Annotated in this window: 50 protein-coding genes (1 of these 50 only partly in view); 28 read left to right on the top strand and 22 right to left on the bottom strand. The window is 69.5% G+C overall.

The window, feature by feature from the left end; all coding sequences use genetic code 11:
- Positions 1–634: 634 nt before the first annotated feature.
- Both AC07XP_RS21100 and AC07XP_RS21105 read right to left on the bottom strand, forming a co-directional pair.
- On the bottom strand, positions 635–895 hold the full coding sequence (locus AC07XP_RS21100; protein WP_495265765.1) for a hypothetical protein: 261 nt from the start codon (positions 893–895) through the stop codon (positions 635–637).
- Positions 896–1,411: 516 nt separating this feature from the next.
- Entirely contained in the window at positions 1,412–3,100 is a 1,689-nt protein-coding gene (locus AC07XP_RS21105; protein WP_495265766.1) for an InlB B-repeat-containing protein, read from the bottom strand.
- 171 nt (positions 3,101–3,271) lie between these two features.
- On the opposite strand from AC07XP_RS21105, the gene AC07XP_RS21110 reads away from it, so the two are divergent.
- The 13 genes from AC07XP_RS21110 (at position 3,272) to AC07XP_RS21170 (ending at position 18,348) form a co-directional block, all read left to right on the top strand.
- The gene (locus AC07XP_RS21110; RefSeq protein WP_495265767.1) at positions 3,272–3,664 is read left to right on the top strand and encodes a hypothetical protein; all 393 of its coding nucleotides are present in this window, start codon (positions 3,272–3,274) and stop codon (positions 3,662–3,664) included.
- Positions 3,665–3,768: 104 nt separating this feature from the next.
- On the top strand, positions 3,769–4,377 hold the full coding sequence (locus AC07XP_RS21115) for a response regulator transcription factor (protein WP_070062039.1): 609 nt from the start codon (positions 3,769–3,771) through the stop codon (positions 4,375–4,377).
- Positions 4,374–6,233 carry a sensor histidine kinase gene (locus AC07XP_RS21120; protein WP_495265768.1) on the top strand — a complete coding sequence of 620 codons (1,860 nt, stop codon included), beginning with the start codon at positions 4,374–4,376 and terminating at the stop codon, positions 6,231–6,233. Before AC07XP_RS21115 ends, AC07XP_RS21120 begins: the two co-directional genes overlap by 4 nt.
- Positions 6,234–6,431: 198 nt before the next feature.
- Complete coding sequence (locus AC07XP_RS21125; protein ID WP_495265769.1) at positions 6,432–7,397, top strand: sugar-binding transcriptional regulator; 966 nt, start codon at positions 6,432–6,434, stop codon at positions 7,395–7,397.
- 99 nt (positions 7,398–7,496) lie between these two features.
- Positions 7,497–8,153 carry a DUF2291 family protein gene (locus AC07XP_RS21130; RefSeq protein WP_495265770.1) on the top strand — a complete coding sequence of 219 codons (657 nt, stop codon included), beginning with the start codon at positions 7,497–7,499 and terminating at the stop codon, positions 8,151–8,153.
- Positions 8,150–9,685 carry a sugar ABC transporter ATP-binding protein gene (locus AC07XP_RS21135; protein ID WP_495265771.1) on the top strand — a complete coding sequence of 512 codons (1,536 nt, stop codon included), beginning with the start codon at positions 8,150–8,152 and terminating at the stop codon, positions 9,683–9,685. The genes AC07XP_RS21130 and AC07XP_RS21135 overlap by 4 nt, the downstream gene beginning before the upstream one ends.
- 26 nt (positions 9,686–9,711) lie before the next feature.
- Complete coding sequence (locus AC07XP_RS21140; RefSeq protein ID WP_495265772.1) at positions 9,712–10,806, top strand: ABC transporter permease; 1,095 nt, start codon at positions 9,712–9,714, stop codon at positions 10,804–10,806.
- A gap of 62 nt (positions 10,807–10,868) precedes the next feature.
- Positions 10,869–11,828, top strand: coding sequence for a D-ribose ABC transporter substrate-binding protein (locus AC07XP_RS21145; protein ID WP_495265773.1), 960 nt, complete (start codon positions 10,869–10,871; stop codon positions 11,826–11,828).
- Positions 11,829–11,928: 100 nt separating this feature from the next.
- Positions 11,929–12,396 carry a D-erythrulose-4-phosphate isomerase gene (derI, locus tag AC07XP_RS21150; RefSeq protein ID WP_070062045.1) on the top strand — a complete coding sequence of 156 codons (468 nt, stop codon included), beginning with the start codon at positions 11,929–11,931 and terminating at the stop codon, positions 12,394–12,396.
- A gap of 37 nt (positions 12,397–12,433) precedes the next feature.
- Entirely contained in the window at positions 12,434–14,038 is a 1,605-nt protein-coding gene (locus AC07XP_RS21155) for an FGGY family carbohydrate kinase (RefSeq protein WP_495265774.1), read from the top strand.
- A complete protein-coding gene (locus AC07XP_RS21160; protein WP_495265775.1) occupies positions 14,035–15,786 on the top strand; it encodes a glycerol-3-phosphate dehydrogenase/oxidase in 1,752 nt (583 codons plus the stop codon). The genes AC07XP_RS21155 and AC07XP_RS21160 overlap by 4 nt, the downstream gene beginning before the upstream one ends.
- Positions 15,787–15,852: 66 nt before the next feature.
- A complete protein-coding gene (gene dhaL, locus AC07XP_RS21165) occupies positions 15,853–17,619 on the top strand; it encodes a dihydroxyacetone kinase subunit DhaL (RefSeq protein WP_495265776.1) in 1,767 nt (588 codons plus the stop codon).
- Positions 17,620–17,652: 33 nt separating this feature from the next.
- Positions 17,653–18,348: an HAD family hydrolase gene (locus AC07XP_RS21170; protein ID WP_495265777.1), complete on the top strand. Its 696-nt coding sequence runs from the start codon at positions 17,653–17,655 to the stop codon at positions 18,346–18,348.
- A gap of 30 nt (positions 18,349–18,378) precedes the next feature.
- Here AC07XP_RS21170 and AC07XP_RS21175 read toward each other — a convergent pair whose 3' ends face one another.
- Entirely contained in the window at positions 18,379–19,293 is a 915-nt protein-coding gene (locus tag AC07XP_RS21175; RefSeq protein WP_495265778.1) for an alpha/beta fold hydrolase, read from the bottom strand.
- Positions 19,294–19,591: 298 nt separating this feature from the next.
- On the opposite strand from AC07XP_RS21175, the gene AC07XP_RS21180 reads away from it, so the two are divergent.
- From AC07XP_RS21180 to AC07XP_RS21210, 7 genes are all read left to right on the top strand, one after another.
- The gene (locus AC07XP_RS21180; protein ID WP_495265779.1) at positions 19,592–20,632 is read left to right on the top strand and encodes an AraC family transcriptional regulator; all 1,041 of its coding nucleotides are present in this window, start codon (positions 19,592–19,594) and stop codon (positions 20,630–20,632) included.
- Positions 20,633–21,167: 535 nt separating this feature from the next.
- The gene (locus AC07XP_RS21185; RefSeq protein ID WP_495265780.1) at positions 21,168–21,947 is read left to right on the top strand and encodes an esterase/lipase family protein; all 780 of its coding nucleotides are present in this window, start codon (positions 21,168–21,170) and stop codon (positions 21,945–21,947) included.
- Positions 21,948–21,987: 40 nt separating this feature from the next.
- Positions 21,988–23,700, top strand: coding sequence for a long-chain-fatty-acid--CoA ligase (locus AC07XP_RS21190; RefSeq protein ID WP_495265781.1), 1,713 nt, complete (start codon positions 21,988–21,990; stop codon positions 23,698–23,700).
- A gap of 52 nt (positions 23,701–23,752) precedes the next feature.
- Complete coding sequence (locus AC07XP_RS21195; protein ID WP_495265782.1) at positions 23,753–25,369, top strand: wax ester/triacylglycerol synthase family O-acyltransferase; 1,617 nt, start codon at positions 23,753–23,755, stop codon at positions 25,367–25,369.
- A 47-nt stretch (positions 25,370–25,416) separates the two neighbouring features.
- Positions 25,417–26,757, top strand: a complete 1,341-nt coding sequence (locus AC07XP_RS21200; protein ID WP_495265783.1) for an MFS transporter — start codon at positions 25,417–25,419, stop codon at positions 26,755–26,757.
- A 44-nt stretch (positions 26,758–26,801) separates the two neighbouring features.
- Positions 26,802–27,251, top strand: coding sequence for a TIGR01841 family phasin (gene phaP / locus AC07XP_RS21205; RefSeq protein WP_492684764.1), 450 nt, complete (start codon positions 26,802–26,804; stop codon positions 27,249–27,251).
- Positions 27,252–27,426: 175 nt separating this feature from the next.
- The gene (locus AC07XP_RS21210; RefSeq protein WP_495265784.1) at positions 27,427–28,104 is read left to right on the top strand and encodes a peptidoglycan DD-metalloendopeptidase family protein; all 678 of its coding nucleotides are present in this window, start codon (positions 27,427–27,429) and stop codon (positions 28,102–28,104) included.
- Between the two features lie 13 nt (positions 28,105–28,117).
- Here the strand turns inward: AC07XP_RS21210 and AC07XP_RS21215 are convergent, their stop codons facing one another.
- From AC07XP_RS21215 to AC07XP_RS21270, 12 genes are all read right to left on the bottom strand, one after another.
- The gene (locus AC07XP_RS21215) at positions 28,118–29,326 is read right to left on the bottom strand and encodes a PrsW family intramembrane metalloprotease (RefSeq protein WP_495265785.1); all 1,209 of its coding nucleotides are present in this window, start codon (positions 29,324–29,326) and stop codon (positions 28,118–28,120) included.
- A complete protein-coding gene (locus AC07XP_RS21220) occupies positions 29,323–29,883 on the bottom strand; it encodes a hypothetical protein (protein WP_495265786.1) in 561 nt (186 codons plus the stop codon). The genes AC07XP_RS21215 and AC07XP_RS21220 overlap by 4 nt, the downstream gene beginning before the upstream one ends.
- 59 nt (positions 29,884–29,942) lie before the next feature.
- Positions 29,943–31,184: a porin gene (locus tag AC07XP_RS21225; protein WP_495265787.1), complete on the bottom strand. Its 1,242-nt coding sequence runs from the start codon at positions 31,182–31,184 to the stop codon at positions 29,943–29,945.
- A gap of 56 nt (positions 31,185–31,240) precedes the next feature.
- Entirely contained in the window at positions 31,241–32,251 is a 1,011-nt protein-coding gene (locus tag AC07XP_RS21230; protein ID WP_447746808.1) for a YeiH family protein, read from the bottom strand.
- Positions 32,252–32,258: 7 nt separating this feature from the next.
- Complete coding sequence (locus AC07XP_RS21235) at positions 32,259–33,230, bottom strand: quinone oxidoreductase family protein (RefSeq protein WP_307587195.1); 972 nt, start codon at positions 33,228–33,230, stop codon at positions 32,259–32,261.
- 43 nt (positions 33,231–33,273) lie between these two features.
- Positions 33,274–33,831 carry an RBBP9/YdeN family alpha/beta hydrolase gene (locus tag AC07XP_RS21240; RefSeq protein WP_495265788.1) on the bottom strand — a complete coding sequence of 186 codons (558 nt, stop codon included), beginning with the start codon at positions 33,829–33,831 and terminating at the stop codon, positions 33,274–33,276.
- A 14-nt stretch (positions 33,832–33,845) separates the two neighbouring features.
- On the bottom strand, positions 33,846–34,829 hold the full coding sequence (locus tag AC07XP_RS21245) for a tripartite tricarboxylate transporter substrate binding protein (protein ID WP_056573291.1): 984 nt from the start codon (positions 34,827–34,829) through the stop codon (positions 33,846–33,848).
- Positions 34,830–34,870: 41 nt separating this feature from the next.
- Positions 34,871–35,929 carry a beta-keto acid cleavage family enzyme gene (locus tag AC07XP_RS21250; RefSeq protein ID WP_062482971.1) on the bottom strand — a complete coding sequence of 353 codons (1,059 nt, stop codon included), beginning with the start codon at positions 35,927–35,929 and terminating at the stop codon, positions 34,871–34,873.
- A gap of 49 nt (positions 35,930–35,978) precedes the next feature.
- Positions 35,979–36,887 carry a TauD/TfdA dioxygenase family protein gene (locus AC07XP_RS21255; protein WP_159273045.1) on the bottom strand — a complete coding sequence of 303 codons (909 nt, stop codon included), beginning with the start codon at positions 36,885–36,887 and terminating at the stop codon, positions 35,979–35,981.
- Positions 36,888–37,024: 137 nt separating this feature from the next.
- Positions 37,025–39,721, bottom strand: coding sequence for a winged helix-turn-helix domain-containing protein (locus AC07XP_RS21260; protein WP_495265789.1), 2,697 nt, complete (start codon positions 39,719–39,721; stop codon positions 37,025–37,027).
- 46 nt (positions 39,722–39,767) lie between these two features.
- Positions 39,768–40,799: an AraC family transcriptional regulator gene (locus tag AC07XP_RS21265; RefSeq protein WP_495265790.1), complete on the bottom strand. Its 1,032-nt coding sequence runs from the start codon at positions 40,797–40,799 to the stop codon at positions 39,768–39,770.
- A 23-nt stretch (positions 40,800–40,822) separates the two neighbouring features.
- Positions 40,823–41,794 carry a quinone oxidoreductase family protein gene (locus AC07XP_RS21270; RefSeq protein WP_095746616.1) on the bottom strand — a complete coding sequence of 324 codons (972 nt, stop codon included), beginning with the start codon at positions 41,792–41,794 and terminating at the stop codon, positions 40,823–40,825.
- 197 nt (positions 41,795–41,991) lie between these two features.
- On the opposite strand from AC07XP_RS21270, the gene AC07XP_RS21275 reads away from it, so the two are divergent.
- From AC07XP_RS21275 to AC07XP_RS21285, 3 genes are read left to right on the top strand one after another with little or no spacing between them, the layout of a single operon-like run.
- Entirely contained in the window at positions 41,992–42,963 is a 972-nt protein-coding gene (locus AC07XP_RS21275) for a Bug family tripartite tricarboxylate transporter substrate binding protein (RefSeq protein WP_495265791.1), read from the top strand.
- A 31-nt stretch (positions 42,964–42,994) separates the two neighbouring features.
- Complete coding sequence (locus tag AC07XP_RS21280) at positions 42,995–43,837, top strand: TauD/TfdA dioxygenase family protein (protein ID WP_070062067.1); 843 nt, start codon at positions 42,995–42,997, stop codon at positions 43,835–43,837.
- A gap of 50 nt (positions 43,838–43,887) precedes the next feature.
- Entirely contained in the window at positions 43,888–44,946 is a 1,059-nt protein-coding gene (locus AC07XP_RS21285) for a beta-keto acid cleavage family enzyme (RefSeq protein ID WP_070062068.1), read from the top strand.
- A gap of 91 nt (positions 44,947–45,037) precedes the next feature.
- Here the strand turns inward: AC07XP_RS21285 and AC07XP_RS21290 are convergent, their stop codons facing one another.
- The gene (locus AC07XP_RS21290; RefSeq protein ID WP_062477242.1) at positions 45,038–46,078 is read right to left on the bottom strand and encodes an AraC family transcriptional regulator; all 1,041 of its coding nucleotides are present in this window, start codon (positions 46,076–46,078) and stop codon (positions 45,038–45,040) included.
- A gap of 25 nt (positions 46,079–46,103) precedes the next feature.
- Positions 46,104–47,084, bottom strand: coding sequence for a Bug family tripartite tricarboxylate transporter substrate binding protein (locus AC07XP_RS21295; protein ID WP_495265792.1), 981 nt, complete (start codon positions 47,082–47,084; stop codon positions 46,104–46,106).
- A gap of 237 nt (positions 47,085–47,321) precedes the next feature.
- Between AC07XP_RS21295 and AC07XP_RS21300 the strand changes: the two genes are divergently transcribed.
- The 4 genes from AC07XP_RS21300 to AC07XP_RS21315 all read left to right on the top strand — a co-directional run bounded on the left by AC07XP_RS21300 (position 47,322) and on the right by AC07XP_RS21315 (position 51,407).
- The gene (locus AC07XP_RS21300; RefSeq protein ID WP_070062069.1) at positions 47,322–48,380 is read left to right on the top strand and encodes a beta-keto acid cleavage family enzyme; all 1,059 of its coding nucleotides are present in this window, start codon (positions 47,322–47,324) and stop codon (positions 48,378–48,380) included.
- 111 nt (positions 48,381–48,491) lie between these two features.
- Entirely contained in the window at positions 48,492–49,646 is a 1,155-nt protein-coding gene (locus AC07XP_RS21305) for an aromatic ring-hydroxylating oxygenase subunit alpha (RefSeq protein ID WP_495265793.1), read from the top strand.
- 126 nt (positions 49,647–49,772) lie between these two features.
- The gene (locus AC07XP_RS21310) at positions 49,773–50,378 is read left to right on the top strand and encodes a TetR/AcrR family transcriptional regulator (RefSeq protein ID WP_062477248.1); all 606 of its coding nucleotides are present in this window, start codon (positions 49,773–49,775) and stop codon (positions 50,376–50,378) included.
- 51 nt (positions 50,379–50,429) lie between these two features.
- A complete protein-coding gene (locus tag AC07XP_RS21315; RefSeq protein ID WP_062477251.1) occupies positions 50,430–51,407 on the top strand; it encodes an NAD(P)H-dependent flavin oxidoreductase in 978 nt (325 codons plus the stop codon).
- 4 nt (positions 51,408–51,411) lie between these two features.
- Here AC07XP_RS21315 and AC07XP_RS21320 read toward each other — a convergent pair whose 3' ends face one another.
- From AC07XP_RS21320 to AC07XP_RS21335, 4 genes are read right to left on the bottom strand one after another with little or no spacing between them, the layout of a single operon-like run.
- On the bottom strand, positions 51,412–51,936 hold the full coding sequence (locus AC07XP_RS21320; RefSeq protein WP_495265794.1) for a Csu type fimbrial protein: 525 nt from the start codon (positions 51,934–51,936) through the stop codon (positions 51,412–51,414).
- Positions 51,903–54,227 (bottom strand): fimbria/pilus outer membrane usher protein, encoded by a 2,325-nt coding sequence (locus AC07XP_RS21325; RefSeq protein WP_495265795.1) that lies wholly within the window; start codon positions 54,225–54,227, stop codon positions 51,903–51,905. The genes AC07XP_RS21320 and AC07XP_RS21325 overlap by 34 nt, the downstream gene beginning before the upstream one ends.
- 1 nt (position 54,228) lies before the next feature.
- On the bottom strand, positions 54,229–55,038 hold the full coding sequence (locus tag AC07XP_RS21330; protein WP_495265796.1) for a fimbrial biogenesis chaperone: 810 nt from the start codon (positions 55,036–55,038) through the stop codon (positions 54,229–54,231).
- Positions 55,039–55,046: 8 nt separating this feature from the next.
- A complete protein-coding gene (locus tag AC07XP_RS21335) occupies positions 55,047–55,577 on the bottom strand; it encodes a Csu type fimbrial protein (protein ID WP_070062075.1) in 531 nt (176 codons plus the stop codon).
- 398 nt (positions 55,578–55,975) lie between these two features.
- Here AC07XP_RS21335 and AC07XP_RS21340 point away from each other — a divergent pair, with 398 nt between their 5' ends.
- The gene (locus tag AC07XP_RS21340) at positions 55,976–56,665 is read left to right on the top strand and encodes an EAL domain-containing protein (RefSeq protein WP_062477265.1); all 690 of its coding nucleotides are present in this window, start codon (positions 55,976–55,978) and stop codon (positions 56,663–56,665) included.
- A 27-nt stretch (positions 56,666–56,692) separates the two neighbouring features.
- Here the strand turns inward: AC07XP_RS21340 and AC07XP_RS21345 are convergent, their stop codons facing one another.
- On the bottom strand, positions 56,693–56,871 hold the 3' end of the coding sequence (locus AC07XP_RS21345) for a GspE/PulE family protein (protein ID WP_495265797.1). Its footprint extends 1,720 nt past the window's final position; only the last 179 of its 1,899 coding nucleotides appear in the window; the start codon falls outside the window, past its right edge — the gene reads right to left on this strand; its stop codon occupies positions 56,693–56,695.

Raw genomic sequence — 56,871 nt, forward strand, 5'->3', positions numbered from 1 at the left:
TCGACATCGACGAGGTCAATGCTCGACTGAACGCCCGCGAGTGAGCGCGTCAATAACGGTCACCGTCGGACTATTACTAATCAACTGACTTCGCCACGGCCCTTCGCTCCCGCTGCCGTGGCCGTGCTTGCGGTCGAAAACTCGATGTATGGTGTAGCTCCATGCAGAAACCGCGTTGGCCCCGGCGCGCTTGATCGAGAAGGGCTGCGGCCTGTGGGTCTTGGCTAATTCGCTACTCCGAGCATCCGCGCCACCGTTGATGGCTGCTGTTGGCGATGTGACGCTGTAGGTCAACGAGGAGTGCGAGTTGCTCGGCATCTGCAACGGCGTCAACATCGTGGCGCTAGGCGAGTGCGGCATGACCACACTTGACATAAACGCCTCCACTCGACCGCGTGTACAAGCTCGTCATCGCCGGAGTGGAGCAGCTTTCGCTGCGGTCTTCACGCTGCCCAGATGCTCAGGTTGAACATCTGGGCAGGATCTGACTGGCTAACTTCTGTGCTCGGCAAGTTTGCCGAGCTAGCTTTCTGCCCGTTCCCGAGACTCGCCAAATTCGCCGCCTCCGTCGCGCGCTACTCTTCGCTGAGATAGCGCCGATGCAGGTTCAGGCTAAGGTGAAAACGTGGACTAGCTAGTCCTCTAGCTTGTCTCCCACGTCGTCTATCTTGTCGCCCAGTTCGTCTATCTTGTCCGCCACTGTCTCGATGGCACTCACGGCTTGCTGCACGTACATCGAAACGGTTGTGACTTCGGAGCTCACGTCGTTGAGGATCAGCTGGCTGTAGACCGAGTCCAGTTTGTCGACAACGTCTTGCAGAGCCGAGAGCTTCCGGTTGTTCAGACCGATCAAGGCATCGTTCTGTTCAACGATGCGACGCAACAGTTCTTCCATGTCCTACTCCTTGTATGCGGAGCATGGACGATAGCGTATGCCTCGAAAAGTGGTGTTTTGGCGCTTGCCCCCGCCGTCGTTGACGGTTATGAAGGTCGGCCCTTGGTCTTGATGTCAGGCATAAACACGCCGAGGGAGGACGACCCTCGCGAGCCAGCTTGCATGATGACTGGAAGAGAGCATCCACTCCATCATGCATAACAGCTTCGTGGAGTACCGGTTTGCGAAGCTTGACGCTACCGAGGCCGTTGAAGCGAGAGTCTCGTCTGGGAAGTTTCTCGAGCGTGAGGATTGCTCTCCAGAGTTCATGAAAAAGATATCGTTGGTGCTCTCAACTCGAGGCGAATCCTGAGAAAGGAAAAAGGATTCTTGAAGTAGTGCTTTTCGATTGACTGATTGGCACCAGGGATCTGAGCCGACATGTCGTGTTTGCACTATGGTGGCGAGGATGGGGGGCGATTTGATGCATGTTCTGTGAACTGCGATCGGGGCAAGGCATTTGCCCCTCCACCCACCCTACCTCCCCGACCCATACCGCCGCACCAGAATGCGCGTCCCACTCGCCGCCTCAAACTGCTGCCAGGCCAGCACCGCATTCCCCACTTCATTCATCGCCAGGTCCGGCGAAGTCGCAATCTCGTCCGTGCCCTCCTGAGCCACAGGCGTCCCCCAGCCATCCGCCAGCGTGTGCCGGGCCGCGTACAGATCGCTCGTCCCCACCCCATTCGCCTGTGCCCACGCCACCAGCGCATTGGTCGCATCGTCCACACCCAACGCAGGCAAGCTCGCCAGCGCCTGCGAAGCCGCTGCCCGCACCACACGGTCCGCGCTGAACGCCGCCCCCGGTGCCGCCGTCGCCGCCATGAGCGCGTTGTCCAGCCGCCCCCAGCTCACGACCGCCGCACCCGCCGCATTCATGCGCAGCACGGGCGTGCTCAACAGCGCCTGCGTGGCGACGAACGGTGCGCCCACGCGCGCGGTGCTGCTCTGCCATGCCCCCGCCGAGAAGCGCTTGAACCACACGGCGCTCTCCCACTGGTTGCTGCCGCCGGGCAGGTCGGCCTGGCCCCAAGCGAGCAGGGCGTTGCCGGCGGCGTCGATCGCCAGGTCGTGGGCGCCGATGGAGTGGCCGGTGCCGGTGTCGGGCACGAGTTCGGTGGCGGTGGTCCAGGTGCCGCTTGCGTTGGCGCGGTTGGTCCAGAGCGAGGCGCTGCTGCCGTCGGAGCGCTTCCACACGGCGACCGATTCGCCGGACGCGGCGACCACGACGGCCGGGTCGCCGTCGACGCTGCCCACGGCCTCGTTGGTCTCGATGAGCGCAGCGGTGCCCCAGCCGCCGGCCGGGGTGTAGCGGTTGGCGTAGATGCTGAAGCGCGTGGCCGGGCCGATCTGCGACCACACGGCGACGGCGTTGCCATTGGCGTCGATGCCCACGCTGGCGTTTCCGACGATGCCGGTGCCGGTTTCCAGCAGCGCGGGGCTGCCCCAGCCGCCCGCGGGGTCGACGGGCAGCGCCCACAGGTCGTAGCCGGTCACGGAACTCAGCTGGGTCCACAGCACGACGGCGCGGCCGCTGGGCTTGTCGATGGCGATACGGATGTCGCGCACGCCGCCGGCGTTGGCCTCGAGGCGCTGCGGTGCGGTCCAGCCGCTGCCGGGCAGGTAGCGGCTGCCCCACAACCGATCCACCTGGGGGTTGCCTTCGATCTGGCGCCACACGACCAGCGCGCGCCCCTGCGCATCGATCGCAGTCTTCGGCAGGCTGGCGCCGCCGGCCGACAGCGCCGACGCATCGCCCCAGCCGATCACCGGCGGTGCGGCGACGAAGGTGGCCGTCACGTCGAGCGCGGCATCCATCCGCACGGTGCAGGTGCTGGCGTTGCCGCTGCATGCACCGCCCCAGTTGCCGAGCACCTGTCCCGCGGCCGGTGTGGCTGCGAGGACGACCTCGGTGCCCGCATTGAAATCCGCACTGCAGCGGTCGGTGCAGTCGATGCCCGCGGGTTGCGATCCGACGCGTCCGTTGCCGGTGATGCCGACCTCCAGGCGATGCGTCACTGCCGCCGGCGGGGGCGCGGGCGGAAAGACGCCCAGGGGCGGCAACGCGCCGCCGCCCGATCCCCCGCCACTACCTCCGCAGGCCGCCAGCAGGGCCAGCACCCCTGCGCACACCATCCACCGTCCGTAGCTGCTCGTCTTCGTCATGTCTGTGTTCCTCCTCATCCGCTGGCGCCGGGGCCCGGCGCCTTCTGTGCTTGCTTGTTCGTTCAAGAGGGGCGGATCGTAGGGACGGCTGCCCGTGTGGCCCATAGCACCTTCGGGCACCTGCCCGAAGGTGCTATGGGCCGCTGCAAGGTGTCCCGATAGGCTCCCTGCATGACCTCTTCACGAACGCTCTTCTGCCTGCCCTGGCTTCTCATCGCTGCTGTTTTGGCGGGTGGCTGCGCTTCGCATGCCGTGACCGACGACGCCATCGTCACGAACACCTCGCGTGCGTTGGGCCTGCCGCCGCAGGCGTTCACGATCTCGAACCGGGCCGACAGCGGTGTGCAGACGACCTTCCAGGCCCGCACCGACGGCGGGCGGGTCTACAGCTGCTACGTGGAGGGTTCGGTGTCGGTGGTCGGCCGGGTGGTCAGCGATGCCATCTGCCAGGAGATGCGCCAGAGCGACGCACCCGCGTCCGCACGTCGTCCTGCCACGCGGCCGGCGACCGCCCCCGCGCCGGCCTGCAATGCGCTGCTGCGCGCGGCCGGTCGTTGCAACTGAGGCTTCGCGACAGCCGGCGTGGCACCGACGCGCCGGCGTGGACAACAATGGCGCCCTACGAGGAGAGGGCGCGGGCCGGGCCCGCACCCGAGGATCACGGCACCATGAAACTCCTGCTTGTCGACGATCACCCGCTGTTCGGTGTCGGCTTTGCGCATGCGCTGACGCACGCCCGCCCCGACTTCGAAGTGCAGACCGCGCTCTCGCTGGCCGAGGGCGTGGCGCGCGCCTCGCAATGCGCGCCCGACATCGTGCTGATCGACTACCGCCTGGGCGGTGAAGACGGCCTCGAAGGCCTGCGCCTCTTCGGCGCCCGGCATCCCCTCGTGTCGCGCCTGATGATCTCGGGCGATGAAGAACCCGCACTCGCCGCACGCGCACGCGCTGCGGGTGCGGCCGGCTTCATCGGCAAGTCGCGCTCGGTGGCGCACATCGCAGCGGCGCTGGACGAGGTGGCCGCGGGCGGCGAGTCTTTCGACGTGCTGACCTCGCGCACCGGCCTGCCGGTCGCGAGCCTCACGCCGCGCCAGCTCGAAGTGCTGCTGCTGGTGGCGCAGGGCCGCCAGAACAAGCAGATCGCCGCCGAACTGGCGATCGCGGAGCGCACGGTCAAGCTCCACATCACGGCGCTGCTCGACACGATGGATGCGCGCAACCGCACCCACCTGCTGGTCCAGGCGCGGCGCGCGGGGCTGCTGCTGGAGCCACGATGAAGCCTTCGGGGCCTGCCGCTCTCGCATCGCCGCTGAAAGCGCCGCGCGACCCCGGTGTGCGTGGCCTCATCGTCGCGTGCCTGCGCTTCTCGGACCTCCAGCTCCAGCAGGTCGAGCAGATGATCCGGACCACGCCGTGGGCGTGGATGCTGGCTGCGCTCGGCGGGTACCTGTGCTATCGCGAATACGCGACGGGCGCGGACGGCGCGCGCATGCAGGCGTGGTTCGCCGTCTACTGCTTCCTCGTGGCCGTGCGGGGCGGCATCTGGGTGGCATGGGCGCTGCGACCCGGCCTTCGATCGAACCTCGCGGCGATGGCACTGCCCCTCATGGCCAGCAGCCAGAGCCTGGCCTTGTCGTGGGGCGTCTTGTGCGTCCTGCTGCAGAACGACGGGCCGGCGCAGGCCGAGGCCATCCTTCACATCACGATGGTCACCGTCTCGCTCGGCGGCGCGATCCGGCTCTCGACGATGGAGCGGTCGGCCATCGTCTATGTGGGTCTCATCCTCGGCCCGCTGGTGCTGCGCGACATCTGGTTCGGCGGCAGCTACCACTTGGCCATGGCGATGATCGTGACGCTGATCGGCGTCTACACGCTGCTGAGTTCCCGGGAGCTCTCGCGCGCGCTGCACGAGATCCAGGCGCAGCGCCGGCGCAATGCCGAACTGGTGACCGCGCTGAGCGCCGAAAACGAGCGCAGCCGTTCGGCCCGACAGACCGCCGAAGAAGCCGTGGCGGCACGCATGCGTTTTTTTGCCTCGGCCAATCACGACCTGCGCCAGCCGCTCAACGCGATGGCGCTGCTGGCGCAGACGCTGCACACGGTCAGCACACAGCCGCAGGTGCAGGCGCTCTCCGAGCAGCTGGTGGCCTGCGCCGACGGCATGACCGACGTGGTGGACGATCTGCTCGACATCACGCGCGCCGATGCCGGGTCGATCAACCCACAGTGGTCGCTCTTCGCCATCGACGCGCTGCTGCGCGACTGCTGCCGGCCGCACCAGGCCGTGGCCGCGGCCAAGGGGCTGACGTTCGAACTGGCCATCGACCCCGCCACCGTCCGCAGCGACCGCGCCTTGCTCACGCGTGTCGTCACCAACCTGCTGGCGAACGCCATCCGCTACACGCACCAGGGCACCGTGCGGATCGGTGGCCGGGTCGACAACGGCCGGCTGAGCCTGACCATCGAAGACACGGGCATCGGCATCGCGCCCGAGCACCTGCCGCACGTCTTCGACGAGTTCTATCAAATCGATAACCCCGCGCGCGACCGCCGCCTGGGCTACGGCCTGGGCCTCGCGACCGTGAAGCGATTGAGCGAACTGCTCGACCTGCGCGTGACCGTGCGCTCGCAGCCGGGGCAGGGCAGCGTGTTCGACGTGCAGGTGCCGTTGGCCGATGCGGCCGAGAGCGATCGGGCGGACGATGCCGAACGGCTCGCCGCGTCACCGACCGCCGCATTGGCCGCGCGCGTGCTCGTGCTCGACGACGACCAGAGTTCGTTGCAGGCGCTTCAGGGGCTGCTGGCTTCCTGGGGCACGGAGGTCCGCGCCGCGAGCGACATGGCGGGCGCGCTGGCGTGCCTGCAGGCGGGCTTCCGGCCCGATGCGCTGGTGGTGGACCTGCGGCTCGGCCTGCAGGCGAGTGGCCTGCAGGCCATCGCGGACCTGCGCCTTGCGTTGAACGAAGCCGACCTGCCTGCGTTGATCGTGACCGGCGACGTCGGCGGCGATTCGCTGGCGGCGGCACGCGAGGTCGGCCTGCCGGTGCTCGTCAAGCCGGTGCGGCCCTCGCAGCTTCGCGCCTTCCTGGGCCATGCGCAGGCCTGGAGGCGGACTGGCGTCTCGAGCGAGTAGTTGCAAGCCCCGGGCGACTCGCTTCGCGCCGGGACTCATCCTCCCCATCCATTGCCCCGCCCGGTCAAGGTGCGGCGTGTTCGATGGCGCGGGAAAACACCGAGAGCGCGTTCGTTGACTGGCCCACCCGCAATCCCTAAAGTTCACCCATCTGATCAATTGAGCAGTTGAAGATCAAATGTTCACAAAATACACGACATGGACCCCGAACTGAGTCTTTCCATCCGCGCCGCATGGCTGGCCTATGTGGGCGGCCACACGCAGGAGCAGATCGCCGAGCGCCTCGGCGTGTCGCGCGTCAAGGTGCAGCGGCTGATCGCCTCGGCCATGCAGAGCGGGCTGATCAAGTTCTTCGTGGAAGGTGTGCCGGCCGAATGCATGGCGCTCGAAGACAAGCTGGTGGAAGCCTTCGGCCTGAAGCGCTGCGTGGTCGTCCCGACCACGCAGGCCGACCTGGACGATGCCATCGATGCGATCCCCGCGCTGGCAGTGGCTGCCGCGCGCCAGCTGACCCGTGTCCTCGACGCCGGCGAGGTGCGCACCATCGGTGTGGGCCACGGTCGCACGCTGGCTGCGATGGTCGAGCGGATGCCCGCGGCGAATCGCAAGGACACGCGCTTCATCTCGCTCCTGGGCAGCCTGACGCGCCGCTCCGCCGCGAACCCGTTCGACCTGATTGCCAAGCTGGCCGAACGCACGGGTGGCGAGTGCTACTTCATGCCGGTGCCGTTCCTGGCCGACAGCCGGGCCGACGCTCAGGTGCTGCGCGCCCAGCGTGGCGTGCAGCACGTGCTCGAGCTCGTGCGCGAGTGCCAGCTCTGCGTCGTTGGTGTCGGTGACCTGGGGCCGGACACCCATCTGCTGCGCACCCAGTCGGTCACGGCCAAGGAGCTGGCGGCGCTGCGCAAGGCGGGGGCGGTCGGCGAACTCGCCGGCTGTTTCGTGGCGTCGAACGGCGAACCGGTGAAGTGCGAGATGAACGAACGCGCGGTCGGTGCGTCGCTGGACGACCTGCGCGGGCGCGACGTGCTCGCGGTGGCCGGTGGCACGTACAAGGCCGAGGCGATCTGCGCGGTGCTCAACACCGGCCTGATCACCGAGCTGATCGTCGACGAGGCGACCGCGCAGCTGTGCCTGCGCCATCAGGCCAGTCAGCGCCGCTGACCGGGCCGCCATCTTCCGGCCGTCGGAGTCGGTGCCCCTAGAGCGCCAACGTCGACCGGAGCAGACAGGTTCAAGAAGATCAACAGGGAGGAGGTTCGCATGGGCGCCCAGCTCGAAATTTCCGCGCGCAGACCGTTCCGTCTGCGGACGTCGGCCTGCGTGTGGACGGCGGTGCTCCTGCTGCTGTGCGTGGCGATGGCGCTGGACACCAAGGCGGTCCGCATCGGCTCCAGCGAAGACGCACGGGTCGACGCGTTCTCGGCCGAGGCCTACGGCAAGAAGGCATTCGCACCCATTCGGGCCCTGATCGAAAAGGCGGCTGTCGACGCCCCGGTGCTGGCGCAGGCCCTCGCAGCGGACAAGGCGGCCGCGGGCGAAATGTACGGCAAGCCCGGAAGCGTCGGGCCGATCTTCCCGGTCCGGTTCACCGGGACCGTCGGCGAGGGCCGTGCGGGCATCTTCACGGTGGCGGTCGACGGCCTGCCGCAGGGGCTGCAGCTTCGCGTGCAGACCGGGCCGGCCCTCAACGGCACCGAGATGCGCGACGCCACGGGCACGGTGGCCTTCGGCCAGTTCACCAACCAGATCGACTACCAGGACGCGGGCTCGGCACTGAACAACGAGGTCAAGGCGCAGGTGCTCGGCACGCTCGACCGCGACACGCTCACCGGCAAGAAGGTCGACGTCGTCGGTGTGTTCCAGTTCATCAATCCGTCGAGCTGGCTCGTCACGCCCGTGCGGCTGGGCGTGCAATGAGCGCCGCTGGCATCGCCCGTCATCCCGACAGCGCGATCGTGCTGTCGGCGCGGAACATCGCCAAGTCGTACGGCAGCGTGCAGGCGCTCAAGGGCGTGAACTTCGACATCCACCGCGGACAGGTCACGACGCTGTTCGGTGAAAACGGCGCCGGCAAGTCCACGCTGATGAAGATCCTCTCGGGCGTGGTCACGCCCACGTCGGGCGACATCGTGCTCGACGGCGTGCCGGTGGTCCTGGCGTCGGCTGCCGACGCACGCGAACGCGGCATCTCCATCATTCACCAGGAGCTGAGCCTGGCACCGAACCTCTCGGTGCGCGACAACGTCTTCATGGGCCGCGAGCTGCACACCGTCACCGGCGTCGACTTTGCCGAAGAGGCGCGACGCACGCGGGCGCTGATGGCAGAGCTCGAGGAAGCGATCGATCCGTTGACCTTGGTCGAAGACCTGCGCCTCGGGCAGCAGCAGATCGTCGAGATCGCGCGTGCGCTGTCGGTCAACAGCCGCATCCTGATCATGGACGAGCCCACGTCGGCGCTCTCGGCGACGGAGGTGGAGGCGCTGTTCAAGGTGATCCGCGACCTCACGGCGCGAGGGGTGTCGATCGTCTACATCTCGCACCACCTGGAGGAGGCGCTGCAGATCACCGACCACGCGGTGGTGCTGCGCGACGGTGCCATGACCGCCAAGGCGCCGCGTGCCGAGATCGATCTCGAATGGATCGTGCGCCACATGGTCGGCGAGAACTTCGATCTCGGCAGCCCACCCGGCGGCTACGACTTCGGCGAAGTCGCGCTGGCCATCGAGGACGCCGTCCTCACCGAAAGCTCCGGCGCCGACGTCGTCGACCATGTGTCGCTCGACGTGCGGGCGGGCGAAATCGTCTGCATCTACGGGTTGATGGGCGCGGGTCGTACCGAGCTGCTGGAGGCCGTGGCCGGCCGGTGCGCACTCGACGGCGGGCGTGTGCTGCTCGAAGGGCGGGACGTGTCGAGGCTGAGCATCGCGCAGCGCATCGCCAAGGGCCTCGCGCTGGTGCCCGAAGACCGCCAGCGCGACGGCCTCGTGCAGACGATGACCGTCGGCCAGAACCTCTCGCTGGCCAGCATCGGCGCCTTCGTTCGCGGGTGCTTCACATCGCCGGCCCGGGAACGTGCATGCGTCGACGAATCGATCCGGCGCGTCACCGTCAAGACCAGCGGCGGCCAGGCGGCCATCGGATCGCTGTCGGGCGGGAACCAGCAGAAGGTGGTCATCGGAAAGATGCTCGCCACGCACCCGAAAGTCCTGCTGCTCGACGAGCCGAGCCGGGGCATCGACGTCGGCGCCAAGGCCGAGGTGTTCCGCCTGCTCGCCGAGCGCGCGCGGCAGGGCCTCGCGGTCGTGTTCTCGACCTCGGAGGTGAGCGAATGCCTGGGCGTCGCGCACCGGATCGTGGTCATGCGACGGGGGCGGATCTCGGCCCAGTTCGGCGCCGACGCCACCAAAGAAATGATCATGGCCGCCTCGGGCGAAGCCATGGTTGCCTGAATGAAGCCTTCCGAGCGGACATCACCATGAGCGAAGCCCCATCTCCAGCCCTGCCTTCCCGCTCTGCCAACGGCGGAGGCGGCGGCATCGACATCGTTCGCCTGCTGCTCGAAGGGCGCGCCTTCTTCGCGCTGATCGCGATCGTGGCCGTGTTCTCGTTGCTGTCGCCCGTGTACTTCTCGACCGGCAACTTCCTGATCATGTCGTCGCACGTCGCCATCTTCGGGCTGCTGGCCATCGGCATGCTGATCGTGATCCTCACCGGTGGCATCGATTTGTCGGTCGGGTCGACCCTCGGCCTGTGCGGGGTCGTCGCCGGCTACCTGATGCAGGGCGTCACGATCGACGCGCTCGGCCTGGTGCTCTACCCGCCGGTCTGGGTCGTGGTGGTGCTGACCTGCGCACTGGGTGCCTTCGTCGGGGCCGTCAACGGCGTGCTGATCGCCTTCTTCAAGGTGCCGGCTTTCGTGGCCACGCTGGGCGTGCTGTACGTCGCGCGCGGCGTGGCGCTGCTGATCACCAACGGGCTGACCTTCAACAACCTCGGCGGCCGGCCCGAGTTGGGCAACACGGGCTTCAACTGGCTCGGCTTCGACCAGGTCCTGGGCATGCCGGTCGGCGTGCTGGTCCTTGCCATGGTCGCGGTGGTGGCGGCCGTGCTGCTCAACCGCACGGCCTTCGGGCGCTGGGTGTATGCGAGCGGCGGCAACGCGCGGGCGGCCGAGCTGTCGGGCGTGCCCGTGCGATTCACGACCGTCACCGTCTACGTGCTGTCCGGTGTCTGCGCGGCCATTGCGGGGCTGGTCCTGTCGTCGCAACTGACTTCGGCCGGCCCGACGGCGGGCAGCACCTACGAGCTCACCGCGATCGCCGCCGTCGTGGTGGGCGGCGCGGCGCTCACCGGAGGGCGAGGCAACGTGCGCGGCACGCTGCTCGGCGCCTTCGTCATCGGCTTCCTGTCCGATGGGCTCGTGATCATCGGCGTGTCCTCCTACTGGCAGACCGTCTTCACGGGCGCCGTGATCGTGCTCGCGGTGCTGTTGAACGCCATCCGGTACGGCCGTCGGCCTGCGCGTGCCGCGACCCCGGCCGTGCCCGCCCAGCCACGGCCCACGGCCTGAAAGATTCCCGTCCGCCGCAGCCGCGGCATCTGTCCAGAAGAAACCACCAAGGAGACGAAGTCATGTTGAACACCACCCGCCGCACGCTGCTTGCTGCACTCTCGCTCACGCCCCTGATGGCCAGCCCGGCATGGGCCCAAGGCAAGGGCAAGGGGCTGATCACGATCATCGTGAACGATCCCGCCAACCCCTACTGGTTCACCGAAGGCGAAGTGGCCAAGGCCACGGCGCAGAAACTGGGCTACACCGCGGTCGTCGCCGCGCACACCGGCGACACCAACACCGAGAGCCGGCTGATCGACACGGCCATCACCAACAAGTCGGTCGCCATCATCCTCGACCCGGCGAACGCGAGCGGCTCGGTGGGTGCCGTGCAGAAGGCGGTGGCTGCGAAGATCCCCGTGATCCTCGTCAATGCCGAGATCAACAAGGAGGGCCTGGCGCAGGCGCAGCTCGTGTCGAACAACGCCCAGGGTGCCGCGCTCGGGGCCCAGCACTGGGCCGAGCTGATGGGCAGCAAGGGCAAGTACGTCGAGCTCGTCGGCGCCCCTTCCGACAACAACGCCGCGACCCGGTCGAACGGCTTCAAGACCGTGCTGAGCCAGTACCCGGACCTGGCCAAGGCCGGGTCGGAAGTCGCCAACTGGAACCGGACGCAAGGGCACAACAAGATGCAGTCGCTGATGCAGGCACACCCCGACATCAAGGGCGTCATCAGCGGCAACGACGAGATGGCGCTCGGCGCGATCGCCGCGCTCAAGAAGGCGGGCAAGTTCAACGGGGTCGTCGTCGGCGGGTTCGACGGTTCGCCGGACTCGGTGGCCTCGGTCAAGGCCGGCGAGCTGGCCTACACGGTGCTCCAGCCCGTCGCGGTGTTCGCCGCTGCGGCCGTGCACCAGGCCGACTCGTTCATCCGAACCGGCAAGACCGGCGCCAAGACCGAGAAGCAGCTGTTCGACTGCCTGCTGATCACCAAGGGCAATGCCGCCAAGTACTCCTCGCCGTTCGTCCTGGACAAGTAAGCCCAAGCAACGTCACGCCACCCCGGCACCGCAAGGTTCCGGCGGCACTCGCCACGCGACGCCGCCGGTTGCACAGCCGGTTCGAAGAAATGGAAAGCACATGAAGATCGCCATTGCCGCGGACACCGCGGGCGCGCCCCTTGCCGAGGTTCTGGCCAGGCACTTCGCCGGCCGGGAGGGCCTCGAGGTGACCCACATCGGCCTGCCCGAGGAGGACGCCGACTTCTTCTATGCCGACCTCTCCGACCGGGTCTGCCAGGGCATCCTCAGCGGCCTCTACGACCGCGCGATCCTGGTGTGCGGAACCGGCATCGGTGTCTGCCTCTCGGCCAACAAGGTGCCCGGTATCCGCGCGGCGCAGACGCACGACACCTACTCGGCAGAGCGCGCCGCGCTCTCCAACAACGCGCAGGTCATCACCATGGGGGCGCGGGTGATCGGGGCCGAACTGGCCAAGGCGGTGGCGCAGGCCTACCTGTCCTCCCACTTCGACCCCCACGGCACGTCGGCGCGCAACGTCCGCGCCATCGATGCGCTGGACGAGAAGTACCACGCGAAACACCGATGAACGCAACCCGTTCGTTCGACGGCCGGCTCTGACGCGCATGGCACGCGACCTCATCATCGGCGTGGACGCCGGAACCTCGGTCATCAAGGCCGTGGCCTTCGACCTGCAGGGCCGGCAGGTGGCGGTGGCCAGCACGCCGAACCGCGTGCTGCTCGGCCCCGACGGCGCAGCCGAGCAGGACCTCGACGGGACCTGGACCGACACCGCCGCCACCCTGCGCGCGCTGGCCGCGCGCGTCCCCGGCCTGGCGGCGCGCGTGGTGGCCCTGGCAGCCACCGGCCAGGGCGACGGGACCTGGCTCGTCGATGCCGATGGCCGCCCGGTGGGGCCCGCGATGCTGTGGCTCGACGCGCGCGCCGGCCGTCACGTGCAGGCACTGCGCGAGACGCCGGCCTCGCGGCTCGTCGCCGCGCGCACCGGCAACGCGCTCAACCCGTCGATGCAAAGCGGCCAGCTGCTGTGGCTGCAGGCGCACCAGCCCGAGCGCCTGGCACGGGCCGCATCGGCCATGCATTGCAAGGACTGGCTCTTCTTCAAGGCCACGGGCGTGCGTGCGACCAGCCCCTGCGAAGGCGTCTATACCTTCGGCAACTTCAGGAGCCTGGCCTACGACGACGAGACCCTGGCGCTGCTCGGCCTGGGCGCCATCAAGCACCTGCTGCCGCCGATCGTCGACGGCACCCGCAGCCATGCGCCGCTGACCCGCACCGCCGCCACCGAGACGGGGCTACCCGAAGGCCTGCCGGTGGTGCTGCCGCTCATGGACGTGCCGCTGTGCGTGCTCGGCGCCGGCGGCATGGCGTTCGATGCGCAGGGCGGGCTGCGGCACGTCGGCTGCTCGGTGCTCGGCAGCACCGGCATGCACGGCTGGGTCACCGACAACACGGCGGCCATCGAACCCAGCGCCGAAGCCGGCTACACCATCGCGATGCCCGCGCCGGGCCTGCGGGTCCGTCTGGTCTCGCACATGGCGGCGACGCTGAACATCGACTGGCTGCTCCGGCTGCTCGGCAGCGCGGCCGAACTGGCCGGCGGCGCGGCGTTGCCGCACGCGCAGATGCTGGAGCGGCTCGATGCGCTGGTGCTGTCCACCGCACCCGCACAGGCGGTCTACCACCCCTACATCGCGCAAAGCGGCGAGCGCGGCCCCTTTGTCGACGCGAGCGCCCGTGCGCAGCTCAGCGGCTTCAGTGCCACGCTGGGCGTGGCGGGCCTGTCGCGTGCGGTCTTCGAAGGCATCGCGATGGCCACGCGCGACTGCTACACCGCGCTCGGCACGCTGCCCGAGGAGATCCGCCTGTCCGGCGGCGCGGCACGCAGCCTGGCGCTGCGGCAGATGATCGCGTCGGTCACCGGGCGCCCGGTGCGCGTGTCGAACCGCGAGGAGTGCGGCGCCGCAGGCGCGGCCATCACCGCCGCGCTGTCGATCGACAGCCACGCCAGCCTTCACCAGATGCTGCCCCAGTGGGTCGATGCCTACCTCGACGAGGCGGTCACCTTGCCGGACCCGGGCCAGACCGCGCTCTACGACCAGATCTACGGGCAGTACCGCGAAACCGCACAGCGGGCGAGGGCGCCCTGGCAGGCCCTGGCCGACATCCGGCGTGCCCACCTCGATGCCGCCGTGCAGGAGATCCGATGAACGACTTCGTCTCGCCCGCCGTGCTGGCGCGGGCCTTCGAGCCGGCCGACGCGACCTGGCTCCATCCCGCGCAGCGGCGGCGCGACCTGGCCGAAGCCTCGCGCAGCGTGGCCGACGTGCTCGTGATCGGCGCGGGCGTGACCGGCGCGGGCGCCGCGCTCGATGCCGTCGCGCGCGGACTCTCGGTGGTGCTGGTCGAGGCCGGCGACATCGCCACCGGCACCTCGTCGCGTTCGGGAAAAACCTTTCACGGCGGCCTGCGCTACCTCGAGCAGCTCAACTTCAAGCTGGTGGCGCATGCGATCGAGGAGCGCGACCTGATGGTCAAGGTCCTGTGCCCGCACATTGCCCGCCCGGAGTCTTTTCTCTATCCGCTCACCCGCGCCTGGTGGGAGCGGCCCTATGTCGGCGCCGGCGTGCTGCTCTACGACCTCTTCGGCCTGAAGGGCGGTGCCGTCCCGCGCCAGCGCCATTTCGGCCGGGCGGCGCTCAAGCGGCACATCCCCTCGATCGATGCGCAGCGCGTGGTCGGCGGTGTCCAGTTCCATGACGCGCTGATGGACGATGCGCGCCACACGCTCGCGGTCGTGCGCACGGCGGCCGGTCGCGGCGCCCGGGTCATCACGCGGGCGCCCATGGTCGAGTTCATCAAGGACGGCGAGCGCGTCGCGGGCGTCGTGGTGCAAGACACCCTCACCGGCGAACGCCATCGCCTGGCCGCCCGCGCGGTGATCAGCGCCACCGGCATCTGGGCCGACGACATCCAGCAGCGCGCGGGCGCCAACAGCTTCCGGGTGCAACCCGCGAAGGGCGTGCACATCCTGCTGCGGCCGGAAGCGCTGCAGTCCGACACCGGCATCCTCGCCCGCGCCACCGATTCCGTCATCATCGCGCGCCGCTGGTACGGCTACTGGCTCGTCGGCACCACCGACACGCCGTGGCACGGCGACAAGTCACAGCCGGTTGCCGAAGCGGCCGATGTCGACTACCTGCTCGACAACCTCAATGCCTACCTCGAACGCAAGGTCGGCCGCGCCGACGTGCTCGGCACCTTCGCCGGCCTGCGCCCGCTGCTGAAGTCGGTCGGCGCCACCGATTCGACGTCCGCACTGCTGCGCGACCACGCGGTGATCGACGGGCCGCCCGGCCTCACCACCGTCGTCGGCGGCAAGTACACGACCTACCGCCGCATGGCGGCCGACGCGGTCGATGCCGCGGTGCGGCCCCTGGGGGTGGGCACGCCATCGTCCACGGCCTCGCTGCCGCTGGTCGGGGCCGGCGACTGGGCCGCGGTGCGCGACAGCGCCGGCGACCTGGCGCGGCACTTCGGCATGGGCATCGGCGATGCGGGCCGCCTGCTGCAGCGGCACGGCGACCGGGTGCGCGACCTGCGGGCGCTCGCGCGGGCCAGGCCTGCACTGCGCGCGACGCTGCCCGGTGCCTCGCACTACCTGGTCGCCGAACTCGTGCATGCCGTCGTCGCCGAGGGCGCGCACACGCTGACCGACGTGATGACGCGCCGCACCCACCTGTCGATCGAACTCGCCGATGGCGGGCTGGCCCTGGCCCCGTTCGTGGCCGGGTGCATCGCGCCGTACCTGGGCTGGTCGAGCGACGACACCCGCCGGCAGCTTGCGGCCTACCGCGAACTCATCGCGGCGGAGCGTGCGGCGCTGGGCTCCGCCGCCGCCGTGCCGCCGGCCACGTCGCCTGCCGCTGCCCCTGCTTCGCTCGCCGCGGCCCTGTAGAGCCATCCCTTCGCGCACACCCCGCGGGCCGCGTCCGGCCCCGCCCTTACCCAGGAGACCTGCTTTATGTCCATGAACCGTGTCGTCAACCACCCCGATCGCGTCGTCGAGGACATGCTCGGGGGCTGGTTGCTGGCCCACGGCGACAGCGTCGAGGCATTGCCGGCCAACCCGCGCGTCGTCAAGCGCGCCCGAGCGCCCGAGCGCGGCAAGGTCGGTGTCGTGACCGGCGGCGGGTCGGGGCACGAGCCGGCGTTCCTCGGTTATGTGGGAGACGGCATGGTCGATGCCGTGGCCGTCGGGGAGATCTTTTCCTCGCCCACGGCCAAGAGCTTCCTGGACGCGATCCGCACGGCCGACGGCGGCGCGGGCGTGGCCTGCCTCTACGGCAACTACGCCGGCGACAACATGAACGTCGGCATGGCTCGCCAGATGGCCGAGCGTGAGGGCATCGTGGTCAGGACCGTGGTCGCCAACGACGACGTGCCCTCGGCCGCGAAGGGCGACGAGGCACGGCGCCGCGGTGTCGCGGGAGAGATCTTCATGTGGAAGGTCGGTGCCGCCAAGGCCGCGCTCGGCGCTTCCCTCGACGAGGTGATCGCCGCGGCGCAGAAGGCCATCGCGAACACACGCAGCATCGGCGTGGGCCTGTCCGCCTGCGTGATCCCCGCGGTCGGCAAGGCCAACTTCCACATCGAGCCCGGCACGATGGAGGTCGGCATCGGACACCACGGCGAACCCGGCATCGACGTGCGGGCGACGGCGAGCGCCGCCGAGATGGCGCAGCTCATGCTCGATGTCGTGCTGCCCGACCTGCCGTTCAGCGCCGGCGACCGGGTCGCGGTGCTGATCTCGGGGCTCGGCGCCACGCCGGTGATGGAGCAGTACATCCTCTACGGAGAGATAGCGCAGCGCCTGCTGGCCAAGGGCATCACGGTGGCGTTCAACCAGGTCGGCAACCTCTTCACCTCGCTCGAGATGATGGGCGTGACGCTGACCCTCATGAAGCTCGACGACGAACTCGAGACCTGCCTGAAGCACCCCTGCCGCAGCGTCGGGCTGAGCGTGCCCGGCGACACCGCGCAGGGCCGCACCTACAGCGGGAGCGCACGCATGCACCCTTCCGTGGCCACGGCGACGATGTCTTCGGGCGCCGGCGTGCACACACGCACGGTGAGCGGGGCCACGCTGGCCCTCCCGGAGGCGGGCTCCGTGGTGCGCGACCTCATCGAGGCCATCGTCGTGAACCGGCAGCACCTGAGCGAAATCGACGGCCTGATCGGCGACGGCGACCACGGCATCAACATGGCCAAGGGCTTCACCGGCTGCGGCACGCGCCTGGACGCGCTCGGCCCGCGCGCCGCGTCGCTGCCCGGTGCGCTCGAGCAGCTGTCGCAGGCGCTGATGGACGACATCGGCGGCTCGATGGGGCCGCTCTATGGCCGCTTCTTTATCGGCTTCGTCGACACCCTGGCGCCGCATGAACAACTCGATGCGGCGCTGTTCGGCGAGGCGCTGGCCGTGGCGGTTGCCAACGTGCAGGCGATGGGCAATGCCCAGGTCGGCGACAAGACGCTGATCGACGCGCTCGTGCCGGCGCGCGATGCCTACGCCGCCGCGCTCGCCAATGGCGCAGGTTTCGCTGCCTGCCTGCAGGCCATGAGTGCTGCCGCACAGAAGGGGCGCGACGCGACCAAGGACCTGCAGGCCCGCATCGGCCGTTCGGCGCGGCTGGGTGCGCGCTCGATCGGCGTGCTCGACGCCGGCGCCACCTCATGCTGCCTGATCCTGCAGACGCTGGCGGCTTCGCTGCAGCGCCGGCTGGCCCCCTGAATTCGACTGTCACACGCAAGGAAAGCCTTTTTCATGACCACCATCCAAGCCGTCGTCTTCGACATGGACGGCATCCTGATCGATTCGGAAGTGCTCTGGCGCCAGGCCCGCGAGGAGTTCGCCGCAGACCACGGCATGACCTGGAGCGCCGAGGACCAGGAATCCACCATGGGATGCAATACCCGCATGTGGTCGCGCCTCATGGTCGAGCGGCTCGACCTGCGCGCCAGGCTCGGCATGGACGAGGCCGCGATCGCCCGCGAGATCAAGGCGCGCCTGCTGGCGAAGTACGAGGTGCACCTGCCCGAGCGCGAAGGTGCCATCGCCGCGGTGCGCCTGGCGGCGACCCGCTACAAGGTCGCGCTGGCCTCCGGCTCACCGAACGAACTGGCGGCGCACGTGATGAAGGTGACGGGCCTCGACAAGGTCTTCCTGGCCACCACGTATGGCGACGATGTCGCGCACGGCAAGCCGGCTCCCGACATCTACCTCGACGTGCTGCAGAAGATCGGGGTGAAGCCCGAGCACGCCGTCGGCGTCGAGGACTCCGGCAACGGCATCCGCTCGCTGCGTGCGGCCGGCATGGGCATCATCGCGGCGCCCGGGCCGGAGTTCCCGCTCGGTCCCGAGGTGCTTGCCCTGGCCGACGTGCGCATCGCCGAGCTGACGGCGTTCGACCTCGACCTCGTCGAGCGCGCCGGCGCGGCGCACCGGGCGCGCATGCGCTGACGGGCCGGGCCGCCCGAGGCCCGAAAGAAATCAGCGGCCCACGACCGCGTGCCCCGCAATCGCATCGATCACCGGCGCCCACGTCACCTTCGGCAGCGCATGCCCCATGCCCTCGATGGTCACCATCCGCGCGCCGGGCACGTGGCGCGCCACGTCCTTCCCGCATTCGATCGGCACCAGCGGATCGACATCGCCGTGGATCACCAGCGTCGGCGCCTTCAGCGACGCCAGCCGCTCCCTGCGGCTGCCTGACGCGATGATGGCCGCGAGCTGGCGCGCGTAGCCGGCCGGGTGCAGGCCGCGTTCGAAACTGCGTTCCGCGCGCGCGGCATCGAGCGCCTCTTCGTCCGGATGCGAACCGGCGCGCAGCACCTTCATCACCTGCTGCTGGCGCGCGATGTAGCCGTCGCGGTCCAGCGGCGTGGGCGTGAGCAGCACCTGCAGTGCCTGGGGTTGGGGCGGCGGCAGGTCGGGGGCGCCGCTGGTGGCCATGATCGACACCAGCGTGCGCACGCGCGCCGGATGGCGCAGCGCGATCTCCTGGCCGATGGCGCCGCCCATCGAGGCGCCGACGATGTGGGCGCGATCGATGCCCAGTGCGTCGAGCAGGCCGACCGCATCGTCGGCCATGTGGGCCAGCGTGTACGGCACCTGGCTCGCGCTCACCGGCACGCCGGCAAGCGCCTGCCCGAGCAGCTTGGCCACGTCGGGAATACCCGCGGCGCTCAGGCGCGTGGACTGTCCGATGTCGCGGTTGTCGAAGCGGATGACGCGGTAGCCGCGACCGGCCAGGCGCTCGCAGAAGGCTTCGTCCCACGCAATCATCTGCGTGCCCAGGCCCATGATGAGCAGCAGCGGTGATGCTGCCGGATCGCCGAAGCAGTCGTAGGCCAGCTCGATGCCGTTGGACGAAGCGAGCGAAGGGGAAGAGGGGTCGCGTTGCATGGGGCGTGGCGGTGAAAAGGAAGGGGAGAGAAAGGAAGAGAAGCGAAAGGCAACCGTCGCGCGTTGCGCTTTGTGCCCTGCGGCCGGGACGGTGTTTCGTGGACGATCTTTCCGTGGGGCACCAGCGCGAGAAAGGTTCGTTCAGACCAACCGGGAGTGACTTCGGGACAATTTGGCGCTATCGGGAAACTCCGAGTCTGCGCGTGCAGAACGCTTCGATATCCTGCGACGACCTTGGAGTGCGAGGCCAGTGGCGGCCCGCCATCGAAGGCATGTGTTCTGAAGGGATTGAATCGTCGTGCATCGTTCGCCACCCGACTTCGCGTCACGCGTCTACGGACCCCAGCGCGTCGCAGCCATCGTCGCCACCCTGGTCGAAGAAGGCATCGCACCGGAACAAACCCTGAGCGGAAGTGGCCTGACGGAAGACCAGCTGCGCGCACCGGCGACGCGGATTTCCTACGAGCAGGCGGCCGTGGTCTTCCGCAACGCGGTGCGTCTGGCGCCCGGTCCCAGCATTGCCTTTCGCGCGGGCATCCGCATGCACCTCACGGCCTACGGCATGTACGGCTACGGGCTGCTGAGCAGCCCCACGCATGCCGACCTGATGGACTTCACCATCAAGTACAACCGCGTCATGGGCCCCGTGGCCGGGCCGGTGTCGTACACCTGCAGCGGCGGCATGGCGGTGCTGCCCTACGAGGTGCTGCTGTCGTCCGACCCGCAAGACCCGCTGTACCGCTTCGCGCTCGAGTTCGCCTTTGCGGTGCACCTGCGGCTGGGGCGCGATCTCTTCGGGCCGTCGTTCGGTCTTTCCGCATTGCATGTGCGCTTTGCCGAGCCCGAAGATTTGGGCGCCTATCGCACGCTGTTCTGCTGCCCCGTGGCGTTCGGCCAGCCGCGCGACGAATTGCATGTGGGCTCGCCGTGGGTGGGCCATCCCTCGCGGCTGCCCGACTCGGTCACGCATGCGATGGTGAGCGAGATGTGCCAGCAGGTGCTGGCCGATCTGCCGCGCTCGGGCGGTGTGTCGTCGGTGGTGCGGCGCACGCTGATCGACCACATGCCGTGGCGCTTTCCGACCATCGAGCCGATGGCTTCGGAGCTGTCGATCCATCCGCGCACCTTGCGCCGTCGGCTCGAGACCGAAGGCACGACCTACCGCGGCATCCTGGCCGACGTGCGCCGCGTGCTGGCCATCGAGTACCTGCGCACCACGCGCATGACCACCGAGGAAATCGCCGAGCGGCTGGGCTACAGCGACGCCTCGAACTTCCGCCACGCCTTCGTGCGCTGGACCGGCCGCAGCCCGCAGGACTACCGCGCGGCGAAGGCCTGAGCTTCGCCTGCGCGATGCCGCATCGGCATCGTGAATCACCGCTGATTCGCACGCGCGCGCCCTCGTTCGGCGTTCGCGTGGCCATCGATCCACACATCTGTTCGCAGTTGTGAGTCGCGCTTGCGCGTCGTTCAAATGCGCGTCCCGAAATCACCGCGAAGTGGTCGCATCGCACCTTTCCTTGTCGACGTCGCCGCGAAAAGATGGCGCCCAGAGCAACGACAACAAAGTGCCCGATCCGAGCCTCGCTGAAGGCCCGGACGAGGCCGACAGGAGACAACAACATGGATGCACCTCGCGCGTGCCGGCATGTCCGGCACGGACTGGACGTACGCGGCGGGTTCACACCATGCATGCGTGCCGCCGCACAGGCCGGGCGCCGCCGTTGCGCGGCGCCTTCACCCCTTTTCCCCGATCTCGATCCTCTCTCGAACGACCGCCCGACCGGGTAGCCGTGTGCATCGCGTCTGCACGTCGGGCTTTTTCTTCGCCTCTCTTTTTTCTCTTTCCCTTTCCCTCCACTCCCGAGATGACCATGACCGAATCTTCTTCGATGGCCCCACCGTCCCGCCGCCTGCTGATGCTCGAGTGGCGCGCCGTGGCGGAGCTGTCCGCGTTCTTCACCATGGCCCCGATGCTGCGCATGGCGCCCGCGGGCGACGGGCACCCCGTGCTCGTGCTGCCCGGCCTCTCGGCGAGCGATGCCTCGACGCAACCGCTGCGCGCCTTCCTGCGCGACCGTGGCTACCGCGCGCACGGATGGAAGCTCGGTCCCAACTTCGGCCCGCGCCCCGGCGTGGAAGACCAGATGCAGGAGCGCCTGGCCGCGCTGCACGAACGCTACCAGCGCAAGGTGAGCATCGTCGGCTGGAGCCTGGGCGGCGTGTTCGCACGCGAGCTGGCACGCCGCGCGCCTTCGCAGGTGCGCAGCGTCATCACGCTCGGCAGCCCGTTCGCGGGCGAGCCGCGCGCGAGCAACGCGTGGCGGCTGTACGAGATGGTGAGCGAGCGCAAGGTCGAGGACTGGCCCGAGCGCGAGCGCATGCGCACGCCGCCCCCCGTGCCCGCCAGCGCCATCTACAGCCGCAGCGACGGCATCGTGGCCTGGCAGGGCTGTCGCGAACGCGAGACCGCGACCTCGGAAAACATCGAGGTCGAGGGCAGCCACTGCGGCCTCGGCCACAACCCCGTGGTGCTCTACGCCATTGCCGACCGGCTCGCGCAGCCCGAGGGCCAGTGGAAGCCGTTCCGCCGCGAAGGCCTGCGCCGCCTGCTGTACCTCGATCCGCACCGCGACGTGCGCAAGGCCGCCTGATGCGCCGCATCACCCACCCGTTCACTTCCTGGAGACGCACATGAACAGCAAGCCCTGGCTGGCTTCCTACCCCGAAGGCGTGGCGTGGGACCACGAGATCACGCCCACCTCGGTCCAGCAGATCCTGGCCGATGCCGTGGCCGGTTTTCCCGACCGGCCGGCCATCGACTTCATGGGCAAGCGGCTGAACTACCGCGAGCTCGGCGCGCTGGTCGATCGCGCCGCCAAGGGGCTGCAGGCCCTGGGCGTGCGTCCCGGCGTGCACGTGGGCCTGTTCCTGCCCAACACGCCGCACTACCTGGTCGCGCTGTTCGGCGTGCTGCAGGCGGGCGGCACGGTGGTCAACTACTCGCCGCTCGATGCGGCGAAGGTGCTCGAGCACAAGATCGAGGACAGCCAGACCGACTTCCTCATCACGCTCGACCTCGCCGCGCTGTACCCGCAGATGGCCGCCATGCTCGGCAAGACGCGGCTGAAGAAGCTCATCGTCGGCAACCTCGCCGAGATGACGGGCGCACCCGAGCAGGTGGCCGCGCAGATGAAGGCGAAGAACGAGACGGTCGACATCTCCGGCGACGAGCACCACCTGCGTTTTTCCGAACTGCTCGACAACGACGGCCGCTACACGCTGCACCCCATCGGCGATCCGCGCGAGGCGCTGGCCATCCTGCAATACACGGGCGGCACCACCGGCCTGCCCAAGGGCGCGATGCTCACGCACGCCAACCTGTCGTCGGCCTGCGAGCAGGTGGTGATCACGCAGTCGGGCACGCCGCCCGTGCTGCAGATGGGCACCGAGCGGCTGCTCGCGGTGCTGCCGCCGTTTCACATCTACGCGCTCACGGTCAACCTGCTGCTGGGCGTGCGCCTGGCGGCCGAGATCGTGCAGCACCTGCGCTTCGACCCCAAGGCCGCGCTGCGCGACATCGCCGAGAAGAAGCTCACCACCTTCTGCGGCGTGCCCACCATGTTCACCGCGGTGATCGGCGACCCCGAAACGCCGCAGTACGACCTGCACTCGCTCAAGCTGTGCAACTCGGGCGGCGCGCCGCTGCCGATGGAGGTCGGCGAGCGCTTCCGCGCCATCACCGGAACCTGGCTGGCCGAAGGCTGGGGCATGACGGAAACATCGCCCACCGGCACCTTCTCGCCCGCGCACGGCCAGCGCAAGGCGGGCTCGTGCGGCATTCCGCACCCGGGCGTGGTCATCAAGATGCTCGACCTCGAAGACCCCGCGCGCTACGTGCCGCTGGGCGAGAAGGGCGAGATGTGCATCCAGGGCCCGAACGTGATGAAGGGCTACTGGAACAAGCCCGAGGCCACGGCCGACAGCACCACCTTCGACGGCTTCTTTCGCACCGGCGACGTGGGCTACATGGACGAGGACGGCTTCGTCTTCATCGTCGACCGCTGCAAGGACATGCTGCTGTGCAGCGGCTACAACGTCTATCCGCGCGTGCTCGAAGAGGCCATCTACCAGCACCCGGCGGTGCATGAGGTGGCGGTGATCGGCGTGCCCGACGAATACCGCGGCCAGTCGCCCAAGGCCTTCGTCACGCTCAAACCCGGCGCCGAGGCCTTCGACATCAAGGCCCTGCAAAGCTTTCTCAAGGAACGCGTGGGCAAGCACGAGATGGTGCAGGCCCTGGAGATCCGCGCCGCGCTGCCCAAGACGGCGGTGGGCAAGCTCTCCAAGAAAGACCTCGTGGACGAAGAGCTGCGCAAGCAGGCCGTCGCCGCGGCCACCGCCTGAGCGCGCGCATTCCCCAATTCCCACCGATCCCACCGACGAAAGAGGCCACGCCATGGACCACCTGAGCAGCATGGACGCGTCGTTCCTGCACCTTGAAACCCCCGAGACGCCGATGCACGTCGGCAGCCTCATGCTCCTGGACCTGCCCGAGGGCTATCGGGGCGACTACTACGAAGACGTGAAGGGCATGCTGGGCAAGCGGCTGCACCTGGCGTCGGTGCTCACGCGCAAGCTCGCGCAGATGCCCTTCGAGCTGGCCGAGCCGGTGTGGATCGACGACGACGACATCGACCTGGACTACCACGTGCGCAGCCTCACGCTGCGCCTCCCCGGCACCATGGAGCAGCTGCATCACCTGGTCGCGCGCCTGCATTCCAGCCTGCTCGACCGCAGCCGACCGCTGTGGGAGATGTACGTCATCGAAGGCCTGGAGAACGGCCAGGTGGCCTTCTACACCAAGGCCCACCACAGCGGCGTCGACGGCAAGGCCGGCACTGAGCTGGCCAAGGTGCTCTACGACACCACGGCGCAGATGCGCGAGGTGCCGCCCGCGCGCCGCAAGCGCGGCAGCGGCAGCCACTACCAGCTCGGCGTGGCCGAACTGCTGCAGGCGGCGGTGTCCAACTCGGCGCGCCAGTACCGCAAGCTCGCCGAGCTGCTGCCGGCGGCCGCGCGCGCGCTCACGGCGGCCGGCAGCGTGCTCGCGAGCCAGCAGACCGGCAAGGGCGAGCGGCGCCTGAGCCTGGGCATGGCGCCCAAGAGCATGTTCAACGACGCCATCACCAACCAGCGCTCGTACAGCACGATGTCGCTGCCCTTCGACGAACTGAAGGCGCTGGGCAAGCGCGTGGGCGGCACCGTCAACACCATCGTGATGGCGATGTGCAGCGAGGCGCTGGCCCGCTTCCTGAAGGAGCGCAACCTGCTGCCGAAAGAAGCGCTGATCGCCGGCGTGCCCGTGAGCCTGCGCGCGGAGGGCGACGACTCGATGAACAACCAGGTGTCGATGGTGCGCGTCGACCTGGCGACCGACATCGGCGACGCGGCCGAGCGCTTCAAGGCGATCCATGCCTCGTCGGAGGCGGCCAAGGCCGTGGTGCGCGAGCTCAAGCCCGTGCTCGGCGTCGACATGCCGATCACCGGCTCGCCCTGGCTCATGACCAGCCTGGCGTCGCTGTACGGCCGCTCCAACCTCGCGCGCCGCGTGCCGCCCGCGGCCAACGTGCTGATCTCGAACGTGCCGGGGCCGGGCGCCACGCTCTACGTGGCGGGCGCGCGGATGATGCACTTCTACCCGGTGTCGATCCCGTACCACGGCAGCGCGCTGAACATCACGGTGCAGAGCTACGCGGGCTCGCTCGACTTCGGCCTCACGGCCTGCCGCCGCATCCTGTCGCAGGAAGAGTCGTACGAGCTGATCGGCCACCTGCGCGCGGCGCTGCGGCAGATCGAGCGGCTGCCCAGCGTCGAGAGCGCGGCCAAGCCGGCGGTCGCGAAAGAGGCGCAGGCCGAGGCCGTGCCCGCCAAGGCCCCGCGCCGCGCGAAGGCGCCGGCCGCCGCCAAGCCGCGTGCGGCTGCCACTGCTGCCGCACCCGCCAGCAAGAAGCCCCGCGCGCCGCGCAAGCCGGCCGCTCCCGCCAAGGGCAAGCGCGCCGCCGCCGCGGCCTAGCCTTCCCGCCGATTCCTTCACCGACCGACCCAAAGGAAAGCAAGACCATGACCCCCACTTCTGCGCAGGCCCCCGCCCGCGCGCCGTACAACGCGGCGGACGAGGCTTTGTTTTCGAAGGTCAGCTGGCACCTGCTGCCGCTGTTGATCCTCTGCTACATCGTCGCCTTCATCGACCGCATCAACATCGGCTTCGCGCAGCTGCAGATGAAGCAGACGCTGGCCTTCAGCAACGAGGCCTATGCGCTGGGCGCGGGCATCTTCTTCATCGGCTACTTCCTCTTCGAGGTGCCCAGCAACCTCATGCTCGAGAAGATCGGCGCGCGCAAGACGCTGCTGCGCATCATGTTCTGCTGGGGGCTCGTGGCCTCGGCCATGATGTTCGTGGAGACCACCACGCAGTTCTACGTGCTGCGCTTCCTGCTGGGCGCGTTCGAGGCAGGCTTCTTCCCGGGGATCATCCTGTACCTCACCTACTGGTACCCCTCGGCGCGGCGCTGCAAGGTGATCTCGATCTTCATGACGGCCACGGCCATCGGCTACCTGCTGGCCGGTCCGCTGTCGGGCTGGATCATGAAGTACATGAACGGCCTGGGCGGCCACCACGGCTGGCAGTGGCTGTTCGTGGTGCAGGGGCTGCCGGCCTCGGTGCTGGGCATCGTCGCGTTCTTCTACCTGAAGGACAAGCCCGAGCAGGCCAACTGGCTCACGTCTTCCGAGAAGGTCGCGCTGCGCCATCACCTGGACAACGAGCCGCATGCGGTGGAGACCGCGTCGCACGGTTCGTTCTGGGCACTGCTGCGCGACCCCAAGGTGTTCACGATGGCCTTCGTGTACTTCCTGTTCCTGGGCGCCAACTACACGCTGGTGTTCCTGGTGCCCACGCTCATCAAGAACTGGGGCGTGGGCGACGTGTTCATGGTCGGCCTGCTGTCGGCCATTCCGGCGGTCTTCGGCGCCGTGGGCATGGTGTTCGTCGGGCGCAGTTCCGACAAGCACCTGGAGCGGCGCAAGCACTTCTTCTTCTGCGTGGCGCTGGCCTCGGCGGGCCTGCTGGTGGCCGTGTTCAGCGGCGGCAACCTGGTGCTGGCGCTGGCGGGCCTCGCGGTCATGAGCATCGGCCAGTCGGCCAACACGCCGATCTTCTTCGCGGCCATCAGCGAGTACCTGCCGCGCAAGTCGGCGGCCGGCGGCATCGCGCTGATCAGCAGCCTGGGCAACCTCGGGCCCGCCGTGATGCCGGTGATCACCGCGTGGATCACTACCGCCACCGGCAGTTCGGACAACAGCATGTTCCTGGCGATCGGGCTGTGGCTGCTGTCCGGCGTGGTGCTGCTGCGCGTGATGCGGCCCGCCGCCGCCGGACGCACGCAGTTCGCGCCGGCCTGATTTTTTGTGACCCGCTATTTCATTCACACAAGGAGATTCGATCCATGGCAACCAGCAAGACCGCAGCCAACGCCAATCCGCTCTTTCCCACGGCGCTGCCGTCGATGGAAGATTTCAGCAAGCTGATCGAGCAGCTCAAGCTGCCCGGCGTGGACGTCGGCGCGCTCGTGGAGTGGCAGCGCAAGGACATGGAGGCCCTGGCCGAGGCCAACCGGCAGGCCTACGAAGGCATCCAGTCGCTGGCGCAGCGGCGCGGCGAGATCCTGCGCGACACGCTGGCCCAGTGGCAGGACGCGCTGAAGGACGCCACCGGCAAGGACGCGATCTCCAGGCAGGCCGAGGTCGCGCAGCGCGGCGTGCAGCAGGCCGTCGACAACTTCCGCGAACTGGCGCAGCTGGAAGCGCAGGCGCGCAACAACAGTTGGAAGGTGGTGCAGGACCGCCTGAACGAGAACATGGCGAACCTGCAGCAGCTGCTGCAGCCGAAGAAATAGGGGCGCTCCCGCGGACGCAATGTCCGCGCAACGACTGCTGGTAGCCTTGCCGGATTGTTCAGGCGCGCCTCGCCCCGCGAGGTCGCGCGATCCGGATGAATCAGAAAGGACTCAGCGCGTGGTTGTGACAGGGAGAAGATGGGGCGCGTGCGCCGCGTTGACGGCGGCATTGCTGGTGGGCGCATGCTCCACCACGCCCAGCACGCCGGTGGCGGGCCCCGGCGAGTACGTCGTGCAGACGGGCGACACGCTCTACCGCATCGCGCAGCGGCACGGCCGGACGACGGCCGAGATTGCCCGCTGGAACCAGATCAAGGACCCCGACCAGCTCGAAGCCGGGCAGGTGCTGCGCGTGGTGCCGCCCGGTGGCGCCGCGACGGGGGCGGCCACGCCCCCGCCGCGCAGCAGCGGCGGCAGCGGCAGTGCCGAAAAAGCCAAGCCCGCGCCCGCCCCTCGCGAGCGCGACCCCGTGGTGCCGCCCGCCTCGCGGCGCAGCGACTGGGGCTGGCCGACGCAGGGCGCGGTCATCGCCGGCTTCAACGGCAACAGCAACAAGGGCCTGGACATCGGCGGCAGCAGCGGCGAGCCCGTGCACGCGATCGGCGCCGGCTCGGTGGCCGCGACGGAGACGATGCGGGGCTATGGCAGCGTGATCATGGTCGACCACGGCGGCTCGTACATGTCGATCTACACCAACGTGGGCAGCGTGGGCGTGAAGCAGGGCCAGCGCGTGCAGCGCGGCCAGAAGCTCGCCGAGATCGGCCCGGCGGAAGGTGGCCGCGCCAAGCTGCACTTCGAGATCCGCTACCGCGGCAAGGCCGTCGATCCGCGCCTGTACCTGCCGGCGAAGTAAGCGAACGGGGCCCTCAGCCCTGCGGCCGGATGAGCAGGTCGAGCTCGGCCCGCAGGCGGCGCACCGCGACTTCATGGCGCCGCGTCTGCGGCCCGCGTCCGTGCGTGCCGGCCTTCAGGATGAGCCGCAGCTGCTCGCGCTGCAGCTGTGCCTTCAGGCGCCGGGCGCGCTTGCCGAATTCCTTGCCCATGTCGCGGCGCACGCGGTAGCGCAGCAGCGGCGCGCCCAGGCGCACCCATTCGTCGTCGCGGATCAGCTCGCGCTCGGGCACGAAGTAGGCCGCCAGCGCGTGCAGGTAGGTGCCGTTCTCGCGCGCGGCGGCGCGCCAGACGAAGGCGGCGGCGATCACCACCGGAATGCCCTTGACGATGAGCAGCAGCGCGATGCCGACAAAGCCGTCGTCGAAGCGGTCTTCCAGCAGCGGCGAGTTCCAGATGAAGTGCATGGCCCACGCGAGCGCAAAGTAGAAGAGGGCACAGCCGATGCGCGCGGCCATCGAGCGCTGCGGGTTCAGCAGGAACCACGCCACGCCGAACGAGGCGATGGTCGTGTAGGCCGCATGGCTCCACAGCCCGCTCAGCAGCCCGCGCATGAGCAGGTGGTAGAGCACCGGGTACACCTGGTTCTCGAGCGGGAAGTTCACGGCGCTGTTCACCGTGTAGCTCAGGTTCTCGATCACCTGGAAGCCCAGCCCGGCCATGGCGCCGACGATCAGCACCGACAGGTACGTTTCGAACTGGTTGCGCGCGATCAGCACCAGCAGGATCACGCCCGCGAGCTTCAGGAACTCTTCGGTGATCGGCCCCGCGATGGCCGGCCCCCACGCCGCCACGAACTCCGGCGACACCAGCTTGGCGCACAGGCTCTGGATGGCGATGTTGGCCGGTGCCGCGAAGTACACCGCGCCCAGCCCGCCCCACGCAAAGGCCAGCACGTAGGCCTCGGGCGGGTGCTGCTCCAGCAGGTCGAGCGTGCGGAAAAACAGCACGAACGCCGCCGTGTAGCCGCCCCACACCAGCAGGCCCAGCAGCGCGGTGACGGGCACCACGCGAAAGCCCAGCGAGAACATCGACACCGTGTAGAACAGGCCGTTGAGGATCAGCGCCGCCAGCAGCCAGAACGCGGCGCGCTGCGGCTGGAAGAACGAGTCGGTGCCGATCGGCCAGTCGGCGTCTTCCTGGGTCGCAACAGTGGCTTCAGTGGCTTCGGTGGTGGTGCTCACAGCGGTGCCTCCAGGTCCATCGAGTCGAGCATCCTGCGGGCATCGGCCAGCGCTTCGTTGAAACCGTCGGTGGGGCCGTACACGTCGATCTGCACCAGCGAGCGGCGCGGCGTGTCGACCACCTGCCAGAAGCGGCCGGCGAGCTTGGCGCCGTAGTAGGCAAAAGTCTTGCCCTGCAGGCCCCAGCCGGTGACGAAGTCGGACACCTCGCCTTCGACGGTCAGGCCCTGGCCGCGCTCCATGAGCCGCTGCTGGCGCACCATGGGGCCGTCGGGTCCGCCCATCCACAGGCGCGTGGTCACGAGGAACTTGTGGCCTCCCTTGAAGAGCATGAGTGACTGGCCGGCCTTGGAGCGCGACACGTCCATCTGCCAGCCCGGTGCGGGCTCGAAGCGCGCGTGGGCGACCGACACCGTCTCGCCCGCAGGCAGCGGCCGGCTGCCGGGCGTGTGGTTGTTCCAGAAGGTGAGGCCACCGACGTACGCGGCAATGGCCAGGAGGATCGCGAGCGCGCCCGGCCAGGTGCGGTACGGGATGCGGCGGGACGGTTGAAGCATCCGTGGATCGTGCCACACCGAGGCGACGGCGCGGGGGCGCCGCCGCTGTTGTCAGGCGCTCAGAACGCCATGCGAATACCAACGTCGTAGCCCAGCGCGCGGTGCGGCTGCATGCCGCCGGTGGTCGCGTAGGCCGGCTGCGGGAAGATGGCCGGCAGGCTCAACACCAGCGGCGTCACGCCCATCACCGTCGGGTTGTTGCGGCCGTTGGCGATGTGGATGCGCGCGACCGAGGCATACAGCGCCGTGCGCTTGGAGAGGTTGTGCACGTAGCCCAGCGCCAGCTTGTTCACCGACGAATTGCCGTCGGGCAGGCCCAGCCCGTTGACGAAGCGCACCCGCGCATACGAGGCGCGCACCACGCCCGCGCCCAGCGGCACGTTCACGCCGGCCATGAGGCCGTCGTAGCGGTCACTCAGATTCAGCGCGCCGTTGGCGAAGGGCGCGGCGCTGTGGCGCACGTCACGCACGCGCGACCATTCGCCGAACACCTTCACCACGCCGAAGTCGTACGAGGCCCCGAGGTTCAGGCTCTTGATCTTCTCGCTCTGCGCGGCGGCGCTGGCCAGCGTGCTCTCGCCGTAGCCCAGCGCCACGTCGGCCGGTCCGCTGGCCCAGCCGATGCGACCGCCCACGTAGCGCCCGCGCTGCGAAGGGCTGTCGGGCGTGTTGCTGACCTTCGTGTTCTCGTGCAGCGCGTACTGCACTTGGCCGTAGAAGCCGCCCAGGTTCGGCGGCAGGAAGTAGCTGATGGCGTTGCTCGTGCGCAGGTAGCTGTCGGTGCCGGCCGAGAGGCCGCCGTTCAGCAGGCCGCCCGTGGCCAGCGCGCGCGAGGCCGCGATGTTGCTGTTGACCACCGCGATCAAGTTGGTGCCCACGCCGTTGACGCTGAAGGGGTCGAACACCGCGTCGTTCCAGAACGAGGCCGTGTAGTCGCGGCCCAGGCGCACTTCGCCGAAGGGGCCGCTCAGGCTCAGCGTGGAGCGGCGTCCGAAGTTCGTGATGCCGCCGCCCGTGTCGTTGCTCAGCGGCGCCTCCAGCCAGAAGCTCGCGGCCAGCCCGCCGCCCAGGTCCTCGGTGCCGCGAAAGCCGATGCGGCTGGACGCATTGCCCGAGGGCGACAGCACGGTCTGGCTCTGGCGCAGCTCGGCCGGGCGCAGCGGGTTGTACGAACTGCTGGTGGTGCGGTAGTGGCTCACGCCCGCGTCCATCACGCCGAACAGCGTGAGCGAGGACTGGGCGAGGGCGGCGCCGGCCGCGAGGGTCGCGGCCGCGGCGGCGATGAGGGTCTTCTTCTTCATGGTCTTGTCTCCTGGTTGTTGTAGGTGTGTGTCGTCGTCGGGATTCGAAACGCGTGTCAGGGCGCCCAGCGCAGCAGCGCGAGCACCAGCGCGGCGATGAAGACGGTCTCGCCGACCATCAGCACCACCGGCTTGAGGCCCACGTCGACCAGCTCGCGCAGTTGCGTCTTCATGCCGATGCCGGCCATCGCCGCCACCAGGAACCAGCGCGACAGGTCGCTGCCCGCGGTGGCGAGCGGGGGCGGCAGCCAGCCCGTGCTGTTGAGCGCCACCAGCGCGGCGAAGGCCACCGCGAACCACGGCAGCAGCGGCGGGCGCTGGCCGCCCACGGCCTTGCCGGTGGCGCGCGTGAACATCACGGCGAACAGGATCACCGGCAGCAGCGCCGCCACGCGCATCAGCTTGACCAGCGTGGCCGTGTCGCCCGTGGCCTGCGACATGCCGTAGCCCGCGCCCACCACCTGCGCCACGTCGTGGATGGTGGCGCCCAGGAACACGCCGGCCGTGTGCGCGTCCATGCCCAGAGCGCGCGCGATCAGGGGGTAGGCAATCATCGTGAGCGTCGACAACGCCGACACGCCCACCACCGTGAACAGCGTGGCGCGCTCCTTCAGCGGATGCGGCGGCAGCGCCGCGGCCAGCGCCAGCGCGGCCGAGGCGCCGCAGATCGCGGTGGCGCCGCCGCTGAGCAGGCCGAACAGCACGTTGAAGCCCATCAGCCGCGCCACCACCATCGACACGCCGATGGTCAGCACCAGCGACACCGCCACCAGCAGCACCGGGTGCCAGCCCAGCGCCACCACCTGCGCGGCCGTGATGCGCAACCCCAGCAGCGCCACGCCCCAGCGCAGCACATGGCGCGCGGTGAACTCGATGCCGGGCTTGCACGGGCCTTCGGCCGAAAGAAAGTTCATCGCCATGCCGAGGATGAGCGCGAACAGCATCACCGGCGCACCGTAGTGCTGCGACAAGAAGGTGGACGCGGCGGCGACCACCGCGCAGGCGAGCACGCCCGGAAAGAGCAGGCGGCCGCGCGCCGGCCATGCGGCGACAGACAGAGCGGTCATGAAAACCTCAGGGCACGAGCACGGTGGCGCCGGTGGTCTTGCGGCCTTCGAGCGCGCGGTGCGCTTCGGCGGCATCGGCCAGCGCGAAGCTCTGCTGCGGTTCGCTCACGATGCGCCCGGCCAGCACGTGGCCGAACAACTCGTCGGCCATCGACAGCATGTGCGGGCGCGGGTGGATGTAGTGCACCATCGCCGGTCGCGTGAGCCAGATCGAACCCTTGGCGGCCAGCACCTGCGAATCGACGACCACGGCGCCCGACGAGGTGCCATTGCTCACGAGCGTGCCGCGTGGCTGCAGGCAGTCGAGAGAAGCTTCCAGCGTGTCCTTGCCCACCGAGTCGTACACGACCGGCACGCCCTTGCCCTCGGTGATCTCGCGCACGCGCTGGGCGATGTTCTCGCGCGAAGTCACGATGGTGTGGGTGCAGCCGTTGGCTTTGGCGACCGCGGCCTTCTCGTCGGTGCTGACGGTGCCGATCATCGTCACACCCATCGCACGCGCCCACTGGCAGGCGATGAGGCCTACGCCACCGGCGGCTGCGTGGTACAGGATGGTCTCGCCACCCTTCAACGGATAGACCTGCCGGAACAGGTACTGCGCCGTCATGCCCTTCATCATCAACGTGGCGGCGGTGCGATCAGAGATGCCATCGGGCAACGGGATCAGAACGTCAGCCGGCATCACACGCACCTGCGAGTACGCCCCCTGCGGCCCGATGAGGTAGCCCACGCGATCACCCACACGGATGTCGGTCACGCCCGGCCCCACGGCCTCGACCACACCCACCGCATCGGAACCGAGCCCGTTGGGCAGTGCGAGCGGATAGCGCCCGGTACGGAAATAGATGTCGATGAAGTTGACGGCGATGAGGCTGTGGCGCACGCGCGCTTGCCCCGGGCCGGGCTCGCCGACCTCGACGTGTTCGAGCTTGAGCACGTCGGCGCTGCCGGTCTCGTGGAAGCGGATGGCTTGGACCATGGGGAGTTTCTTTCGGTAGGAAGGGCAGGCGGGCAGAAAGGGTTCAGCCCGCCGAGAGTTCGTCGATGAAGGCCTGCGCGCCCGGCCATTCGCCGTAGCCCGAGGCGGGGTTGAGGTGGCCGACTTCGCCGAGGTCGACCAGGCGGCTGCCCCAGCCCTGCGCCATCTGCACCACGCGATCGAAGGGCGCCAGCGGGTCGTTGCGGCTCGCCGCCACGATGCTCGGGAACGGCAGCGGCCCGGTCGGCACCGGCAGCCAACCGCCGGCGCGCAGGGCCTCGACGGTGGGGTAGCCCTCGGGCATCGGCCGCTCGAAGTCGGGCGGCGTGGCCAGCAGGGCGCCGCGCACCGGCCGGCGCGTGCGCTGCGCCCAGTGCGCCAGCATCACGACGCCGCCGCTGTGCGCCACGATGACCAGCGGCCCCTCGACCGCCTGCGCCTCGCGCTCGATGGCCGCCACGCGCGCGGCGCAGTCGAGGTCGTCGCGGCCCATGGGCGGCACGGCGCGCACGCGCGGCAGGCGTGCGGCGAGCAGGGTCTGCCAGTGGCTGGCGACGGCGTCGCGCAAGCCGGGAACGATGAGGACGGTGGGAGCAGTCATGTCGGCCCGCACCCTCACTGGTTGAGCTGGATGTTGTAGGTCTTGACGATCCGCGCGTTGCGCTCGTACTCGTCGTGCGTGATCTTCGCGAGCTGCTCGGGGCTCTCGCTGGTCATCGGCACGAAGTTCTGCGCGATGAGCCGCTCCCGCACCTTCGGCGAGGAGGCGGCCTTCGTGAGGACCGCATTGATCCGCTTGACGAGGTCGTCGGGCATCTTTGCCGACACGATGGCGCCGGCCCAGTTCGAGAAGTCGATCTCGTCGAAGCCCTGCTCGGCCATCGTGGGTACCTCCGGCAGCTGCGCCAGCCGGGTCTTGGCCCCGACCCCGAAGACCTTCACCTTGCCGGCCTTGATCAGCGGCAGCGACGTGACGATGCCGTCGAACAGGATGTCGACCTGGCTGCCCATCAGGTTCTGCAGCGCCGGCGGCGAGCCCGGGAACGGCACGTGCTGCAGGTCCAGCCCCGCCTTGCGGGCAAAGATGGCGCCGGCGTAGTGCGAGCTGGTGCCCGCGGAGTACGAGGCGTAGCTGCCCGGGCTGCCCTTGCCGGTCTTCAGGTAGGCGATGAGGCCTTTCAGGTCGTTGGCCGGCACCGACGGCGCGCTCACCAGCACCATCGCCGAGCGGGCCACCATGGTCACCGGCTTCACGTCCTTGACCGGGTCGAAACTGGTCTTCATCACCAGGGGAATCTCGGTCAGGATGTTGCTGACCATGAACATGATGGTCTGCCCGTCGGGCGGCGCGCTGTTGAGCGCCTGCACCCCGATGGCGCCACCGGCGCCCGGCTTGTTGTCGACGATCACCGGCTGCCCGATCTCGGCCGAGATCGCGTCGGACAACACGCGCGCCACGACGTCCATGGTGCCGCCCGCGGGCGCCGGCACCACGATCCGCACCGGCTTGGTGGTCCAGGCATGGGCGAGCAGGGGCGCGGCAGCCAGGGCGGCTGCCCAGGGCTTCAGGCGGCGAAGGATGTTGTGGGTTTTTTTCATCGCGATGTCTCCAGGTGTTCTGGTGCCGGGGGTGGGGGGGCTCAGGCCGCCTTGCGCAGGAAGCCCTGCTGCGCGCCGTTGCGGTTCGGCGCGAAGCCGTTGGCCGCCAGCGATTCCTCGACGGTGTCGTAGAACACGCCGATCTTCGAAATCTCGCGCGCCTGCTTGGCGGTGGCGATGGGGCGGCCGAACTGGCGCGAGATGGCGACCAGCTGCTCGACCTGCGCCACCGTGCCCATCTTGGCGGAGCGCGACTGGTTCCAGAGGTTGTCCTCGATGCCGCAGCGCACGTGCAGGCCCATGGCGATGCCCATCATGTTCACGGGCAGCACGTTGCGCATGGAGCTTTCCACCGTGAGCACCGCGCCGTCGGGCACGGCGCGCACGAAGTTGGCCAAGCTGTAGATGTTGGGCACGTCCATGCCGCCGCCGATGGCCACCCAGTTCATGACCAGCGGGCCCTTGTAGACGCCGCGGCGCATCAGCCGCTCGACCGAGTCGAAGCTGTTGATGTTGTAGCACTGGAAGGCGCTCTGGATGCCGGCCTTGGTGAGGCGGCGGATGTGCTCTTCGGCCCAGCCCGGCTGCGCGGGCACGGTCATTTCCTTGTAGGCGCGGTAGACCTCGGGGTCTTCCATCGAGGTGCCCCGGGTGTCGGCGTCGTCCCAGTGCTCGACCACGTTCATCTGCGAGGTGTTGATGGTCACCGTCACCTGGTCGGGCGTGGGCTCCAGCTCGGCCAGCATGTGGCGCGTGTCGTCGCTGAGCCACTTGGCGGCGGCGCCTTCGCTCTCGGGTGCGAAGCTGATCGAGCCGCCCACCTGGATGATCATTTCGGGCACGGCCTTGCGCACGCCGGCGATCAGCTCGTTGAACTTCGACAGCCGCTTGCTGCCCTTGCCGTCGAGCTCGCGCACATGCAGATGCAGCACGGTGGCGCCGGCGTTGTAGCAGTCGACCGCCTTCTGGATCTGCTGCTCCATCGTGACGGGAATGTCTTCCGGAAAGTCGGCGGGCACCCACGACGGTGCGTAGGGCGCGGCGGTGATGACCAGCGGCTGCTGGTTTTCGGGGAACAGATGGCCGTCGAGAAAATTCATGGCAGGAACCTCGGTGGAAAGGGAAGAAAGGGGAGGGGGCGGCGCCCGCTCAGAAGACCGCGTCGCCGACGATGCCGGCGCGTTCCATCTTTCGATGGCAGGGCGGGTAGTCCATGACCGCGTAGTGCTGGGTCGATCGGTTGTCCCACATGGCCACGTCGCCCGGCTGCCAGCGCCAGCGCACCTGGTACTCGGGAATCTGCACCTGGCTCACGAGGTAGGCCAGCAGCAGGGCGGCGCCGGGCTGGTAGTCCTGCCCGTAGCGCACGTTGGCCGGCGTGTGGAAGTTGGTGAAGTGGGTCGTGAAGCCGTTGACGAACAGGATCTTCTCGCCCGTGTCGGGGTGCGTGCGCACCACCGGGTGCTCGGCGTCGGGAAACTGGGCCTTCAGCGCCAGGCGCTTCTCGATCGGCATCGCGGCGCCGAAGGTGGCCTCGATGCTGTGGCGCGCGCGCAGCCCGGCGATCTGCTGCTGGATGTGCGCGGGCAGCTTCTCGAAGGCCAGCGCCATGTTGGCCCACATGGTGTCGCCGCCCACCGGCGGGCACTCGACGCAGCGCAGCACGCAGCCGAAGGGCGGCTTCTCGCGCCAGGTGGCGTCGGTGTGCCAGCTGTTCTCGTAGCGGTCGACCGGCGTCTCGGGGTTCTTGTAGATGCGCACCAGGCCCGGGTGCTCGGGGTCGCTGCCGACCACGGGGTGGTCTTCCAGCTCGCCGAAGTGGCGGGCGAAGGCGACGTGCTCGGCGCGCGTGAGTTCCTGCTGGCGGAAGAACAGCACCTTGTGCTGCACCAGCAGCGCGCGGATCTCGGCCGCCAGGCCGGCGTCGCGCGAGGCCTCGGCCAGCGACACGTGGCGCAGCTCGGCGCCGATGGCGCAGGTCACGGGGTGGACCTGGAGGCCGCGCGTGTGCACGGCGGGGGCCCCGTTCGAGAGGCCTGGCTGGATCGTGGAACCCATTGTCTTGTCTCCTGTGCCGGTCGAGGAGGGCCGCTGTGCGGCGGTGACCGTGCTGGGAGCAAGAATAGGTCGGGGCCCCTGCGCGCGCCCCCTCCTCGCAGGAGGGGGAGGCGGCCCCGGAGGGGAGGGAGAAACCCTCAGTGCCCCGCGGCGAGCAGCCCCAGGATGCGCGCGCGCTGCACCACCTGCGTGCGCGTGCCCGCGTCGAGCTTGGCGAACAGGTTCTTCACATGCCACTTGACGGTGGTTTCGCCCACCTGCATGGCGCGCCCGATTTCCTTGTTCGACAGGTTGCGCGCCAGCAGCACCAGCACCTCGCCCTCCTTGGGCGTGAGCACGGCGCCGGGCGATGCGGGCGCCGCAGGCGCGGGCGCAGGCGGCACGGCGGGCGCAAGGGGCGCGACCGCGATCTCGGCCTGCGCGCCCTCGGCCGCGAGCGTGCCGACCCAGGCGCCCAGCTCGGGGTGCGCGTCGGAGAACACGCGCTGCAGTCCGTAGGCGCGCGCCAGGTCCATGGCCTCGCGCAGCAACGCCTGCGCCGGCTGGCCGCAGCGCTCCAGCGCCAGCGCGCGCAGCCCCAGCAGCTCGATGTGCAGGCCGCCCTGCTTGCGCTGGCGCGCCTGTTCGTCGGCGCGCGTCAGCTTCGCGAGGGCGTCGGGCCAGTCGCGCGCGGCAATGGCTGCGTGGGCACGCGCCACGTCGCGCAGCGCCTCCACGCTGCGCCGCCACAGCGGGCCCTGCGGCAACGTGGGGTCGGCCAGTTGCGCGTCGATGCGCTCGCACAGCTCGCGGCAGGTCTGGGCGCGGTGGCGCTGCGCATGCAGGCGCACCTGCTCGGCCAGGCTGGCGATGCGCAGCCGCGGCAGGCGCCGCGCGGCACCGGCCGCGTCGAGTGCGTCCAGCAGTTCCAGCGCGCGGTGCTCGGCGCCCTCGGCCGCCGCGATGCGCGCCGCCGTGCGGTAGGCCTGCAGCAGCGATTCGGGCAGGCCGCTGTGCTCCAGCACGTCGAGGCGGTCGGCCAGCAGCGTGGCGGCGTCGCCCGGCAGGTCGCGCTCCCAGGCCACCGACGCGAGCAGCGCGGCCAGGTTGCAGCTGAAGCGGTGGCGCCGGCCCATCTCGGCCTCGGCGCCGGCCACGGCGGGGCGCAGCAGCTGCTCGGCCAGCAGCACCTGGCCTTCCCACGCATAGCTCAGGCCGATGACCAGTTCGCTCCAGCGCCGGATGTAGTCGACGCCGTGGCCCGGGTGCCCGCGCAGCGCCTGCTGCTGGCGCAGGCGCGCTAGCGCGGGCTCGCCTTCGAGCAGCGCGCGGTAGGCCATGCGGTTGGCGTGAGACTGCAGCAGCAGCGGGTCGGTCAGCGGCACGGCCTCGGTCCAGGGCGCGTGCAGCTCGACGAAGCGGTCGGGGTCGTCCGCGAACACGGCCGCGCCGCCGAGGATCAGCGCGCATTCGCAGCGCAGCGCGTCGCTCACATCGGGCTGCGCCAGGATGCGCGCCACGAAACGGCCGGCTTCTTCGTGCCGCTCGCTCGATGCCAGCGTCCATGCCGCGGCCAGCAGCAGGCGCGGGCGGCGGTCGAGTTCGTCGGCCGGCATCTGCGCCATCCATTCGAGCACCGTGGCCTGCCGGCCGCGCCGCATGAGCGATTCGTAGAGGCTGCGCTCCGCGAGCTCGTAGGCGGTCTGGTGCTGGCCCGCGCTCAGCGCGTGGTGGGCGGCCTCGTCGAGCAACTCGTGCGCGGCCAGCCACTGCGCCGCACGCGCATGCGCCGCCACCTGCTCGGCCGCGTCGAGCGCGGCAAAACGCTGGCGCAGCACGTCGCGCGCCAGCGCATGCATGCGCAGCCACTCGCCCCCTTCGGCGGCGGCGAACACCGGCGTGTCGTTGCTCAGCCGCGCCAGCCGCGCCGCGGCGTCGTCGACGCCGGAGACGGCACGGCACAGCTCGGGATGCAGCAGGTCGAGCACGGCGATGCGGGCCAGGAAGTCGCGATCCTGCGGGTCGAGGTTCACCAGCAGCAGCCGCACCAGCTCGCCCTGCAGCTCGCCGGCGGCGGCCGTCATGTCGCCCAGGACCGTGTGCGCGGCGTGCGCGTCGGCCCCGCGCGCGATGATGGTCGTGGCCAGCTGCAGGCCCAGCGGCCAGCCTTCGGTCAGCTCGTGCAGCCGGGCGGCGGTGTTGCGGTCGACGCGCGCGCCGAAGCGCGCCTGCACCAGCTGCAGCGTCTCGTCGAGGCTGAACTTCAGCAGCGCCGGGCCGATCTCCACGCACTGCCCGTAGGCCACGAGATCCTCGATGTCGAGCCGGCCGTCGGGGCGCGTGGCGATCAGCGTGCGCACGTTGGGCGGGGCGTTGCGCAGCAGGTAGGCCAGCGCCTCGCGCGAGGCGGGCGGCAGGCGGTCGGCCTCGTCGATGACCAGCACCACGTTCAAGGCCGCCTGCGCCAGCTCGGCCAGCAGCGCCGTGACGCTGCCCAGCGTGCCGGGCCGGTCGTCCTGGAACAGGCTGCGCCCGAACGCGGGGCGGCCCATGGCGACGCGCAGCGCCAGCGCCAGGCTCTGCACCAGCCGGCCCGGGTCGTCCTGGCTCTGCGCCGAGACCCAGCCGACCGGCACGCCCAGGCCCAGGTACTCCAGCCGCCACTGCGCCAGCAGCGAGGTCTTGCCGAAGCCCGAGGGTGCCTGCACCACGAACACCGCGTGGTCGCGCAGCGCGTCGGCGCTCGACAGGAGCCGCGCGCGCGAGACGAGGTGACGCGGGACACGGGGCGGCGTCACCTTGAGCAGCAGGTCGCGCGGGGCGCCGCTCGCATCGGGGGGCGGGAAAGTGGCCAAGGCTCGTTCGTGCTCGTGGAGGGAAGAACGAGCCCGATTCTCCACGTCAATCGCGCGAGGCCGAAGCGCGGCGCGGCGCCCCCCGCCGCGCGCGGCTGGCCTTCGCGCTGCAGCCGTACTGCGCATGGAACCAGCGCGACAGTCCGCTGGGCGCGCAGAAGCCGAGCAGGCCCGCGACCTCGGCCAGCGGACGGTCGCCCTCCAGCACATGGCGCACGGCGAGTTCCTTGCGCACGTCGTTGACGATGGCCGAGAAGCTCTGCCCGTCGTGCGCGAGCCGGCGCTGGATCGTGCGGCATTCCACGCCCACGTGCGCCGACACCTGCGCGATGCTGCAGCGCCCGCTGGGCAGGAGCAGCAGCACCGCGCGCCGCACGTCGCCCGGCAGCGCGTCGCCGGGCGCAGGCGCCGCCGCGTCGAGCAGTTGCCGCGCATAGCGCGCCATGGCCGGGTCGGCCGAAGGGTTGGGCGCGTCCAGGTCGTCGCGCGCGCAGACGATGCCGTGAAAGTCCTGGTCGAACGCGACGGCCGCGCCCAGCACGCGATGGTGCGTGCGCAGGTCGCGCGGCGCGGGGTGCGCCAGGCACACGCGCCGGGGCTGCCAGTCGGCGCCGAGGAACTGCCGCAGCAGGCGCAGCATCACGCCCAGCGCCAGTTCGATGCGCTGGCGCGTGGCGCGGTGCGCCTTGCCGGGCTGCACTTCCTCGCGGATCACCACCACCTGGCCGAAGGCCTCGACCATCAGCGACAGCGAGCCGTTGAGCAGCGGCTGGTAGCGCATCAGCACGTCGAGCGAATCGCGCAGCGTCGGCTGCTCGCGCACCAGCAGGCCGACGGCCCCGAGGTTCGACAGCCGCCGCCCCTCGGCCATGCACAGCCCGAAGCTGTCGTTGCCCGAGCGCTCGGCCGAGGCCTGCAGCAGCGCGGCGACGCGGTCGACCGGAATCATCAGGTCGGGCTCGTCCAGCACGCGGGGGCTCAGGCCGGCGTCCAGGAGCATGCGCACCGGGTCCAGGCCGCTGGCGCGGGCGACCTCGCGGTAGTGGGTGAGGCTTGCCGCGCGGACCAGGGAGGACATCGCAAGTCCGCACGTGGCAGTTCTCAGGGCACGAGCACGGTGGCGCCGGTGGTCTTGCGGCCTTCGAGGGCGCGGTGCGCTTCGGCGGCGTCGGCCAGTGCGAAGCTCTGCTGGGGCTCGCTCACGATGCGGCCGGCCAGCACGTGGTCGAAGAGTTCATCGGCCATGCTGAGCATGTGCGGGCGTGGGTGGATGTAGTGCACCATCGCGGGCCGCGTGAGCCAGATCGAGCCCTTCGCCGCCAGCAGCTTGGTGTCGAGGACCACGGCGCCCGACGACGTGCCGTTGCTCACGAGCGTGCCGCGCGGTTGCAGGCAATCGAGCGAGGCCTCCAGCGTGTCCTTGCCCACCGAGTCGTACACGACGGGCACGCCCTTGCCCTCGGTGATCTCGCGCACGCGCTGGGCGATGTTCTCGCGCGAAGTCACGATGGTGTGCGTGCAGCCGTTGGCCTTGGCGACCGCAGCCTTCTCGTCGGTGCTGACGGTGCCGATCATCGTGACGCCCATCGCGCGTGCCCACTGGCAGGCGATGAGGCCCACACCCCCGGCGGCTGCGTGGTACAGGATCGTCTCGCCACCCTTGAGCGGATAGACCTGGCGGAACAGGTACTGCGCCGTCATGCCCTTCATCATCAATGTGGCAGCGGTGCGGTCCGAGATGCCATCGGGCAGCGGGATCAACACATCGGCCGGCATCACACGCACTTGCGAATACGCACCCTGCGGCCCGATGAGATAGCCCACGCGATCGCCCACGCGGATGTCGGTCACGCCCGGCCCCACGGCCTCGACCACGCCCACGGCGTCGGAACCGAGCCCGTTGGGCAGTGCGAGCGGATAGCGCCCGGTGCGGAAATAGATGTCGATGAAGTTGACGGCGATGAGGCTGTGGCGCACGCGCGCCTGGCCCGGGCCGGGCTCGCCGACCTCGACGTGTTCGAGCTTGAGCACGTCGGCGCTGCCGGTCTCGTGGAAGCGGATGGCCTGGTTCATGGTGCGTCTCCTGGGGTGTGTGGGGGCTGGATGGAACGGATTCTTGCGGCGCGTGGCGGCGGCGGGAAGCGTGGTCTTGGCGATGTCCCAAATTGGCAAATCGATGCCCCAATAAAGCAAGAAATGCGGACGGGGTGCGCCGGATACTGACGGCATCGGCCCACCGAGGCCTGCAAGACAACAACCGGAGACACCCCATGAAACTGCTGCAATTTGGACGCGCCGCCGCCGTGGCGCTGGTCGGATGCTCGATGGCCCTCGGGGCCTGGGCGCTGGGCGACAAGCCCGTCAAGCTCATCGTTCCCGCGCCGCCGGGCGGCACGATGGACATCGTGGCCCGCGTCGTCGGGCAGCAGATGGCGCTGGACATCGGCCGCCCCGTGATCGTCGAGAACCGCCCCGGCGCGGGCGGCTCCATCGGCCTGCAGGCCATGCTGCAGGCACCGGCCGACGGCAACACCATCGTGATGGCCGCGAGCAACGTGCTGGCCGAGACGCCGCAGGTCGTGAAGATGCCCTTCGATCCGCTGAAGGACGTGGTGCCCATCGGCTCGGTCGCGCGCTCGGGCGTGGTGCTCGTCACGGCCGTGAACTTCCCGGCCAAGGACTTCCAGGGCCTCGTCGCCGAACTGAAGACGCGCAAGGGCAAGGCCAGCTTCGCCAGCTACAGCCCCGGCACCGTGTCGCAGTACGCGGGCCTCATCCTCAGCGACCGTGCCGGGCTCGACCTGCAGCACATCGGCTACCCCGGCTCGCCGCCCGCGCTGCAGGACCTGCTGGGCGGCCAGGTCGACCTGATGTTCGACGGCATGCTCACCTCGATGCCGCTCATCAAGGCCGGCAAGCTGCGCCCCTATGCCTTCACCGGCAAGACCCGCTCGCGCTTCCTGCCCGACCTGCCCACCACCACCGAACTGGGCTACCCCGACCTGCAGTTCCGCGGCTGGGTCGGCTTCATCGGTTCGGCCAAGCTGCCGGCCGACGTGATGGCCAAGCTCCATGCCGCGATCGAGAAGGCCGGCCAGGCGCCCGCCGTGCAGCAGAAGCTGCTCGACGTGGGCCTGGAGCCCGAACTCAGCGTCGACACGCCCGCGCTCATCGCCGAGACCCGCGCGCTGTCCGAGCGCAACGCCGCCATCGTCAAGAAGTACCGCATCCAGGCGAACTGAGCGGCACGCGCCATTCCATCGGAGACCTCTCATGAAGATCAGACCCCTCACGCCGTCCATCGGCGCCGAAATCTCGGACGTCCACCTGGGCGAGGCCTCGCGCGACCCCGAGTGCTTCGCGTCGATCCGCGCCGCGCTGCTCAAGCACAAGGTGCTTTTCTTCCGCGGCCAGGACATCGAGCGCGCCGAGCACGTCGCCTTCGCACGCTGCTTCGGCGAACTGGAAGACCACCCCGTGGTCGGCAGCGACCCCGAGCACCCGGGCCTCGTGCGCATCTACCGCAGCGACAACAAGCACAGCTACGAGAACACCTACCACTGCGACGGCCTGTGGCGCCAGAGCCCCGCGATGGGCGCGGTGCTGCGCTGCATCGAATGCCCCGAGGTCGGCGGCGACACCATCTGGGTGAACATGGTGCAGGCGCACGACGAGCTGCCCGACGAGATCAAACAGAAGATCGGCAAGCTGCGCGCCAAGGCCAGCATCGAGCATTCGTTCGGCGCCGTGATGCCGATGGAAGCGCGCCTCAAGCTGGGCCAGGACCATCCGCCCGTGGAGCACCCCGTGGTGCGCACGCACCCCGAGACCGGCGAGAAGGTGCTCTACGTGGGCAGCTTCACCACGCACTTCGTGAACTACAGCACCCCCGAGAACGTGCGCCACGGCATCGACAAGACACCGGGTGCGGCGCTGCTGCTGAACTACCTGCTCAGCCGCGCGACCATTCCCGAGTACCAGGTGCGGTGGTCGTGGCAGCCGGGCGACGTGGTCGTCTGGGACAACCGCAGCACGCAGCACTACGCGCTGAACGACTACTGGCCTGCGCCACGAAAGATGGAACGCGCCGGCATCGTCGGCGACGTGCCGTACTGAACATCGCCGCCGCATCCGCCCCCCGCCTCGCCACCTGACAGACGCACGCCATGAACTTCCTCGACGGCCATCTCTTTCCCGAAAACCAGCAGCCGCTGATCATCACCGCCGCGCCCTACGCACCGGGCTGGCTTCCTTCCGACTTCCCGGGCGAGATCCCGGTCACGATGGAAGAGCAGATCCAGAAGGCGGTCGATTGCTACAACGCCGGTGCCACGGTGCTGCACCTGCACGTGCGCGAACTCGACGGCAAGGGCAGCAAGCGGCTGTCCAAGTTCAATGAGCTGATCGCCGGCGTGCGCGCGCGCGTACCCGAAATGATCATCCAGGTCGGCGGCTCGATCAGCTTCGCCCCCGAGAGCGAAGGCGCCGCCGCCAAGTGGCTGAGCGACGACACGCGCCACATGCTGGCCGAGCTGGAGCCCACGCCCGACCAGGTGACGGTGACGGTCAACACCTCGCAGATGAACGTCACCGAGCATGCCGAGCTGGCCGACTTCAAGGGCACCTCGCGCGAGATCCCGGCCATCTTCGAGGCCTACAAGGAGATGACGGTGCCGGCGCAGCCGGGCTGGGTCGAGGAGCACATCCGCCGCCTCACGAAGGCGGGCATCCAGAGCGCCTTCCAGTGCTACAACATCAACAGCTTCGAGTCGGTCGAACGGCTCATGCGGCGCGGTGTCTACAAGGGCCCGCTGGTGATGAACTGGGTGGCGATCAGCGGCGGCATGGACGCGCCCAACATCTACAACCTGGCCAACTTCGTGCGCGCCGTGCCCGACGGCGCGGTGCTCACGGTGGAAAGCTCGGTGCGCAACGTGCTGCCGGTGAACATGATGGGCATCGCGATGGGCCTGCATGTGCGCTGCGGCACCGAGGACGTGCTGTGGAACCAGACGCGCACCGCCAAGATCGGCACCGTGGCGCAGATCGAGCAGCTGGTGGCCATCTCGCGCCAGTTCGGCCGCCCCATTGCCACGGCGCAGCAGGCGCGCGAGATTTCGAAGATCGGCGTGTTCTACGAGACGGCCGAAGAGTCGCTCGCCGCCAACGGCTTCGCGCCGAACCGCAACGGAGGCAACCAGGGCTTCCTGCGCAAGGCGGCCTGAGACAGACGATGGCGATGACGAGGCGTTTCACGCGCGCCGCCTGGCGCCTGCTGGAGGGCATCGCGCATGCCCTGCGCCACGAAGACCTGGTTCAGAACGCGCGCACCGCGCCCTGAGCCACTGCGCCGGCCGTCTGCTTGCTCCACTGCGAGGCGCTGCAACCGAAGTGGTGGCGGAACCAGTGGCTGAAGCTGCTGGGCCCCGAAAACCCCAGCAGCTCGGCCACCTCGCTCAGCGGCAGGTCGCTGTCGCGCAGGTGGCGCTTCACGAGGTCGGAGCGCACGTCGTCGAGCAGGCGGCTGAAGGTGAGGCCTTCGGCCTCGAGCCGGCGGTGCAGCGTGCGGCGGTCCACGCGCAGGTGCCGCGCCACTTCCTGCGCGGTGCAACCGCCGCCGGGCATGAGCGCGAGGATGAGTTCGCGGCAAGCTTCGCGCGTGCTCTCGCCGCGGTCTTTCAGCGCGGCTTCGAGGTACTCGCGCGCGAAACGCGCCACGCCCTGGTCACCTGATTCGCGCGGCTTGCGCAGGTCGGCCGCCAGGCACACGAGGCCGTTGAAATCCTGGTTGAACTTGACGTTGCGCCCGAAGAAGGCGCGGTGCGCCGCCATGTCCGCCGGCGGGCGGTGCGTGAAGCACACCTGCTGCGGGCGCCACTGCGGATCGATCAGCTCGCCGAGGATGCGGAACATGATGCCCACGGCCAGCTCCATCGACTGGCGCATCGGCAGCCCGGGGCTGGGCAGCAGGTCTTCCTGGATGATGACCATGTCGCCCGTGTCCTCGAGGCGAAAGCTCAGCGAGGCGTTCACCAGCTTCAGGTAGCGGCCCAGCGTGTCGAGCGCGTCGCGCGGCGTGGGCTCTTCCTTGAGCACGACGCTGATGGGGCCCAGCGCCGAGAGCTTGCGCTGCGCCGCCAGCCGCAGTGCGAAATCTTCGGTGCGCGTGGCGCGCGCGGTGATCTCGAGCAGCTCGCGCACCGCGTCGCCGGGGATCAGCGTCTCGGGGTGCTCGAGCAGCTGCGCCTTCAGCCCCACGGTGCGCATGAAGGCATGCGGGTCACGGCCGAGCGATTGCACCAGCTCCACGTAGCCGCTGAGGCTCGCGCTGCGCATCAGTCGACCGAGGTGCTTCATGGTGGCTGTGGGAAGGGCCCCGTGTTCACTCGGGGCTGATCTTGAGTTGCAGTTTCTCGATGATGGCCCGATTGTGGGCGGTCGTGGCGTCCAGCGTCTGGCGCAGCTGCACCAGCGTCGCCTCGCGCGGCGGATCGTAATTCTGCGCGAGCAGCGCCTCGCGGAACTTCGGCGCCTGCACGGCCCGGGCCACCTCGGCGCGGATTTTCTCCTGCAGCGCCGGCGGCATGCTGCTGAGCACGAACACGCCCACGCTCGCGTCGGGCATCACGAAGTCGGGCAGGCCCAGCTCGCCGAAGGTGGGCACGTCGGGCAGGAAGCGCGAGCGTTTCGACGACGCCACGGCCAGCGCCTTGATCTTGCCGCTGCGGATCAGCGAAGTGACGTTGCTCACCACCTCGAAGGTCAGCTGCACCTGGTTGCCCATGAGGTCGACCAGCGCCGGCGCCGAGCCCTTGTACGGCACCACGAGGATGTCGTTGCCGCTGCGCGCGCGCAGCATCTCGCCCAGCAGGTTGGAGCGCGTGCCCGTGCTCAGGTTGGCCACGCTGACCGAGCGCGGATGCGCCTTGGCATGCGCCAGCAGGTCGTTCACCGTGTTCGGCGGGAAGCCGGCGTTGGCCACCAGCACATGGAACATGCCCGTCACCTCGCCGACGTAGGTGAAGGTCTTGAGCGGGTCGAAGGGCGTCTTCACCGTGAGCGGAATGTCGGACAGCACGCTCGACGGCCCGACCATCAGCGTGTAGCCGTCGGCCGGCGCGGCCATCAGCGCGCGCTCGGCGATGACGGCGGAGCCGCCCGGCTTGTTGTCCACCAGCACGGTCTGGCCGAGGTTCGTGCGCAGCTGTTCGGCGAGCAGCCGCGCCGCCGCGTCGGAGATGCCGCCCGGCGGTGCGGGAACGATCAGCCGAATGGGCTTGTCGGGCCAGGCCTGGGCCGACGCCGTGCCGCAGCACAGCGCAGCCAGGAAGAGAAGGGAGGCTCGCAGCAGATGCAGACACATGGTTCGTCCTCAGGTGGAAGAGACAAGAAGGGCGTGCGGATTCTGTGGCGCCACCTCCTCTGAATGCTTGGCGCCACGCGTCGGCCACTTACCGGATCGCGACAGCGACACCTGTCTTTGCACGCGCCGTTTCAATGCCCCAAAAAGACAAAACCGCGCCCCCGATGAGCAAGAAGTTTTCGCAGCTGCGCCAGAAACTTTGGCTGCAAGCGCAACCTTTTCACCGGAGACAACCCCATGAACTTCCTCGACGGCCACCTGTACCCCGAGAACCAGCAGCCCCTGATCATCACGGCCGCGCCCTATGCGCCGGGCTGGATTCCCGCCGACTTCCCGGAAGACATTCCGGTCACGATGGAAGAGCAGATCCAGAAGGCGGTCGACTGCTACGAGGCCGGCGCCACCGTGCTGCACCTGCATGTGCGCGAGGCCAACGGCAAGGGCAGCAAGCGCCTGTCGATGTTCAACGAGCTGATCGCCGGCGTGCGTGCGCGCGTGCCCGAGATGGTCATCCAGGTGGGCGGCTCCATCAGCTTCGCGCCCGAGGACGATGGTGCCGCCGCCAAGTGGCTCAGCGACGACACGCGCCACATGCTGGCCGAGCTCACGCCCCGGCCCGACCAGGTCACGGTGACCGTCAACACCACGCAGATGAACGTGACCGAGCACGCCGGCCTGGACGACTTCAAGGGCCTGTCGCGCGGCGACCCGCGGCTGTATTCGACGTACCGAGACATGATCGTGCCCTCGAACCCCAGCTGGGTCGAGGAGCACATCCGCCGCCTCACGGCCGCGGGCATCCAGAGCGAGTTCCAGTGCTACAACATCAACAGCTTCGAGACCATCGAACGCATGATCCGCCGCGGCGTCTACAAGGGCCCGCTGGTGATGAACTGGGTGGCCATCAGCGGCGGCATGGACCAGGCGAACATCTACAACCTGGCCAACTTCCTGCGCGCCGCACCCGACGGCGCAGTGGTCACGGTCGAGAGCTCGGTGCTCAACGTGCTGCCCGTGAACATGATCGGCATCGCCCTGGGCCTGCACGTGCGCTGCGGCATCGAGGACGTGCTCTGGAACCAGACCCGCACCGGCAAGATGAGCTCGGTCGAGCAGATCAAGCAGCTCGTGCGCATCGCGACCGAGTTCGGGCGCCCCATCGCCACCGCGCAGCAGGCGCGCGAGATCATGCAGATCGGCGTGTTCTACGAGACCACCGAAGAGACGCTGCAGGCCAACGGCTTCGCGCCCAACCGCAATGGGGCGCAGCAGGGCTTCCTGCGCAAGCCGGCCTGATACCGCTTCCACCGCTTCCCGGGGGGCGGTTGACGTACCGACTGGTCAGTCGGTAGACTGGGCCGATCGCGCAGCTCACCGGGCTGCATCGCATCGCACAGAAAGCCCCCGATGAGCGAGAACTTCGCAGCCGAACTCCATCGCCGAGCGACCACGGCCCTGCAGGCCGGGCGCGCCGACGCGCAAGGGGAGGGCGACCGCGTGCCGGTCGGCCAGTACACCGACGAAGCCATCGCACGCGACGAGCGGCGGCTGCTGCAGCGGCATCCGCAGCCGGTGGCGGCCAGCGCATCGCTCGCCTCGCCGGGCGCGTGGCTGTCGCTCACGCACACCGGCGTGCCGCTGCTGCTGGTGCGCCAGGAGAACGGGCAGGTGCAGGCGTTTCTCAACGTGTGCCGCCACCGCGGTGCGCGCGTCGTGCCCGAGGGCAGCGGCAGCGAGGCGCGCGCCTTCGTCTGCCCGTACCACGCATGGACCTACAAGCCCGACGGCGCCTTGCGCGGCGTGCCCGAGTCCTTCGGATTTCCCTGCCTGAAGCAGGACGAGTCGGGCCTGCGCCGGCTGGCCACGGTCGAGCGCGCGGGCGTGGTCTGGGTCGTGTGCGATCCCTCGCAGGCGGACAGCGACCCCGGCGCGCACCTGGGCGCGCTCATGGACAACCTCGAGTCGCTGGCCGGGCTGCGCGCGCCCGTGGCCTATGCGCCGCGCACGTACGAGGTCGAAGCCAACTGGAAGCTGCTGGTCGACGGCTCCTTCGAGGCCTACCACTTCAAGGTGGCGCACCGCGAGACCATCGCCCACATGTTCCTGCACAACCTGCAGGTGATCGACGAGTTCGACCTGAACCGGCGCCTGTACCTGCTCAAGTCGAAGTTCCAGGAGCACCAGCCCGACATTGCCGGTTTCGATCCGCGCCGCTACGGCAACCTGACCTACTTCTTCTTTCCCAACACGACCATCCTCGTGCAGCCCGATCATGCGCAGCTCAGCATGCTGGAGCCGCTGGGCGCCACGCGCACGCGCGTGCACGAGCTCACGCTGATTCCCGAGGCACCGGCCTCGGAGAAGGCGACGGCGCACTGGGACGCCAACGTCGCGCTGTACCGGCGCACGCTCGCGGAAGACTACGCGCTGGCCGAGTCGATCCAGGCCGGGCTCGCGTCGGGCGCGAACGACGCGCTCAGCTTCGGCACCTTCGAGTACAGCGCGCCGCGCTTCCATGCGCAGCTCGCGCAGCAGGTGGCGGCCATGCCGGCCGCACGCTGACGCGCGAGGGTGTCGCGCGTGCAACAACCAGACCCCAAGACACAAGAAAGAATGGCGCGCATCGCGTCTGATCGCCGGTCGCGTCTTCGCGGCATGCGCTGGGCGTGACGCATTCCAGAACCGCCGATGGCCACCCTTGCCCCTTCCCGTAAAGAAACGATCCTCGCGCGCGCCGAGCAGCACTTTGCCGACCACGGCTTCCAGGGCGCGTCGCTGTCGGCCATCGCGCGCGATTGCGAGGTCGGCAACCCGGGGCTGCTGCACCACTTCGCGAGCAAGGAGGTGCTGTACCGCGCCGTGCTCGAGAAGCAGGCCGAGGACCTGACGGCGCGCATCTGCAAGCGCGTCGAGGCGGCGCCCGACCTGCCTGCGCGGCTGCAGGCCTTCGTCGCGCTGCAGGTCGAGTGGATGCATGCGCGGCCCACGGGCTTCAAGCTCGTCACGCGCGAACTGCTCGACAACGCCGAGCGCATCCAGCATGCGCAGACGCGGCCGCTCGAAGGCTTCCTGCAAGCCAGCCTGGGCCTGGTGGCCGCGGCGCAGGCGGCCGGCCTCGTGCGTGACGACCTGTCGGCCGTGGTGGTGCTCACGCTCATCTTCGGCACGCTCAACTACGCCAAGATGGCACGGCCCACCTTTGCCAAGACCTTCGCCGAGCCTGCGCTGAAGAGCGACACGGCCTGGATGAAGGCGATGGCGCGCGACGTGTTGCGCGTCATCTCGCCGCCCTGATTTTTTCTTTTTCTCTTTCCTTCCCAGCAACCCCGACCAAAGGACGTTCCCTTGAAAACCCGCATCACCGAACTCTTCGGCATCCGCCACCCGATCATCCAGGGCGGCATGCACTATGTCGGCTTCGCCGAGCTGGCCGCGGCCGTCTCCAACGCCGGCGGCCTGGGCATCATCACGGGCCTCACGCAGAAGACGCCCGAGCTGCTGGCGCGCGAGATCGCGCGCTGCCACGAGATGACCGACAAGCCCTTCGGCGTGAACCTCACCTTCCTGCCGACCTTCGCCTCGCCGCCGTACCCCGAGTACATCGCGGCCATCGTCGAAGGCGGCATCAAGGCCGTGGAAACCGCGGGCCGCAGCCCCGAGGCCTACATGCCGGCGCTGAAGGCCGCGGGCATCAAGGTGATCCACAAGTGCACCTCGGTGCGCCACGCGCTCAAGGCCGAGCGCATCGGCTGCGACGCCGTGAGCGTCGACGGCTTCGAGTGCGGCGGCCACCCCGGCGAAGACGACGTGCCCAACATGATCCTGCTGCCGCGCGCGGCCGAGGAACTGAAGATCCCGTTCGTCGCCTCGGGCGGCATGGCCGACGGCCGCAGCCTCGTGGCCGCGCTCGCGCTGGGCGCCGAGGGCATGAACATGGGCACGCGCTTCATCGCCACCAAGGAAGCGCCGGTGCACGCCAACGTGAAGCAGGCCATCGTCAACGCCTCGGAGCTCGACACGCGCCTGATCATGCGTTCGCTGCGCAACACCGAGCGCGTGATCAACAACGCGGGCGTGGAGCGCCTCATGGAGATCGAGCGCGCCAAGGGCGACGCGCTGAAGATCGACGACATCATGGACCAGGTCGCCGGCATCTACCCGAAGGTGATGACCGAGGGCCACATGGACGCTGGCGCCTGGAGCTGCGGCATGGTGGCCGGGTTGATCCACGACGTGCCCAGCTGCGCGGAGCTCATCGACCGCATCATGGCGCAGGCGGACGAACTCATCGCCAAGCGCCTGGCGGGCATGCTGAGGGGCTGAGCTGTCAGTACGTCACGGTCACCGTGATGGTGCTGCTGTAGGGACCCGGTGCCACGTACTGGCTGGCCGGAATGCGGCCGTAGACGGTGTGGGGGCGCAGCGTGGTGACGCCACCGAGGTTTGCCAGCGCGCTGTAGCTGTCGCTGACGCTGTTGAGGCCCCAGACGGTGCTGCGCGCGTTGGTGGTGTAGAGGTTGTAACCCAGCGGCGTGGCACCGACCGGGCCCACCATCTGCCGGCTGGCGATGTTGCCGGCCGAGCCCGCGTCCAGGCTGATCGTGAACGACAGCGTCACCAGGATGCCCAGGCCCGTGACCGTGCCGGCGACGGTCACGGTCGAGGTGTTGTCCTTGGGCGTCGCGGCGGCCGGGTCGTAGTTGCCGAAGGCCAGCGCTGTCGCGCTGACGGTGGCGCTGCAGCTGAACACGCCCACGCCCGAGCACGCGGCCAGCGACGCGCCCGGGGCCAGCAGCCCCGCCAGCGCCAGCGCGGCCGTCAGCGCGGGGACGGTGACGACACGGGTTCGCATCGGTAAGGTCCCATCGAGGGCAGTGCGCCGGCGGCGCGGTCGGGTTCGCCCAGCGTGAAGCGGCAATGCCCGCGCTTCCATCGCGCCTCGAAGCGCTCGTTCGGCTGCGGGTCGTCGACCGACACGAGGCCATGAAAGCCCGACAGCAGCGAGGTGCCGCGCGCCGGCCGCATCACGTCGATGCCCGGCGGCAGCGGGCTGCCGTCGGGCAGCAGCACGGTGACGTTCGCGATCGCGTCGCGCGCGATGTCGAAGCTGGCCTGCGCCACGCCCTTGTAGCGCGGCACCACGCGCAGCACGTCGCTGCGCACCTGCGCCTCGATCGGCAGGTCGCCGTTGTCGATGCTGATGTGGTTGGGCTCGTAGGCGCGCAGGCCCGAGACGACGGCGCGGCCTTCGCTGTCGGTGGTGGTCCAGGGCTGGTTCTCGCGGTAGACCTTCACGCCGGCGGCGCCGGGCACGGTCACGAGCGCGAAGGCGTCGTCCGACTGGCGGGTGGCAAAGCCCACGCCGCCCGCGAAGCCCACGGCGCCGCTGGCGCGCAGGCGCACCGCGGTCTGGCCCTGGGCGCGCGCGGCTTCGGCCGTCAGCATGCCGTAGCGACCGCGCCAATCGACCGCGGCCTCGCTGCGCGCGTTCTCGCCATCGGCGGCGCGCAGGCGGTAGCCCCAGCCCGTGTCGTTGGGCGGCTGCTGCACCCACTCGGCCACGGCCGAGTGGCCGCCCGGCTTCTGATGCTGCACCGAGAGCGTGGCGTGCTGGCGATCGCCGAGCGTGAAGCTGAGGCTCACGTTCACCGAGGTGACGGAGCGCTTGCCGTCCTGGCGCGTGTGGGCCACCGAGGTGCCGAGCCAGGCGTTGCCGCCCAGGCCGATCGACCAGCTGGCAGTGGTCACGCCGATGTGCTCGCCGGTGTTGTAGCGCAGCCGCGTGTGGCTCGCGCCCAGCGTGCCGTAGCGGCCGAGCGAGCGGCCTGCGAAGAGTTGGGTCTGTGCGTCGGTGTGCACGGGGCTGTCGTGCCAGGCGATCTGCGTGAAGCCGCGGCTGGCCACCTGGCGGCTCACCGAGAAGTTCCACTCGTCGCTGGTGCGCGTGTAGGCGGCGCGCCAGAGGCGGCCGCTGTCGCCGTCCCTGCTGCGGCTGGCGGCGCCGTGCAGCGAGAGCTCGCCGAGCGTGCCCCAGACCCAGGTCACGCCGGCGCCCGCGGTCTGGCTGCGCGCACTGGCCTCGCCGCGCGCCTCGACGGTCACGCTGTCGTTCACGCCGTGGCGCCAGGTGCCGGCGACGAAGGGCGGGCCGTAGTCGAAGCTGCGCTCGCCGTAGCGCAGGCGCGTCCAGCCGGCTTCGAGCGAGTAGTCGGACAGGCCGGCGCGCAGCAGGTTCGAGCTCACGTAGTAGGGCGTGGTCACGGTGCGCTGCACGCCGAGCGCGTCGGTGACGGCGAAGCGCATCTCGCCCGCGCCGGTGAGCACGGGCACGTCGCTGAGCGCGAACGGGCCGGCGTCGACACGGCGCTGGTAGCGCAGCGTGTCGTTCACGTACACCTCCACCGCCGACGGCACGGCCGCGCCGCCGCGCAGGGTCGGCATCGGGTAGCTGATGAAGCCGGGCTGCAAGCCGAAGCGGGTACCGAACTGCACGCCGCCGAAACGAAAGGGCGTCGACCATGCGGCGGCCTGCGTGATCGTGTCGCCCACCGTGAGGCGCGTGAGCCGCGCGGGGTCGTCGCGGCGGAAGTAGCTGTCCAGCCGCGTCGTGCCGCGTCCGCCGAATGCGGACTGCCCCGCGACGACGCTCGTGCCCACCAGCCCCCAGTCGCCCGAGGCCGCCGCATCGAAATAGCCCGAGGCGCGCGTGCCCTCGCGGTCGTGCTGCAAGGCCAGGTCGTAGTTGAGAAAGGCCCCGAAGGCCGAGGCCGACAGCGGCGGGCGGTCGCCCGCATGCGCATGCACGGTGCCCAGCGTGAACGCTTCGGCGGGCACGCTCAGGTCCACGCTCTGCGCGCCTTCGTCGAGCTGCAGTTGCGCGCCCGGCAGTGCGCGCAGGTCGTAGTAGTCGGTGCCGTCGCGCTGCAACGCCGCGGTGGCGGGCCGCACCAGGCGCCAAGCCGCGAAGTCGGGCGCCGACGCCAGCAGCTGGGCGCCGCGCCGCAAGAGCGGCCGTGGCGCGGGCTGGCTCAGGCCGTTGATGCGCACATCGAGGATCGCGGGCTGCACCTCGCCCGCCACATCAACGGGCGACGTCTGTGCGCAGGCCACGCGCAGGCCCAGCCAGCCGCAGCAGACCCACAAGCTAGCGTGGCGTGGCGGGCGCACGGGGCACGCGCACGGTGGCGCTGGACGACGCCTCGGGGGCATCGGTGGCGGCCTCGACCTGCAGCCGGGTGTCGGGCGGCAGGGTGGGCAGTTCGATGTCGATGCCGGCCGACTGCCCGGCCAGCGCGTACTGCGACAGGCTCTTGCGCAGCAGCTCGGTGCCGTCCTCGCGGCGCACCACGAGCTGCGTGACCTGGATGTGCTCGCTGCCCTGGTTGTCGAACACCAGCCGCCAAGCCATGCCTGCCGTGCCGGTGGCGCGCCCCGAAGGCTGCAGCGACCATTGCAGCGCGCGGCGCAGCTGCAGCGGCGGCACGAAGATCGGCACGCCGATGCGCAGCAGCGTCTGCACCTTCGCGCCCTCGGCACCGTCCGCCGGCAGGGCCTGGTCGCGCGGCAGCTGGCGCAGGAAGATGCGGTAGCTGCGCTCGCCGGCGCCGGCCGGCACCTGCAGCCCGAGGCGCACGATCTGCCGCCCGCCCGGCGGCAGGCGGAAGATGGCCGGGTTGACCAGCACGTCGCGCGTGGGTTCGTAGGCATCGCGCCCGTCCTGCTGCGACCACGCCACCACCTCGGCCTGCACGGCGACCTCGGTGTCCTCGGCGTTGCCCATGGTGAGCGAAGCGACCGGGCGCTGCGGCGTCAGCACGATGCGCAGCGGCGCCACGCTGAGGCTGGTGGCCGCGGCGGGAGCGGGGGCAAGGGCGGCCAGCAGCAGGCCGGCCCCCCATGCGACTGGCAGCAGGGCGCGACGCATGCCGTGGCGGCCTGCGGTGAAGGCGGTCAACGGCGCCCTCAATAGGTCAGCGAGACCGTGATCGTGTCCGTGTAGTCGATGGCCGGCGCCGCGGTGTACTGCCCCGTGGGAATCAGGCCGTAGATCGTCTGCGTCTGCGGCGTCCCGTTACCGACGTAGCCGGTGCCGGCGACGCTGTTGTCCCAGTTGGTCTGGTGCGCGCTGTCCTTGAAGAGGCCGTAGCCCAGCGTGTTATTGCCGGCGGCCGCCGTGGGGCTGGTCATCAGGCGGTTCGTGATCGTCGCGCCCGAGCCGCCGCCCGCGCTCAGGCCGAGCGAGTAGGGCGTGCCGAAGGTGCAGGTCACGTTGAGGCTGGTGGTGCCGGCCAGCGCGGTGGCTGACGCCGGGTCGTACGGCCCGAACGCCAGCGTGGCCGGCGTGGTCATCAGGCAGGCCTTGAGCACCGTGGCCGTGACCTGGAAGGTCGTGGTCGTCGTGACCGCCTGCGCGGGCAGCAATGTCAACAAGGCACCGACGGGCAGCACGGTACGGGCCAGTGTTCGAAGGAGGGAGCGAGGCTGGTGGCGCATCGGACGGGACCTTTCATCGGTGACTGGAAACCCAGGAACGACAGTGAAAACCCACCCACCGTTTCCAGTAGTGGGCGCCCCCTTTCTAACCAATCTCTCCCCGATGGGACATAGGACGCAGCCCTGTCGTCGACAGCTTGCTACAGATTTTTCCGAGGGCGGGAGGGCTCATGAGTGATTTCGGTCTACAGCCCGGGCCGGGCCTAAGTCGGATGTCTTCATGGGGCGCGACCTCTTGTCTGAGGGGGGTGGTGCGTGCGGTGTATAGAACCGTTTACATTTACGCTCTTGGGAGTCGCCATCCAACGCCATTGCAACCTTGCCCGCGAGGTCCATCCAACGTGATCGCCGAAATACATGCTGATGCCGCGCCTGCTGGCCTCGCCTCGGGGTTCACCATGGCGTTCCAGCCCATCGTGGACCTGGGCCGGCACGAGATCTATGCGCACGAGGCGCTGGTGCGCGGCCTCTCGGGCGAAGGCGCCGCCGAGGTGCTCGGGCGCGTCGATCCGGTCGACCGCTTCGCCTTCCACGAAGCCTGCCGCGTCAAGGCCATCGAGATCGCCTCGCGCCTGGGCATGAAGTCGCGCCTGAGCCTCAACGTCATGCCCAACGACGTCGCGGGGCAGGCCGAGTGCTTCCGCACCGCCATGGCTGCCGCCAAGCGTTGCAAGTTTCCGGTGCGCCAGCTGATGTTCGAGATCACCGAGGGCGAGCGCGTGCGCGACCTGCACGGCCTGGCCGACACCTTCCGCGCCTTCAAGCGCCACGGCTTCACCTCGGCCATCGACGACTTCGGCGCGGCCTACGCGGGCTTCGAGCTGCTGGCCGCGTTCCAGCCCGACGTGGTGAAGATCGACCTGAGCCTGATCCGCGGCATCCATGCCGACCCGGTGCGGCTGACCATCGTGCGGGGCTTCGTCGCCACCTGCGACGAGCTGCGCATCCGCGTGATCGCCGAAGGCGTGGAGGCGCCCGAAGAGGTGCGCGCCTTGCGCGAGATCGGCGTGGAGCTGTTCCAGGGCTACCTGTTCGCACGGCCGGCCATCGCCACGCTGCCGGCGGTGGCGTGGGACGCCGCCGCCTGAGCCTGCCCTGACCTCGGACCTTGTGGGTCAGACGTTGCTGGTCGCGCGCACTTCCTCGAGCGTGGTCCGGCCCGCCAGCACTTTCTCGATGCCGTCCTGACGCAGCGTGCGCATGCCCTCGCGCATCGCGGCGTCCTGCAGTTCCTCGGCGCGCGCGCCGCCCTGCACCAGCCGGCGCAGCTCCCTCGACATCACCATGAGTTCGT

The organism is Variovorax sp. GW531-E2 (assembly GCF_059423125.1).

Coding starts and splice junctions, on each gene's coding strand:
- AC07XP_RS21100 (WP_495265765.1), bottom strand. CDS start 895: ATGGAAGAACTGTTGCGTCGCATCGTTGAACAGAACGATGCCTTGATC.
- AC07XP_RS21105 (WP_495265766.1), bottom strand. CDS start 3,100: ATGACGAAGACGAGCAGCTACGGACGGTGGATGGTGTGCGCAGGGGTG.
- AC07XP_RS21110 (WP_495265767.1), top strand. CDS start 3,272: ATGACCTCTTCACGAACGCTCTTCTGCCTGCCCTGGCTTCTCATCGCT.
- AC07XP_RS21115 (WP_070062039.1), top strand. CDS start 3,769: ATGAAACTCCTGCTTGTCGACGATCACCCGCTGTTCGGTGTCGGCTTT.
- AC07XP_RS21120 (WP_495265768.1), top strand. CDS start 4,374: ATGAAGCCTTCGGGGCCTGCCGCTCTCGCATCGCCGCTGAAAGCGCCG.
- AC07XP_RS21125 (WP_495265769.1), top strand. CDS start 6,432: ATGGACCCCGAACTGAGTCTTTCCATCCGCGCCGCATGGCTGGCCTAT.
- AC07XP_RS21130 (WP_495265770.1), top strand. CDS start 7,497: ATGGGCGCCCAGCTCGAAATTTCCGCGCGCAGACCGTTCCGTCTGCGG.
- AC07XP_RS21135 (WP_495265771.1), top strand. CDS start 8,150: ATGAGCGCCGCTGGCATCGCCCGTCATCCCGACAGCGCGATCGTGCTG.
- AC07XP_RS21140 (WP_495265772.1), top strand. CDS start 9,712: ATGAGCGAAGCCCCATCTCCAGCCCTGCCTTCCCGCTCTGCCAACGGC.
- AC07XP_RS21145 (WP_495265773.1), top strand. CDS start 10,869: ATGTTGAACACCACCCGCCGCACGCTGCTTGCTGCACTCTCGCTCACG.
- derI (WP_070062045.1), top strand. CDS start 11,929: ATGAAGATCGCCATTGCCGCGGACACCGCGGGCGCGCCCCTTGCCGAG.
- AC07XP_RS21155 (WP_495265774.1), top strand. CDS start 12,434: ATGGCACGCGACCTCATCATCGGCGTGGACGCCGGAACCTCGGTCATC.
- AC07XP_RS21160 (WP_495265775.1), top strand. CDS start 14,035: ATGAACGACTTCGTCTCGCCCGCCGTGCTGGCGCGGGCCTTCGAGCCG.
- dhaL (WP_495265776.1), top strand. CDS start 15,853: ATGTCCATGAACCGTGTCGTCAACCACCCCGATCGCGTCGTCGAGGAC.
- AC07XP_RS21170 (WP_495265777.1), top strand. CDS start 17,653: ATGACCACCATCCAAGCCGTCGTCTTCGACATGGACGGCATCCTGATC.
- AC07XP_RS21175 (WP_495265778.1), bottom strand. CDS start 19,293: ATGCAACGCGACCCCTCTTCCCCTTCGCTCGCTTCGTCCAACGGCATC.
- AC07XP_RS21185 (WP_495265780.1), top strand. CDS start 21,168: ATGACCGAATCTTCTTCGATGGCCCCACCGTCCCGCCGCCTGCTGATG.
- AC07XP_RS21190 (WP_495265781.1), top strand. CDS start 21,988: ATGAACAGCAAGCCCTGGCTGGCTTCCTACCCCGAAGGCGTGGCGTGG.
- AC07XP_RS21195 (WP_495265782.1), top strand. CDS start 23,753: ATGGACCACCTGAGCAGCATGGACGCGTCGTTCCTGCACCTTGAAACC.
- AC07XP_RS21200 (WP_495265783.1), top strand. CDS start 25,417: ATGACCCCCACTTCTGCGCAGGCCCCCGCCCGCGCGCCGTACAACGCG.
- phaP (WP_492684764.1), top strand. CDS start 26,802: ATGGCAACCAGCAAGACCGCAGCCAACGCCAATCCGCTCTTTCCCACG.
- AC07XP_RS21220 (WP_495265786.1), bottom strand. CDS start 29,883: ATGCTTCAACCGTCCCGCCGCATCCCGTACCGCACCTGGCCGGGCGCG.
- AC07XP_RS21225 (WP_495265787.1), bottom strand. CDS start 31,184: ATGAAGAAGAAGACCCTCATCGCCGCCGCGGCCGCGACCCTCGCGGCC.
- AC07XP_RS21230 (WP_447746808.1), bottom strand. CDS start 32,251: ATGACCGCTCTGTCTGTCGCCGCATGGCCGGCGCGCGGCCGCCTGCTC.
- AC07XP_RS21235 (WP_307587195.1), bottom strand. CDS start 33,230: ATGGTCCAAGCCATCCGCTTCCACGAGACCGGCAGCGCCGACGTGCTC.
- AC07XP_RS21240 (WP_495265788.1), bottom strand. CDS start 33,831: ATGACTGCTCCCACCGTCCTCATCGTTCCCGGCTTGCGCGACGCCGTC.
- AC07XP_RS21245 (WP_056573291.1), bottom strand. CDS start 34,829: ATGAAAAAAACCCACAACATCCTTCGCCGCCTGAAGCCCTGGGCAGCC.
- AC07XP_RS21250 (WP_062482971.1), bottom strand. CDS start 35,929: ATGAATTTTCTCGACGGCCATCTGTTCCCCGAAAACCAGCAGCCGCTG.
- AC07XP_RS21255 (WP_159273045.1), bottom strand. CDS start 36,887: ATGGGTTCCACGATCCAGCCAGGCCTCTCGAACGGGGCCCCCGCCGTG.
- AC07XP_RS21265 (WP_495265790.1), bottom strand. CDS start 40,799: ATGTCCTCCCTGGTCCGCGCGGCAAGCCTCACCCACTACCGCGAGGTC.
- AC07XP_RS21270 (WP_095746616.1), bottom strand. CDS start 41,794: ATGAACCAGGCCATCCGCTTCCACGAGACCGGCAGCGCCGACGTGCTC.
- AC07XP_RS21275 (WP_495265791.1), top strand. CDS start 41,992: ATGAAACTGCTGCAATTTGGACGCGCCGCCGCCGTGGCGCTGGTCGGA.
- AC07XP_RS21280 (WP_070062067.1), top strand. CDS start 42,995: ATGAAGATCAGACCCCTCACGCCGTCCATCGGCGCCGAAATCTCGGAC.
- AC07XP_RS21285 (WP_070062068.1), top strand. CDS start 43,888: ATGAACTTCCTCGACGGCCATCTCTTTCCCGAAAACCAGCAGCCGCTG.
- AC07XP_RS21290 (WP_062477242.1), bottom strand. CDS start 46,078: ATGAAGCACCTCGGTCGACTGATGCGCAGCGCGAGCCTCAGCGGCTAC.
- AC07XP_RS21295 (WP_495265792.1), bottom strand. CDS start 47,084: ATGTGTCTGCATCTGCTGCGAGCCTCCCTTCTCTTCCTGGCTGCGCTG.
- AC07XP_RS21300 (WP_070062069.1), top strand. CDS start 47,322: ATGAACTTCCTCGACGGCCACCTGTACCCCGAGAACCAGCAGCCCCTG.
- AC07XP_RS21305 (WP_495265793.1), top strand. CDS start 48,492: ATGAGCGAGAACTTCGCAGCCGAACTCCATCGCCGAGCGACCACGGCC.
- AC07XP_RS21310 (WP_062477248.1), top strand. CDS start 49,773: ATGGCCACCCTTGCCCCTTCCCGTAAAGAAACGATCCTCGCGCGCGCC.
- AC07XP_RS21320 (WP_495265794.1), bottom strand. CDS start 51,936: ATGCGAACCCGTGTCGTCACCGTCCCCGCGCTGACGGCCGCGCTGGCG.
- AC07XP_RS21335 (WP_070062075.1), bottom strand. CDS start 55,577: ATGCGCCACCAGCCTCGCTCCCTCCTTCGAACACTGGCCCGTACCGTG.
- AC07XP_RS21340 (WP_062477265.1), top strand. CDS start 55,976: ATGGCGTTCCAGCCCATCGTGGACCTGGGCCGGCACGAGATCTATGCG.